The sequence below is a fragment of the Collimonas rhizosphaerae genome (assembly GCF_038896935.1).
GTDB classification, from domain to species: domain Bacteria; phylum Pseudomonadota; class Gammaproteobacteria; order Burkholderiales; family Burkholderiaceae_D; genus Collimonas; species Collimonas rhizosphaerae.
The window spans coordinates 169,494-227,164 of sequence record NZ_JBANDC010000004.1 but is presented as its reverse complement, the minus strand read 5'-3'; the positions used below and the strand labels follow the sequence as shown (position 1 = coordinate 227,164).

At 61.7% G+C, this 57,671-nt stretch carries 51 protein-coding genes (2 of these 51 cut by a window edge); 34 read left to right on the top strand and 17 right to left on the bottom strand.

The features are described 5' to 3' along the window. The 5 genes from V8G57_RS07430 to V8G57_RS07410 form a co-directional block, all read right to left on the bottom strand. Positions 1–499, bottom strand: the 5' portion of a protein-coding gene (locus V8G57_RS07430; protein ID WP_342828837.1) for a CaiB/BaiF CoA transferase family protein. The gene continues 731 nt to the left of window position 1, outside the view; the window shows 499 of its 1,230 coding nt (coding positions 1–499); the start codon lies at positions 497–499; its stop codon lies beyond the left edge, outside the window. Positions 500–725: 226 nt separating this feature from the next. Further along, positions 726–1,580 carry a helix-turn-helix transcriptional regulator gene (locus tag V8G57_RS07425; RefSeq protein WP_342828836.1) on the bottom strand — a complete coding sequence of 285 codons (855 nt, stop codon included), beginning with the start codon at positions 1,578–1,580 and terminating at the stop codon, positions 726–728. A gap of 396 nt (positions 1,581–1,976) precedes the next feature. Further along, positions 1,977–2,882, bottom strand: coding sequence for a 3-hydroxyacyl-CoA dehydrogenase (locus V8G57_RS07420; RefSeq protein ID WP_342828835.1), 906 nt, complete (start codon positions 2,880–2,882; stop codon positions 1,977–1,979). 60 nt (positions 2,883–2,942) lie between these two features. Continuing rightward, positions 2,943–3,725 carry an enoyl-CoA hydratase-related protein gene (locus V8G57_RS07415; protein ID WP_342828834.1) on the bottom strand — a complete coding sequence of 261 codons (783 nt, stop codon included), beginning with the start codon at positions 3,723–3,725 and terminating at the stop codon, positions 2,943–2,945. A gap of 62 nt (positions 3,726–3,787) precedes the next feature. Further along, the gene (locus tag V8G57_RS07410) at positions 3,788–4,720 is read right to left on the bottom strand and encodes a 3-hydroxyacyl-CoA dehydrogenase NAD-binding domain-containing protein (RefSeq protein WP_342828833.1); all 933 of its coding nucleotides are present in this window, start codon (positions 4,718–4,720) and stop codon (positions 3,788–3,790) included. A 342-nt stretch (positions 4,721–5,062) separates the two neighbouring features. Here V8G57_RS07410 and V8G57_RS07405 point away from each other — a divergent pair, with 342 nt between their 5' ends. The 5 genes from V8G57_RS07405 (at position 5,063) to V8G57_RS07385 (ending at position 10,863) form a co-directional block, all read left to right on the top strand. After that, positions 5,063–5,194, top strand: a complete 132-nt coding sequence (locus tag V8G57_RS07405; RefSeq protein ID WP_342828832.1) for a hypothetical protein — start codon at positions 5,063–5,065, stop codon at positions 5,192–5,194. Positions 5,195–5,277: 83 nt separating this feature from the next. Then, on the top strand, positions 5,278–6,921 hold the full coding sequence (locus tag V8G57_RS07400) for an MFS transporter (RefSeq protein ID WP_342828831.1): 1,644 nt from the start codon (positions 5,278–5,280) through the stop codon (positions 6,919–6,921). Beyond that, positions 6,918–8,021: an HlyD family secretion protein gene (locus V8G57_RS07395; RefSeq protein ID WP_342828830.1), complete on the top strand. Its 1,104-nt coding sequence runs from the start codon at positions 6,918–6,920 to the stop codon at positions 8,019–8,021. The genes V8G57_RS07400 and V8G57_RS07395 overlap by 4 nt, the downstream gene beginning before the upstream one ends. Next, positions 8,018–9,388, top strand: a complete 1,371-nt coding sequence (locus V8G57_RS07390) for an efflux transporter outer membrane subunit (protein ID WP_342828829.1) — start codon at positions 8,018–8,020, stop codon at positions 9,386–9,388. Before V8G57_RS07395 ends, V8G57_RS07390 begins: the two co-directional genes overlap by 4 nt. 470 nt (positions 9,389–9,858) lie before the next feature. Then, positions 9,859–10,863 (top strand): glycosyl hydrolase, encoded by a 1,005-nt coding sequence (locus V8G57_RS07385; protein ID WP_342828828.1) that lies wholly within the window; start codon positions 9,859–9,861, stop codon positions 10,861–10,863. 20 nt (positions 10,864–10,883) lie between these two features. Here the strand turns inward: V8G57_RS07385 and V8G57_RS07380 are convergent, their stop codons facing one another. The 3 genes from V8G57_RS07380 to V8G57_RS07370 form a co-directional block, all read right to left on the bottom strand. After that, entirely contained in the window at positions 10,884–11,444 is a 561-nt protein-coding gene (locus tag V8G57_RS07380; RefSeq protein ID WP_342828826.1) for a TVP38/TMEM64 family protein, read from the bottom strand. A gap of 150 nt (positions 11,445–11,594) precedes the next feature. Further along, complete coding sequence (locus tag V8G57_RS07375; protein ID WP_342828825.1) at positions 11,595–12,503, bottom strand: hypothetical protein; 909 nt, start codon at positions 12,501–12,503, stop codon at positions 11,595–11,597. 53 nt (positions 12,504–12,556) lie between these two features. Beyond that, positions 12,557–13,261, bottom strand: a complete 705-nt coding sequence (locus V8G57_RS07370; RefSeq protein WP_342828824.1) for a DUF899 family protein — start codon at positions 13,259–13,261, stop codon at positions 12,557–12,559. A 251-nt stretch (positions 13,262–13,512) separates the two neighbouring features. On the opposite strand from V8G57_RS07370, the gene V8G57_RS07365 reads away from it, so the two are divergent. Together V8G57_RS07365 and V8G57_RS07360 are read left to right on the top strand one after the other, a co-directional pair. After that, complete coding sequence (locus tag V8G57_RS07365) at positions 13,513–13,701, top strand: hypothetical protein (RefSeq protein WP_139220002.1); 189 nt, start codon at positions 13,513–13,515, stop codon at positions 13,699–13,701. Between the two features lie 184 nt (positions 13,702–13,885). After that, complete coding sequence (locus V8G57_RS07360; RefSeq protein ID WP_342828941.1) at positions 13,886–16,090, top strand: LamG-like jellyroll fold domain-containing protein; 2,205 nt, start codon at positions 13,886–13,888, stop codon at positions 16,088–16,090. A gap of 24 nt (positions 16,091–16,114) precedes the next feature. Here the strand turns inward: V8G57_RS07360 and V8G57_RS07355 are convergent, their stop codons facing one another. The 3 genes from V8G57_RS07355 to V8G57_RS07345 form a co-directional block, all read right to left on the bottom strand. After that, the gene (locus V8G57_RS07355; protein WP_342828823.1) at positions 16,115–17,161 is read right to left on the bottom strand and encodes a porin; all 1,047 of its coding nucleotides are present in this window, start codon (positions 17,159–17,161) and stop codon (positions 16,115–16,117) included. Between the two features lie 161 nt (positions 17,162–17,322). Further along, positions 17,323–18,666, bottom strand: a complete 1,344-nt coding sequence (locus tag V8G57_RS07350) for an aromatic acid/H+ symport family MFS transporter (protein ID WP_342828822.1) — start codon at positions 18,664–18,666, stop codon at positions 17,323–17,325. Positions 18,667–18,983: 317 nt separating this feature from the next. Beyond that, positions 18,984–20,153: a 4-hydroxybenzoate 3-monooxygenase gene (locus V8G57_RS07345; protein ID WP_342828821.1), complete on the bottom strand. Its 1,170-nt coding sequence runs from the start codon at positions 20,151–20,153 to the stop codon at positions 18,984–18,986. A gap of 141 nt (positions 20,154–20,294) precedes the next feature. On the opposite strand from V8G57_RS07345, the gene V8G57_RS07340 reads away from it, so the two are divergent. After that, entirely contained in the window at positions 20,295–21,224 is a 930-nt protein-coding gene (locus V8G57_RS07340; protein WP_342828820.1) for a helix-turn-helix domain-containing protein, read from the top strand. A gap of 87 nt (positions 21,225–21,311) precedes the next feature. Then, a complete protein-coding gene (locus V8G57_RS07335) occupies positions 21,312–22,502 on the top strand; it encodes an acetyl-CoA C-acyltransferase family protein (RefSeq protein ID WP_342828819.1) in 1,191 nt (396 codons plus the stop codon). 43 nt (positions 22,503–22,545) lie between these two features. On the opposite strand, the gene V8G57_RS07330 is transcribed toward V8G57_RS07335, so the two are convergent. The 4 genes from V8G57_RS07330 to V8G57_RS07315 form a co-directional block, all read right to left on the bottom strand. Beyond that, positions 22,546–23,208: a YcbK family protein gene (locus V8G57_RS07330; protein WP_342828818.1), complete on the bottom strand. Its 663-nt coding sequence runs from the start codon at positions 23,206–23,208 to the stop codon at positions 22,546–22,548. A gap of 71 nt (positions 23,209–23,279) precedes the next feature. After that, positions 23,280–23,984, bottom strand: coding sequence for a glutathione S-transferase N-terminal domain-containing protein (locus V8G57_RS07325; RefSeq protein ID WP_342828817.1), 705 nt, complete (start codon positions 23,982–23,984; stop codon positions 23,280–23,282). Between the two features lie 147 nt (positions 23,985–24,131). Then, a complete protein-coding gene (locus tag V8G57_RS07320; protein ID WP_342828816.1) occupies positions 24,132–24,755 on the bottom strand; it encodes a trimeric intracellular cation channel family protein in 624 nt (207 codons plus the stop codon). Positions 24,756–24,759: 4 nt separating this feature from the next. After that, the gene (locus tag V8G57_RS07315; protein WP_342828815.1) at positions 24,760–27,150 is read right to left on the bottom strand and encodes a penicillin-binding protein 1A; all 2,391 of its coding nucleotides are present in this window, start codon (positions 27,148–27,150) and stop codon (positions 24,760–24,762) included. A 167-nt stretch (positions 27,151–27,317) separates the two neighbouring features. Between V8G57_RS07315 and V8G57_RS07310 the strand changes: the two genes are divergently transcribed. From V8G57_RS07310 to V8G57_RS07285, 6 genes are all read left to right on the top strand, one after another. Next, positions 27,318–28,205: an HTH-type transcriptional regulator ArgP gene (locus V8G57_RS07310; protein WP_342828814.1), complete on the top strand. Its 888-nt coding sequence runs from the start codon at positions 27,318–27,320 to the stop codon at positions 28,203–28,205. A 163-nt stretch (positions 28,206–28,368) separates the two neighbouring features. After that, positions 28,369–31,092, top strand: coding sequence for a TonB-dependent receptor domain-containing protein (locus tag V8G57_RS07305; protein WP_342828812.1), 2,724 nt, complete (start codon positions 28,369–28,371; stop codon positions 31,090–31,092). 74 nt (positions 31,093–31,166) lie between these two features. Further along, positions 31,167–32,735 carry a thioredoxin family protein gene (locus V8G57_RS07300; protein ID WP_342828811.1) on the top strand — a complete coding sequence of 523 codons (1,569 nt, stop codon included), beginning with the start codon at positions 31,167–31,169 and terminating at the stop codon, positions 32,733–32,735. Positions 32,736–32,806: 71 nt separating this feature from the next. After that, positions 32,807–33,478 (top strand): glutathione S-transferase, encoded by a 672-nt coding sequence (locus tag V8G57_RS07295; protein ID WP_342828810.1) that lies wholly within the window; start codon positions 32,807–32,809, stop codon positions 33,476–33,478. A gap of 130 nt (positions 33,479–33,608) precedes the next feature. Then, positions 33,609–35,102 (top strand): AMP nucleosidase, encoded by a 1,494-nt coding sequence (locus tag V8G57_RS07290; RefSeq protein WP_342828809.1) that lies wholly within the window; start codon positions 33,609–33,611, stop codon positions 35,100–35,102. A gap of 41 nt (positions 35,103–35,143) precedes the next feature. Then, positions 35,144–35,338: a hypothetical protein gene (locus tag V8G57_RS07285; RefSeq protein WP_342828808.1), complete on the top strand. Its 195-nt coding sequence runs from the start codon at positions 35,144–35,146 to the stop codon at positions 35,336–35,338. A gap of 3 nt (positions 35,339–35,341) precedes the next feature. On the opposite strand, the gene V8G57_RS07280 is transcribed toward V8G57_RS07285, so the two are convergent. Continuing rightward, on the bottom strand, positions 35,342–36,550 hold the full coding sequence (locus V8G57_RS07280; protein WP_342828807.1) for a YbfB/YjiJ family MFS transporter: 1,209 nt from the start codon (positions 36,548–36,550) through the stop codon (positions 35,342–35,344). 17 nt (positions 36,551–36,567) lie between these two features. Next, on the bottom strand, positions 36,568–37,641 hold the full coding sequence (locus V8G57_RS07275; RefSeq protein ID WP_342828806.1) for an NAD(P)H-dependent flavin oxidoreductase: 1,074 nt from the start codon (positions 37,639–37,641) through the stop codon (positions 36,568–36,570). 125 nt (positions 37,642–37,766) lie between these two features. On the opposite strand from V8G57_RS07275, the gene V8G57_RS07270 reads away from it, so the two are divergent. The 19 genes from V8G57_RS07270 to hisH form a co-directional block, all read left to right on the top strand. Further along, entirely contained in the window at positions 37,767–38,645 is an 879-nt protein-coding gene (locus tag V8G57_RS07270; RefSeq protein WP_092394600.1) for a LysR substrate-binding domain-containing protein, read from the top strand. A gap of 92 nt (positions 38,646–38,737) precedes the next feature. After that, positions 38,738–39,460: a transposase gene (locus V8G57_RS07265; protein WP_092394603.1), complete on the top strand. Its 723-nt coding sequence runs from the start codon at positions 38,738–38,740 to the stop codon at positions 39,458–39,460. Positions 39,461–39,638: 178 nt separating this feature from the next. Continuing rightward, positions 39,639–44,327 (top strand): glutamate synthase-related protein, encoded by a 4,689-nt coding sequence (locus tag V8G57_RS07260; RefSeq protein WP_342828804.1) that lies wholly within the window; start codon positions 39,639–39,641, stop codon positions 44,325–44,327. Between the two features lie 100 nt (positions 44,328–44,427). Further along, positions 44,428–45,891: a glutamate synthase subunit beta gene (locus tag V8G57_RS07255; RefSeq protein WP_342828803.1), complete on the top strand. Its 1,464-nt coding sequence runs from the start codon at positions 44,428–44,430 to the stop codon at positions 45,889–45,891. 218 nt (positions 45,892–46,109) lie between these two features. After that, entirely contained in the window at positions 46,110–46,913 is an 804-nt protein-coding gene (locus V8G57_RS07250) for an ABC transporter ATP-binding protein (protein ID WP_342828802.1), read from the top strand. After that, positions 46,913–47,713: a lipid asymmetry maintenance ABC transporter permease subunit MlaE gene (gene mlaE / locus V8G57_RS07245; protein WP_342828801.1), complete on the top strand. Its 801-nt coding sequence runs from the start codon at positions 46,913–46,915 to the stop codon at positions 47,711–47,713. The genes V8G57_RS07250 and mlaE overlap by 1 nt, the downstream gene beginning before the upstream one ends. A gap of 129 nt (positions 47,714–47,842) precedes the next feature. Then, a complete protein-coding gene (mlaD, locus tag V8G57_RS07240) occupies positions 47,843–48,316 on the top strand; it encodes an outer membrane lipid asymmetry maintenance protein MlaD (RefSeq protein ID WP_092394617.1) in 474 nt (157 codons plus the stop codon). Continuing rightward, positions 48,313–49,050 (top strand): MlaA family lipoprotein, encoded by a 738-nt coding sequence (locus V8G57_RS07235; RefSeq protein ID WP_092394620.1) that lies wholly within the window; start codon positions 48,313–48,315, stop codon positions 49,048–49,050. Before mlaD ends, V8G57_RS07235 begins: the two co-directional genes overlap by 4 nt. A 105-nt stretch (positions 49,051–49,155) precedes the next feature. Beyond that, entirely contained in the window at positions 49,156–49,788 is a 633-nt protein-coding gene (locus tag V8G57_RS07230) for an MlaC/ttg2D family ABC transporter substrate-binding protein (protein WP_092394623.1), read from the top strand. Between the two features lie 17 nt (positions 49,789–49,805). Further along, positions 49,806–50,099 carry an STAS domain-containing protein gene (locus tag V8G57_RS07225; protein ID WP_092394626.1) on the top strand — a complete coding sequence of 98 codons (294 nt, stop codon included), beginning with the start codon at positions 49,806–49,808 and terminating at the stop codon, positions 50,097–50,099. A 170-nt stretch (positions 50,100–50,269) separates the two neighbouring features. Further along, entirely contained in the window at positions 50,270–51,223 is a 954-nt protein-coding gene (locus tag V8G57_RS07220; protein ID WP_342828800.1) for an ABC transporter ATP-binding protein, read from the top strand. Continuing rightward, positions 51,223–51,978 carry an ABC transporter permease gene (locus V8G57_RS07215; RefSeq protein ID WP_092395083.1) on the top strand — a complete coding sequence of 252 codons (756 nt, stop codon included), beginning with the start codon at positions 51,223–51,225 and terminating at the stop codon, positions 51,976–51,978. Before V8G57_RS07220 ends, V8G57_RS07215 begins: the two co-directional genes overlap by 1 nt. Positions 51,979–52,016: 38 nt before the next feature. Then, positions 52,017–52,259, top strand: a complete 243-nt coding sequence (locus V8G57_RS07210; RefSeq protein ID WP_092394631.1) for a BolA family protein — start codon at positions 52,017–52,019, stop codon at positions 52,257–52,259. 54 nt (positions 52,260–52,313) lie between these two features. Further along, on the top strand, positions 52,314–53,564 hold the full coding sequence (murA, locus tag V8G57_RS07205; RefSeq protein WP_092394634.1) for a UDP-N-acetylglucosamine 1-carboxyvinyltransferase: 1,251 nt from the start codon (positions 52,314–52,316) through the stop codon (positions 53,562–53,564). Continuing rightward, positions 53,561–54,208 (top strand): ATP phosphoribosyltransferase, encoded by a 648-nt coding sequence (gene hisG, locus V8G57_RS07200; RefSeq protein ID WP_092394637.1) that lies wholly within the window; start codon positions 53,561–53,563, stop codon positions 54,206–54,208. The genes murA and hisG overlap by 4 nt, the downstream gene beginning before the upstream one ends. Positions 54,209–54,258: 50 nt before the next feature. Continuing rightward, positions 54,259–55,584 carry a histidinol dehydrogenase gene (hisD, locus tag V8G57_RS07195; protein ID WP_092394640.1) on the top strand — a complete coding sequence of 442 codons (1,326 nt, stop codon included), beginning with the start codon at positions 54,259–54,261 and terminating at the stop codon, positions 55,582–55,584. 7 nt (positions 55,585–55,591) lie between these two features. Next, positions 55,592–56,389, top strand: coding sequence for a DNA-methyltransferase (locus tag V8G57_RS07190; protein ID WP_342828799.1), 798 nt, complete (start codon positions 55,592–55,594; stop codon positions 56,387–56,389). 238 nt (positions 56,390–56,627) lie between these two features. Next, positions 56,628–57,224, top strand: coding sequence for an imidazoleglycerol-phosphate dehydratase HisB (gene hisB, locus V8G57_RS07185; protein ID WP_014004509.1), 597 nt, complete (start codon positions 56,628–56,630; stop codon positions 57,222–57,224). Positions 57,225–57,271: 47 nt separating this feature from the next. Continuing rightward, positions 57,272–57,671, top strand: the 5' portion of a protein-coding gene (hisH, locus tag V8G57_RS07180; protein WP_092394645.1) for an imidazole glycerol phosphate synthase subunit HisH. The gene runs 239 nt beyond the window's last position; 400 of the gene's 639 nt are visible here — the first part of the coding sequence; its start codon is at positions 57,272–57,274; its stop codon lies off the right edge, out of view.

Below are 57,671 nucleotides of genomic sequence, written 5' to 3'. Positions count from 1 at the left end.
TGTCGGCGTCGTGGGTCACGTCCATCAGTCCGGTGCGCGCCCAGTATGCGGTGACGTCAAAACCCGGCTTGTCCGCTTCGGGGCCGTTCAGGCCGTAACCGGTGATGTCGGCGTAGATCAGGCGGTCGTTGTGCGGGGCCAGTTCCTCGTATGTCAGGCCGAGCGACTTGCGCACCTTGGGCGGGAAATTCGTCACCAGCACATCGGCCCACTTCACCAGCCGGCGCAGCACGCGGCGTGCGGCCGGCGACTTCAGGTCTAATGCAATACTGCGTTTGTTGCGGTTGGTGAGCTGCCACGCGTAGTTGCTCTCGCAGGCCGGATTGGGCGGGGTCATGTAGAAATAGCGGTAAGGGTCGCCCAGGCCTGGCGGCTCGACCTTGATCACATCCGCGCCGAAGTCGGACAGGATGGTGGTGGCGGCTGGTCCGGCAATAAAACTGGCCAGGTCGAGGACCTTGAGGCCGGTAAACAAACTGGCTTGCGGCGTGGCGGTCATGGATTTCCTCTTCTGGTTCGGCGATCAAGTGGGGGAGCAGAATTGCCTGGCGAGACTGCCGCGGCAGCAACCCTGATGGCATATGCTCTCCCATGCCGAACCGCCTGTCTTTTGCTCTTGTGCGCGCATGTCGCAATCATGCGGCGCCAAGCTGCGCGGGCTTGTTAAAATGGATTCGGGTCCTTGATCAGTGGCCTGGCCAGGATGCCTGCGCCGCAGCCGGCGCTTAGCGGGCGCCGCGGAAGGCGGCCGGTGTGACGCCCACCAGCAGCGCGAAGCGGGTCGTGAAATAGCTCTGGCTCTTGTAGCCGACTTCGAAGGCGATGTCGGCAATGCTCTTGTCGCTCTCGATCAACATCTTTTTGGCCGACTCGATGCGGAAGCGCATGATGCACTGGTGCGGCGATTCCTGCGTCGAGTGCTTGAACATGCGGGCGAAGTGATACGGGCTCATGTCGAGCTGGTCGGCGATGTCCTTGAAGCCGATGTCTTCTTGATGGTGGGCCCGGATGTAGTCGACGGCGCGGCGGATTTTGTAGCGCGGCAGTCCGCCCAGGATCACTGACGGCGCCGGCGTGTCGGTGTAGGTGCACAGCAGGTGCTGGCCAATGACGATGGCAACCGACTCGATGTAGGATTTCTCCAGTTCGCGCCGGCTCTGCATCTGCTGTTCGATCGAGCGCGCCAGGTGCCACATGAAGGGGTCTACCGAGGCGTACTGCGGGGTCATTTCGCAGTCGTGGTAGCCGTTGGCCTGGGCCAGCGCGGCCAGGAAGGCCGGCTTGACGGCGATGCTGGTTATCTGGGCGTCGGAAGTCCATGCGGCGGTGAGGGTATGCCCGGCCGGGACGACGCAAACGTGGCGGTCCGATACTTTGATCTGCTGCGGCTCGCCGTTGGCGCCGCGGTAGGTAAGGATGGCTGACGCGTGCATGCCCGGCGCGGTGATCTCGTGGTCGTCCTGGATCCGTTCGCGTGCGTTGGCGCGCAGGCCCTTGCCGGTGCGGATGCGCATGTCGTTGCAGCGTGCTTCGAGGATGTCTTGCTGTCCGCAAGCGCGTTCGGCCACGCACGGCATCATGGCAGACCTCCCGCGCCGTCGGTCATGATGGCCGCCACGGCCACCGTCGCGGGCCGGCTGACAGCGCCAACCGCGCGGCACGGCCGGGCGGTTGGCAATAGCGTTCGTGGACACTGACGCATGGTGTATCCCTATGAAGTGAGATGACCGGCAGGGGTGATTCAACTGCTGCTGTGCCGATTCTCGCACTGGCCGCATCGGACCGGGAGTACTGTTTCGGACAATTAGTGCGACAAAAGAGGACAGCGTGAATAAAACGGAACGCGGCCCGGGTTTCAGGCCGGGCCGGTCAAGGCGAGCGCTGCCGACCTCGCCGTCATGCGCGACGTCGGCAGCGGGGCAGGTTGATTTTTTTCGGACTTTGCATTTTCTTGCGTCGGCGAACGCCCTGTGCCTTCAGCGTACCTCCGCGTAGGCGATCCCGCTCAGGTTGCCTTGCGCGTAGAGCAGCGTCTTGCGATCCGAGCCGTCGAGCCGGGCCGAGTAGACCGAGCCGCCGAGGTCGGTCATGAACATGCGGTCGCCGTCGAGGTCGAGCGCGATGCCTATGCCTTCCATCAGGTGGGTGAACAGGATTTTCGGTGTTGGCCGCGGCCCGTGCGCCGGGGCGTCCATCGGCGCACAGTTGACCGTGTTGCCGCGCGGCGGGCTGCCGCGGTCGGTCCAGTACAGCAGGCGGCGGCGCAGGTCCAGTTCGAGGTCGATCGGCTCCGGCAGGCCGTCGTATAGCAGTTCGATGTCGCTACGGGCGGCCGGCTGCTCGCCAGGCGGCAGGTCGATGCCGGCGCGGAAGATGCGGCCGCGGTCGCCGTCGTCCGGGCCTTTCTGCGTCCAGTAGATGTGGCCGCGCCCGGCATCCACTGTGATACCGACGCACCAGCGCTCCTGGTCGGTACGGTCGGCCGCGCCCTCGCCGGCCTGGACCAGCGTATCGACGGCGCTGCCGTCGAGATTGGCGCGCATGACGCGCATTCCTTCACGGTCGCACCAGTAGAGCTTGCGGTTGCGCCGGTCCAGCTGCAGTTGTTTGGGCGTAAACGTAGCGCCGGGCGGGATGATGGTGCAGCGGTTGCCGCCGTCGAGGTCGATGCGTTCGATGGCGCCGTCGTCCATGTTGGGCACGCCCATGTCCGTCCAGTAGATGTGGCCGGCGGCAGTGTCGACGGCAATGCCGTCCGGCAGGCGGCAGTTCTGCGCCAGCGTCTTGCAGTCGCTGCCGTCGGGCCTGACTGACAGGATGCGGGCGCCGCTCAGGTCGAGCACATACAGCAGGCCGTCGCCGGCGGGAGGGAGATGACTCATGGTTATCCTCGTTTTCAGTGGGAGAGTGGATGCGCCGCCGGTTCAGGACGCGGTGCGCTGTCAGCGGCCGGTGAATTGCGGCGGACGCTTGGCGAGGAAGGCAGCCGTGCCTTCGCGCTTGTCGTCGGAGGCGGCGCAGACGGCGAATAGCGCGCTTTCGAGCGCCAGGCCGTCGGTCAGCGCCGTGTCCATGCCGCGCAGCACCGCCTCGGTGGCCAGGCGCACGGCCAGCGGAGCATTGGCGCCAATTTGCCGCAGGATGGCTTCGGCGCGCGCGACCAGGCCGTCGGCCGCGACTACCTCGTTGACCAAGCCGATGCGGCAGGCTTCCTGGGCATCGATGGTGGCGGCGGTCAGGATGATCTGCAGCGCGCGGCCGGCGCCGACCAGGCGCGGCAGGCGCTGTGTGCCGCCGAAGCCAGGCAGCACCCCCAGCCTGACTTCCGGCTGGCCGAATGCGGCCCGCTCCGATGCGATACGCAGCGTGCAAGCCATGGCCAGCTCGCAGCCGCCGCCGAAGGCGTAGCCGTTGACGGCGGCGATGACCGGCTTGCCGAGGCGTTCGATGCGATCGAACACATACTGGCCCTGGCGCGTGAAGCGCTGGGCGTCGACGGCGCCGATCGCGGCCAGTTCGCCGATGTCGGCGCCGGCCGCGAAGGCCTTGCCTTCGCCGCTCAGGATCACGCCCTGCACGGCGTCGTCGGCCGCGGCCGCATCGAAGGCGGCAAGCAGCTCGGTCAATGTAGCCTGGTTGAGTGCGTTGAGCACGGCAGGGCGGTTCAGCGAGATATGGGTGATGTTGCCGGCCGTGCGATAGAGCAGGTTGTCATAATGCGGCATGGAACAGGGCTCCTGGGAATTGACGTGCCGGGCCGGCGTACCGGCCTGGACATGGTCTGGCTTTATTCGTTGGCGCGCGCGGCCAACAGGCTCAGCAGCGCTTCGTCGCGCTGCTCGGCCAGCTCGTCGAGTGAGCGTCCGTCCGCTTCCGCCTTTACGCCATCGATCATTTTTTTTCTGATTTCCGGCGTCAGCACCGGGTTGCCCAGAACTTTCCACCAGGCTTGCATGGGGCCCGAGAACTGATCGAAGAAATGCTCAATGCCTCCTTCACCGCCGCCGAGGTGGTAGAGCAGCGACGGACCCATCACGCCCCATCGCAGGCCCGGGCCCCAGCAGACGGCGGTGTCGGCGTCTGCCACGCTGAGCACGCCTTCGGAAACGAGATAAACGATTTCGCGGAAGAGCGCCGCCGCCAGGCGGTTGGCGACGTGACCCGGCATTTCCTTGTGCAGCCGGACGGTGCGCTTGCCGAGGCCGTCGTAGAAGGCCGTCACGCGCGCGATGGTCGCTTCCGACGTCAGCTGGCCGCCGACGATCTCGACCAGAGGAATCAGGTGCGGCGGATTGAACGGGTGGCCGATCACGCAGCGCTCGGGATGCAGCTTGCAGCCGGCCTGGATCGCCGACATGGTCAGGCCGGACGAGCTGGAGGCGATCAGCGTGTCGGCCGGCAGCAGGCTGTCAAGCTGCTCGTACAGCGCGATCTTGAAGTCGAGCCGCTCGGGACCGTTTTCCTGCACCAGGTCGGCGCCGGCGACGGCGTCGGCGATGTCGGCCGTGAAGCGCAGCTTGCTCCGGTCGGCGCCGTCGGCCACGCCAATCCGTACCAGCGCCGGCCAGGCCTGGTCGATGTACTGGCGCAATCTGGCTTCGGCGCCGGGCGCGATGTCGGTGGCCGTCACATGCAGGCCGCGGGCCAGGAATAGGGCGGCCCAGCTGGCGCCGATGGTGCCGGTGCCGATGATGGCAACCCGTTGGACAGTCTTGACCATGTGTACATTCCTCAATGTGGTGGGCGGAGTGGGGACGCCTGACGAAGTTCTGGCGGCAGCTTGAGGAAGATAGTAGGAGGGACATCCGCACGCGTCTTTCGGATACGTGCGCGCGTATCGCGAAAGTGCTGAAACCGCCGGTGCGGAAACGGTGCCGATAGTGCGTCGACTGTACCCGTGTTTTTTTTGCATGCTCCCGGCGCCGCCGCATGATTGCGTTATGGCCGCACGAGATCAAAAGACAGGCATGTCCGCTCCGGCGACCATACGCAGGCTGCCGTGCGCCGCGGCAAGTTCTGGTTTCCTTGTCATCCCCTTGCCGTTGAAAGCTGTGTTCCGACCATGCCTAACCATGAATTATTGCCGGGAAACGCCGCCGACGGCGACGCACAGGATCGCGGAATCGTGATAGCCTTCTTCAACGCCAATTCGGGGCTGGGCGGCTTGCAGTGGCTGGTCGGGGGAGACGGTTAAATGCGCAAGTTTTCACACAGTGGAGAGGCATTCGTCGCTGGCAATGTGGCGGTCTTTCCCTTGTTCGTTGCGATGGTGCGGGCATGAGCGACGCGCCCGAGCCCGCGTATCGTTTCGCGCCGGAAGAGCAGCCGGCCTTCCCTGGTTCTCCTTACGCGCCGACGCATCCAGGCTGGCGCCGGCTCGGCTACGGCGCGGTAGCCTTGCTGGTGGGTATTTCCGCAACGTTCGGCAATGCCCTGGTTAACGTCAATGTCGCCAACCTGTCTGGCGCGATGGGAATGTATGTCGCGCAGGCAAGCTGGTTGCCCGCGATCTATGTGGCGATGAACGCGAGCGCCAACCTGACCTTGGTCAAGGCGCGTACCCAGTTCGGCATTCCAGCGGTAAGCAAGGGACTCCTGATCGCCTATGCGCTGGCCGGCTTGTGGCAATTCCTCTCTCCCGGGTTTGCTTCCGCAGTGCTGATCCGTGCGGTTTGCGGCATGACGGCCGCGGCGCTCACTACACTCACCATCTACAACCTGCTCCAGGCTTTTCCGGCGAAACTGCGGCCTCTTGGCCTGGTCATCGGAATCAGCATTCCGCAACTGGGCACGCCGCTTGCGCGCTTGATCCCGGTCGAAATGCTGGCGCTCGATAACTGGCGCGCCTTGCATTTGATCGAACTGGCGCTTGCCTTGGGTGTGCTGGCGGTAATTTCCGCGCTCCCTCTGCCGCCCAGCGAGCGTAGCAAGGCGTTCCAGCCGCTCGACCTGGTTACCATCGCACTGCTGGTGCCGGCGATCATGCTTGTCTGCGGTGTGCTGGGCGAGGGCCGTCTGCTGTGGTGGACGGATACGCCCTGGCTCGGCTGGGCGCTGGCGGCAGCAGTGCCGCTGTTCGCCATTGCCTTCCTGGTTGAGCGGCACCGAAAACAACCGCTGCTGCAGCTCCGCTGGCTGGGCAGTATCGACATAGTGCGCTTCGCCATCGTCGCACTGCTGGTGCGGCTTGCGCTCGCCGAGCAGACTTACGGTGCGGTCGGACTGTTGACCTCGGGCGGGCTTACCAACGATCAACTGCGCACGCTGTTTGCGATCGTCGCGGCAGCCATGGTGCTGGGGACGATTACAGCGGCGGCCACATTGTCGGAAAAGCGCTTGCCTTACCAGGTGATTGCAGCGGCGCTCGTGATTGCGCTTGGCGCCTGGATGGACAGCAACGCGACCAACCTGACGCGCCCGCCGCAGCTGTATTTGAGCCAGGCGCTGATTGCCTTCGGTACCACGCTCTTCATCGGCCCGGCGCTGCTGTACGGCTTCATCCGCATGTTCAGCCGTGGAGCGGACCATCTGGTGAGCTTCGTCGTGCTGTTCAGCATTACCCAGAATATCGGCGGCCTCGGCGGGTCTGCGCTGCTCGGGAGCTACCAGGTGATTGCGGCGCGGGCGCATGCGCAAGCTCTGTCGGAACACCTGGTGGCGGCCGATCCGCAAGTAGCGGCCCGCATTGTCAGCGGCGGCGCGGCCATCGCCAGGGTGGTCGCCGATCCGACGCTGCGCACCGCGCAGGGCGGCGCTTTCCTGGTTCAGGCGATGACGGGGGAAGCCAGCATCCTGGCCTATAACGACGTGTTCCGGCTGGTTGCGCTGCTGGCGCTGCTGACCGCGCTCTACCTCGGTTATCTGGTCATTTTTCAAGCCGTCCGCCGTCGACGGAAAACTACGCCGGAAATCACAACATGAGCACCAAAGTGAGTACTACAGCCACAGCACCCCCTCCCGCGCGCGCGCCAGGCTGGCATCCCGCTCCCAAGCGGGCGGCTGCCACGATCTTGATCATCCTGCTGGCGGTCGCGGTTGTCATGGTGATTCTTTACGCCTGGAGTTTGCCGCCGTTCGTGAGCTCAACCGAGAGCACGCAGAACGCCTATGTCCGCGGGCGCACCGCCGCGATCGCGCCGCAGGTGAGCGGATATGTGGTCGAGGTGGCGGTCAAGGATTATGAACAGGTGCGCGCAGGCCAGGTGCTGGTGCGGATCGACGACCGCATATATCGTGCAAGGGTGGAGCAGGCGCGCGCCAATCTGGCCGCCCAGCGGGCTGCTCTCGCCAATAGCGAGCAGGCTCGCGCCTCGCGCAGCGCCGGACTGCAAGCGCAGACCGCCGGCCTCGCCAATGCTCGCGCGCAGCTTTTGCGGGCGAAGGCGGATATGGCGCGCATCGACGACCTGGTGCGCGACGGTTCCGTTTCCATTCGCGAGCGCGACCAGACGCTGGCAGCACTCGCCCAGGCGGAAGCGCAGGTCCGCCAGGCCGACGCCGCCGGCGAGATCGCCCGGCAGGATATCCGCACGGTGGATGTCGGTAAAGGCGGGCTGGAGGCGCAGGCGGAAGCGGCGCAAGCACAGCTCAAACTCGCCGAGATCGACCTGGACAATGCCGTGATCCGCGCGCCTGAGCCAGGGCAGATCGGCGAGGTCGGCGTGCGCCTCGGCCAGTATGTGACTAACGGTACGCAACTGCTGTCGCTGGTGCCGGCAGAGCGCTGGGTTATCGCCAACTATAAGGAAGCCCAGACTGCACGCATGGCGCCTGGCCAGAAGGCAAGCATCAGCGTCGACGCACTCGGCGGAGCGGAGCTTGCGGGAGTGGTGCAAACGATCTCGCCGGCGGCGGGATCGGAGTTCGCGGTGCTCAAGCCGGACAACGCTACCGGCAATTTTGTCAAGGTTCCGCAACGGATAGGCGTGCGCATCGTGATCGATCCCGGCCAGCCGCTGGCGCAGAGATTGCGGCCGGGCATGTCGGTGGAGGCGCGGGTCGACACGCGCAGGCAAAAATGACGACGCGGACGATTGCCCTTTTGCTGGTCGTGGCGCTCGCCGCGTGTGCCGGTCCGAGGCCGGCGCCGCCGCTCGCGGCTGACGTCGTGCCGCCGGCGGCGTGGCGGGATGACCCTGCTCTCGGCAGCGAACTCGCGGCCGGCTGGTGGCAGGGTTTCGGCGACCCTGTGCTGACAAGGATTGTCGAAACAGCGCTTGCCAACAATCTTGATGTGGCCGTGTCTGCGGCGCGGGTGGAAGCCGCGCGCGCGCAGTTTCGCTTGAGCGAGGCGCAGCGCTTGCCCAATCTTGCGGGCAGCCTGGGCGGCGGCAGGCAGCGTGATGTCAGCCCCTTCGGCAAACCGGAGACCCAAACCGCCGGACAGGCCGAGCTCTCTGTGTCTTACGATCTTGACCTGTTCGGCCGCCTTGCCAGTGCGAGTTCGGCGGCGCGTGCTTCATTGCTGGCCAGTACCGCGGCGCACGACAGTGTCCGGCTCGCGGTAGCGGCTTCGGCCGCGAGCGGCTACATCACATTGCGTGCGCTCGATGCCCGGCTCGCCATATTGCGCGATACCTTGGCGGCGCGCTCGGCGTCGTTGAAGCTGGCGCGGCGGCGCGCCGAGGCGGGTTATTCTTCCATGCTGGATCTGCGCCAGGCAGAAGCGGAATATAGCGCGACCGAGCAACTTATCCCGGCAGCCGAGCTGGCGATCAGGCGGCAGGAAGACGGCCTCAGTTTGCTGCTGGGGGACAATCCGCAAGGGATCGACCGCGGCTCGGACCTGGCTGCGCTGACAGCGCCGTCTGCCGCATCCGGCCTGCCTTCGGCACTGTTGCGGCGGCGGCCGGACATCGCTCAAGCCGAGCAGCAACTGGTCGCAGCGGATCATTCGCTTGACGCGGCGCGTGCCGCCTTCATGCCGAACATACAGCTTACGGCGTCAGGAGGTTATGTCGCCTCTACCCTTCTTACCAGTCCGATCGCCATCTTTGCGCTCGGCGGCAGTGTCCTGGCTCCCATTTTCGACAGCGGCCGTTTACGTGCGCAAGCTGATACGGCGGCAGCCAGGCGCGATGAAGCCGCCTACCTTTATCGAAAGACTGCGCTGACCGCTTTCAAGGAGGTCGACGAATCGCTTAGCGCAATCCGGCGCAACGCGGACCAGGAACAGGCGATCGCAGCCCAGCGCCAAGCCCTGGCGCGTGCGCTGGCGTTAGCGACCAGCCGCTATCGCGCCGGTTATTCGCCCTATCTTGAGCAGCTCGATGCGCAACGGAGTTTGCTGTCGACGGAACTGAGCCTGATCCAGGTGCGTGCCGACCGCCTGATTGCCGCGGTAAACCTGTTCCAGGCGCTGGGCGGCGGATGGCGGTATCAAGGATGAATGAATCGCCTGGAATGCTTCATGCAAAAGCCATTGCCTCTCAAAGTTGAACTGGTCCTCATCTGATTGTTTTTTTGCAAGCCCGTTGCCGCACCAAGACTAATTTCATCCAAAGCTCGCATGACATTACTTGTCACTTAGCGACAAAGCTGGGCAGCTTCAGATTGGCGCGCGACGCTACGAAATGAAGCCGTATCTTCCTCCCAAAGAGGGAAAACTTCGCCATCGGACTGCTAGCTTGACCTCCCCGCATCTTGCCAATTCTCTTATGGCAGGGCCTGCAAAAAAGAATCGAGTATTGAAGCTGCTTAAGCATGTTTATCGCCCGTTTCCATATGGGCCATCAAACAATATTGCTTTATGGCATGTTATTTGCGGTGTGATACGCGAAGCCGTCATATTGCTTTACGCATCGCAGCGAGGGTGGTCCATCCGCAGCGCTCTAACAATATTCTCAAGAAAATTACTTTATGTACCTGGCATATCTTTGCGCGTTCCTTTCGCGATCGCGCCGACGCTGCGTCGCGTGGACCCTGGTCTTCGGCTGCATGGCCCTGGGCGGCTGCGGAGGCGGCGGCGACAGCGGTTCCACGGCGGCGTCAGGATCTCCGAATTCCGCCACCGTACCTGCGGCGACTTCGCCGAATCCAGCCAGTCCCGCTGCGCCGGCCGGCGCTACGCCTCCGGCCGGGACGGTGACTGCGAAGAGCGCAAAGCGCGGCGTCGCCTATGACCTGGCGAATCCGCTTGACCTTGCTGCGCTCGCGCCTGGCGTGAGCTGGTGGTACAACTGGAGTTCGCAGCCGAATGCCCAGGTCCCCGCTGACTACCGCGCGCAGTACCAGATGGATTTTTATCCCATGCTATGGAATGGCAATTACGACGCGGCCAGCATCGAAACCTCCTTGAAGCAAAATCCTCAAATCAAGTATCTGCTGGTGCTGAACGAACCCAACCAGTCCGACCAGTCCAATCTGACCCCGCAGCAGGCCGCAAGCCTGTGGCCCGGCTTCGAGGCGATTGCCGCGCACACCGGCGTCAAGATAGTCGGGCCGGCGATAAGCTGGGGCACCATGCCGGGTTATGCCGATCCGGTGGCGTGGCTGGATGCCTTCTATGCTGCCTATCGCAGCGCCAACGGCAACCGCGATCCGCAAATCGACTACCTGGCCTTTCATTGGTACGACTACGGCCTGGCAGCGCAGCTCGACCGTCTCGCCAAGTATGGCAAACCGTTCTGGGTCACCGAATTCGCCAACTGGCATGCGCAAGCCGACGGCGCGCAGATCGACACGCTTGCCAAGCAGGAGGCGCAGATGACCGACATGGTGGCGATCTGCGAGGCGCGCGCCGACGTATTCCGCTATGCGTGGTTTACCGGCCGCTGGAATAACGACAGCCATTTCACCAGCTTGCTGGGCGCTCCGGGGCAGCTTACCGGCCTGGGCCGGCTCTATCTGTCGCTTCCGCATTGATGGCAGCGGCCAGGCGCGCTTCAATGTACATGCAGCGCCTGGCCGATATAGTCAAAGAATAGGCAATACAGCATGATCGGCAACGGCAAACCGAGCATGGTGCCAACCAGGTATTTGTAGAATTTCACGCCGGACAAAGCCAGCGCGTAATTCAGCGCGGGAACGGTCTGAAACAATACCCTTAGCAACGCGATGCTTGCAACCGGATGCGCATCCAGGCCGCGGAGTATCTTCAGCGCATGGCGGTTCTTCAATTCCCGGAATGCATCGCCGCCGATGAAACGGATCGTCAGGAAAGTAAACGCGCAGGAGACGACGGCGGCGAGATAGGTTGCAAGGCCGCCCCAGGTCTTGCCCAAGGCCAGCACCGCGGCGGCGAGAAATATCCAGCCGGGTATCTGGATCAGGTTACCCAGGCAAAACAGCAAAACAAAGATCAGCAAGCCGCTGACTTCGTTGTCGGCGATCTGTTGACGAAGGAACGTTAAATTGAAATGTTCCCGCAAACCGGAAAATTGAAACAGGGCGAGCAGCAGCAACAGGAAAAGAGCAACGATCAACAGCCGTTTGTAAGGGCGCATGGCAAAGTCTCGCAAGTTAAGGTGACCCGGCCACAGGCCCTCGGTGTCGATCGTATCGGCGGTTGGATACTAACCGGTTTACCTGCGTTCCGGGAAAGCTGCGCCGGCGCGAAGCGCTACGCCCACCGGCAACCGGATGCAAGCATTGCGTCACGTGGGGTCATTATCGCTGCCGCGGTTGCGCCATTTCATGGACAGCCAGACGGCAACCGCTGTCGCTCCTGCAAACGCCAGCACTGCCAGGAAAATGGAGTGGCTCGAGATGTAGGCATAGGCCGTGACAAGCCCCACAAACAAGGGCGCCAGCCATTCCTCCAGCAGGGATGACTTGCGCCGGCCGGAGCGGCTGCGGGCATTGGGCGGCGGTGCTTGCGGTTCGCCTGAATCGGTATCCTCCGGGGCCGTGCGCTTGCGCCTTCCGGTCTCGGGAAAGGCTGCGCTTAACGCTGCATCGGGCCAGACGCCTGGCGGGCCGGAACCGCCAAGCATCCGCGCCGCGCTGCCGCTGTTTTTCCACTTCAGGAATTCTGCCGCCATGCCGGCAAAATGGTCGCCCGCTTCTGGCGGATGATTGTTGTCCAGGCGGTCCATGCTCTGCGCGCCCGTCCGCATCCATTGTTCGCCATCGGCGATATCCGGCAGGCCGGCGGTGCGCAGCAGGACGAAGCCGTCAAACTGCGTGGCGACCAGCTTCTCAAACGCTTCATAGACGGCGCGGTATGGTTCGCCAAGGGCTGCCATCACTTTTTCTTTGCGCTGCGCCAGCCGTTCCAGCGCCTGTTTCTTGCCGGTGACGAAGTAGGGATAGAGGGCAGCGGGATTTTCCGCGTCTGCCTGGAATTCGGCGCGTTCTCCCTCCGGATCGTCGATATCGAAATCGTCGATCATGCTGGCGAATTTCAGGTCGGCCTCGCCATAGATGCACCACCATAGTAGCGGCGGGCCGCCATTTGCTTCCAGTTCAATTCCTGCATCGCCCCAGAATGCGCGCCATTCATTGCGTTCGCCGCTGGGCATCGCCGGCTGCTTGCAGCCGTTCAAAAAAACCGGATGGGACATGGCGATGCCTTTCGCAAAAGAACCGGGTGGACGGCGCTGCCTGGTGCCGCCGTTTATGCCGGATAGTTCAGTTTCGGATACCAGTCGGTTCCGCGTCCTTCGGGCGTGCTGTCAAGGATGGTCCAGAGCGGCATCAGGTCGGGAGCGCCGCGCGGGTCCTGGCCGGGGTCTGCCGTCTCTGGGCCCATTTCGCCGCTCCAGAAATGGCGGATGGCGCCGTCGCGCCGGGTGAAGACATTGAAAGCCGGGATGTCGGCGTCGTCCGCGCTGACATAGTCGCGGGTGTAATCGCCGCTGACATCGGCATACAGCTTAAGGTGGCGCCATCCGCGTTCCTTCTTGAAAGCAAGCAGGCGTTCAATCGGCGAGCGCGCGACGATCACCAGCGCAATACGCTGCCCGACATCGGCCGCTTCGCCATCCCAGGCCGACAGCAGCGACGTGCACATCGGGCAAGGCCGTTCGCGCTTCGGTCCGTACATGTAGCTGTAGACCGCGAGCGTTTGCTTGTCGCCAAACAGGCTGGCGAAGCTGGCCGCGCCATCTTCGCCTTCGAAGCGGTAGTCCTTGGCTACCAGGCCGCCAGGCGGCAGTGCGCGGCGCTGTTCTGCGACCCGCTCGATGTGGCGCCTGAGTTCGATTTCTTGCGCGAGAAGCAAGTCGCGCGCACGCCGGTATTCTTCGTTCTCGTTCGGAAAGCGAACGCCATTTTTTTGGGCCAGTTCGCTTGCCGGCTTGAGTTGCTGTTGTGTGCTCATGGTTATCCTCCGATTGCCTGGCATCCATCTGTCCAGCCACGCTCAGGCGGCCGAACACGAGAGACGGCGATAAGACCGCGCCTCGCTGCTCGTTATTTACGAACGAACAACAGCGCAATGGCCGCGTTTTTCTTGGCACAGCGCGTCACAGGGATAATCGCAGGCGCGATGTTTTACAGGTTAAACCAAAACAGCAGATTTTTCCGCGTGTTGCCGTGCGAAACAATGATTCTTCCCAAGGCCATGCCGGAATGGCAATTGATGGCGTGCCCTATGTACGCACTGTGGGCGGTGCTGCCGAAGCGCCGTGCCGCATCGATCCCGATGCCTTGTTCGATTGGACAAAATTTGCCTCGCCGGGCAGGAAACTGACGAAAATTGTTAGCGCTAACATCCATTTGCGACAAGTGTCGATAGCTTTTTATTCACAGATCGTCTGAGGCCAGCAGCAGGCTGGATGTGGCACGGATCCTGCCTTTGATGCCTTCGGAAAATATATCTTTGAAGGACAAGAGCGTGAAAAATCCAGTTACCGCCGCCAGCGGCGAAGTGTCTACGGCAGCAGCGGCAAATAAAGAATCCGCCGTTGAACAGCATGTTGACGGCATGTCGCGCCGCAATTTCATGTCCAGTATCGGCATCCTGTTGCTGACTGGTTGCGGCAGCGGCGGCAGCGATACGGCGTCCGCAGCCGGCGGCAGTTCGCCTGCCGCGGCCGCCGCGCCGGCGGCCACTTCTGCAACGGCGCCTGCAAGCGCCGGCCAGATACCTGCCACGACGACAACGGAAACCGCATCCGCTCCTGCCAGCAGTACGTTTGTTCATCCGGGCCTGCTGCACACGCAGGCCGACTTTGACCGCATGAGCCAGAAAGTGAAAGCGAAAGCATCGCCGTGGATCGACGGCTGGAATGTACTGATCGCCAACAGCCATGCCCGGCTGAGCTACACGCCTCGTCCGCAAGCGGCGATTTATCGCGGCAGCGACGGCGTGCATGCGGAGAACTACACGCTTCTTTATAACGACATTGCCGCTACCTACGCTTGCGCATTGCGCTGGAAAATTTCAGGCGATACCGCTTATGCCGACAAGGCGGTGGCAATCCTGAATGCCTGGTCGTCGACGCTCACGCTATTGGGCGGCAATTCGAATGCCGCCCTGGCCGCCGGCATCTACGGCTACGAATTCGCCAACGCGGCCGAAATCATGCGCTCCTACAGCGGCTGGGCTGCTGCCGACCTTGCCCGTTTCCAGAACATGATGCGGACCGTCTTTTACCCCATCAACCATGATTTCCTGATCCGCCACAACAATACGGAAGTGACCCACTACTGGGCCAACTGGGACTTGTGCAACGTGGCTTCGATCATGGCTATCGGCGTGTTATGCGACGACCACGCCATGTTCAACGAAGCGGTCGATTATTTCAAGAACGGCGCAGGCAACGGCGCCGTTTCACAAGCCGTCTATTACATGCATCCCGGTTACCTGGGGCAGTGGCAGGAAACCGGCCGCGACCAGGGCCACAACACGCTCGGCATCGCATTGATGGGTCCGATCTGCGAGATGGCCTGGAACCAGGGAGTCGACTTGTACGGTTACGACAACAACCGCTTTCTTGCCGGCGCCGAATACGTCGCCAAAGCCAACCTGATTGAATCGGGCAGCGCGTTTTATACAGTGCCCTATGTCACTTACAACAACGTCGACCATGTCAACCAGACTGCCTTGTCGACCGCCGGGCAAGGCACAGTGCGGCCTGGATGGGCGCTGGTCTATAACCATTACGTCAACCGCAAGGGATTGGCCGCGCCTTATTCGAGGAAATTCGCGGCCCTGATCCAGCCGGAAGGCGGTGGCGGCAATTACGGTCCCAACAGCGGCGGCTACGATCAGCTGGGCTATGGCACGCTGACCTGCACGCGCGACGCAATAGCAAGCGGCGCGGCGCCGAGCGGCCTGACTGCAATTGCGAGCCAGGGACAGGTGCAACTGTCCTGGTGGGGCAGCGCGTATGCAAACAGTTATAGCGTCAAACGCAGCACGGTCGCCGGTGGACCGTATACAACCATCGCAACCGGCATCAGCGATTTGCTGACTTATACCGACAGCGGACTCGCCGCAGGCACCTATCATTATGTCGTTACCGCGCAGACGCCGTCTGGAACCAGCGCGGCATCGAACGAGGCGACCGCGGTCACGGCAGTGCAATTGCTGGCCTACCTGGCGCTGGATGATGGCAGCGGCGTCACAGCCGCCGATTCCAGCGGCAAGGGGCACGCCGGGACGCTGGTCAACGGCGCCAGCTGGGCCAGCGGCAAGAAGGGCGGGGCGGTGTCGCTGAACGGCAGCAACGGCTACCTCAGCCTGCCGGCCGATATCGTGAGCGATGTGGCGGATATCACGATTGCGGCATGGGTGTTCTGGAATGCTTCCGGGACATGGGCGCGCGTGTTCGATTTCGGTTCTGGCGCCGGCCATTACATGATGCTGGCGGCCCGCGGCAGCAGCGGGTTTCCGCGTTTTGCCATGACCGTCAATGGCGGCAGCGGCGAGCAGGGAATCGACAGCAACACGGCATTGCCGCTCGGGCAATGGGTCCACGTCGCCGTCACCCTGTCGGGCAAAACCGGAACCTTGTACCTGGACGGCAACCCGGTAGGCAGCAATCCCGCAATGGTCCTGGCGCCGTTCCGCCTGGGCAGCACCAGCCAGAACTGGATCGGGCGCTCTCAGTACGCCAGCGACCCATACTTCAACGGCCTGGTGGACGAGTTCCGTATCTATCGCGGCGCCTTGAGCGCAGCCGAGATTGCCGCGCTGATGTAGCCTGCTCAGCAGTCCCCATCCTGGTCAGAATTTGTGGCGTATGCCGAAGATGAGGGCGCTCGGATCGGCGCCCGCACTGGCTGCGGCGACTTCGCCGCCGTTGGCGGAGCCGACGCCAAAATTCGCTCCCGCGTCGTTATTGACGCGCGAGTAGCCGGTGTACAAGGTAGTCCGCTTTGACAAGTCGTAGTCGTACACCACGCCATAACTGCGTGAACCGGCATTCGCGGCGCTCTTGTTTTTCAGGCTGCCGTAGCTGAAATTCAGGCGGCCGCCGCCCAGCGGCACATCCACCGCCAGCGACCAGAAATCGTAATCGGGGACGGCCGCGCTACTGGCGTCGTTGCGCACCGTTTCGGCCACCAGGTAAGGTTTCGCAAAGATGAAATCATAAGATACGGCGGCAGCCAGGTACTTGGTGATGTTGTCCGGCGCGGAAGGCGTCTTTTTCTTCGAGGCATAGCTCGCTGCCGCGGACAAGGGGCCGTTGTCGTAATTGGCCTGGAGGTTGAACAGGTTGCCGTACGACCTGCTGGCGGTCGGCACCGTGGTGTTCTCGCCCAATGCGTAAAACAGCGTCAGCGTCACGCCGGCCAGCACCGGCGAAACATACTTGATCGAATTGTCCAGGCGTACGTCTTCGATCACCGGCACGTAAGCCGCGGAGGCGTCGCCGAAGCCAACCGCATGCGTGCTGAACTTGACGTGCATCGAATGCAGCGGTTCATATTGGCGTCCCAGCGTGACGGCGCCGGCAGGCGATCCGAGGCCGACGAAAGTCTGGCGGCCGAACAGCAGGCCGGTCTGGGCGAAGGAGCCGTTATCGACATTGAAGCCGTTTTCAAGCGTGAACAGCGCCCGCAATCCGCCGCCCAGGTCTTCCGTTCCGGTGAAGCCTATCCTGCTCTGGCTGAGGCTGCCGCTTTGCACGCGGTTCAGGCGGTCCTTGCCGTTGTCGGCGAATTCGATGCCGCTGTCGATGATGCCGTAGATGGCGACATTGGTGCTTTGCGCGTGCGCCGCGCCGGCAACGGCAGTGAGAGCGGCGCATGCAATGAGTGTTTTTTTCATGGTTTTGTCTCCGGATTTTTTATGGTCAGGTGCTGCTGCAGGAATCAAAGGCGATACGAAGCCCGAGCGAAGCGCGAGCTTCGCTGCCGGGTGTTGGTGGCAGGGGAAACCGGCCTATCTCAGCGCCGCCTTGGCGGATGGAAAAGGGCGGTCCGGTACGCTCAGCCGGTCATGCTGAGCTGCCCGTGCGATCTCAGGTGGAGATGCTTGAACAGCAGTGCTGCCGCGGCGACGAAAGCGGGCAGCGCCAGCAGGCTGAAGATGGCGCTCAGGCCCCAGCCGAACTGCAGCAGCTGGCCGCCGATCGCCGCGCCCAGGATGCCGCCGAGACGGCCGATGCCGAGCATCCAGGCGACGCCGGTAGCGCGGCCCTGGGTCGGATAGAACCCGGCAGCCAGCGCCGGCATCGACGATTGCGCGCCGTTCATGCACAGTCCGGCAATGAACATCAGCACGCCCAGCAGCACCGCGCTGCCGGTGCCGTGGCCGATGGCGTAGACGAAGATCCCGGTCAGCACATAGGTCGCCGCAATCGCCTTGTGTGCGCTCATGCGGTCCATCAGCCAGCCGACCGCCAGCGTGCCGATCACCCCGCCCAAGGGAAACAGGGCGGTGATGTTGCTGGCCTGCGCGATGGAAAATCCGGCGTTCTTGATCAGCGTCGGCATCCAGCTGGTCAGCAGGTAGAAAATCAGCAGGCCCATGAAATACGTCAGCCACAGCATCAGCGTGCCGAACCGGTAGCGCGCCGAGAAAATCACCGCCAGCGCGGTTTTTCCGGCCAGGGCGACCAGTTCCGGCACGGTAAACTGGGCCTCTGAGGTAATCGATCCAGGTGCAATGCGGTTCAGCACAGCGGCGATCTTTTTATCCGGCCAGCGCCGCACCACCATGAAACGCGGCGATTCCGGCAACTGCAGCAACAGCATCGCCAGCAGCAAAGGCAGGCAGCCGCCGACAATGAACATGCTGTGCCAGCCGTAATGCGGGATCATCCAGGCGGCGACAAAACCGCCCAGCGCCGAACCCAGGGTGAAGCCGCAGAACATGGTATTGACGATCATCGAACGTTTGCGCTGCGGCGCGTATTCCGACATCAGGGTGACCGCATTCGGCATCGCCGCGCCCAAACCGAGGCCGGTCAGGAAGCGCAGCGCGGTGAGGATCTGGATCGAGCCGGCGAACGCCGACATCAGCGTCCAGAACCCGAACAGCAGGACCGACGCCAGCAGCACTTTTTTGCGCCCGATGCGGTCGGCCAGCGGCCCGGCCAGCAGCGCGCCGACCGCCAGTCCCACCAGCGCGGCGCTCAGTACCGGCACCAGCGCCGCTTTTTCGACGTGCCATTCCTGGCTCAAGGCCGGCGCCAGGAAGCCGATGATTGCGGTGTCGAAACCGTCAATCGCAATGATCAGGAAACACAGCCCGAGGATCAGCCACTGGTAGAGGGAAAACGGTTTGTCGTCGATGAACTGCTGTACGTCGATGGTCTGCCGGGCCGTCATGTCACGCTCCCGGCACCCGGCTGGAAAACCGCGGCGTGGCGAACGGCATGGACGGCAAACGATTGCCGCGGGCTGGTGTGCATAGCTTTGTCTCCTGGATTTTATGTTTTTATCTTTTGTCGCCAAAGCGCAAGCGGCCGCCTTGCCGTGTTGCCTATCGCCGGTGTTGTGCAAGTCTTTGCTTGCTTCCGGTTTGCTGAATACTAGGGTCTGTCCCAATCCGTATCAAGACGGCGATGTTGCGCAGTAAGCGCTTATCGCCCGTATTGTGCGATATTCGCCCAAATCAAGCTTTGTCTCGAATGCATCCAGGTGCGTTAAAAATGCATGCCGACATAGTTTTCGGCCAGCGCCGTGGCCGCGGCGCGGGAAGCCACCACGTAATCCAGTTCGGCCCGCTGCAGCTGTTGCTGGAAAGGCGAGGCGTCGGCGAAAGTGTGCAGCATGCCAGTCATCCACCAGGAGAAATGCTCGGCGCGCCAGACGCGCTTGAGCGCAGCTTCGGTATATCCGGCCAGCAGGTCTTGCCGGCCTTCGCGGTAGAACTGCGTGAATCCGCGCGCCAGCAAGCGTACGTCAGAGACCGCCAGGTTGAGGCCCTTGGCGCCGGTAGGCGGCACGATATGGGCCGCGTCGCCGGCCAGGAACAATCGTCCGTACTGCATCGGGGTAGCGACAAAGCTGCGCATGCCGATGATGTTTTTCTGGAATATCTTTCCTTCCTTCAGCGTCCAGCCATCCTCGCACGCCAGCCGTGCATTCAGTTCCGCCCAGATGCGGTCGTCGGACCAGTTGCCCACATCGTCCTTGGGATCGCATTGGAAGTACAGGCGCTGTACGGTCGGCGAGCGCGTGCTTACCAGCGCGAAACCGCGCTCATGCTGGGCATAGATCAGTTCGTCCGAAGACGGCGGCGCTTCCACCAGGATGCCGAACCAGCCGAACGGATAGCTGCGCTGGAAGTCCCGGCGCGGATTTTCTGGAATGGCGGGGCGTGAAATGCCGTGGAAGCCGTCGCAGCCGATCACGAAATCGGCTTGCAGCAAACCAGGTTCTCCCAGGTGCGTATAACGCACCGACGGGGTGGCACCCTGGAGGTCGTGCAGGCTGGCGTCGCTGACTTCGAATAGGATTTTTCCGCCAGCAGCCAGGCGCGCCGCCACCAGGTCCTTGATCACTTCATGCTGCGCATACACGGTGATCGAACGGCCGGTGAGCTCGGTCAGGTCGATGCGATGGCGGCGGCCGCCGAAGGCCAGCTCGATGCCGTGGTGCACCACTCCCTCGCGCTGCATCCTGGCGCCGACCCCGCTTTGCACGAGGATATCCATGGTGCCCTGTTCCAGCACGCCGGCGCGGATGGTGGCCTCGATCTCGGCGCGGCTGCGGCTTTCCAGCACCACCGATTCGATGCCGGCCAGGTGCAGCAGGTGCGACAGCAACAGGCCTGCCGGACCGGCGCCGATAATCGCTATTTGCGTCTTCATTCGTCTTCTCCATTGTTTGATGATTTTTTTTGTGCATCCCTTATGGATATGAATCCTAGTCCAGCCGGTGCCCGTAAAAAATGGATGAAACGAGGAATAACTTGTACTATTTTGACAGTCGCTTCTTCCTGGAGACAGTACATGGCCGCCCCGCATGCAATCAAAAAAACCACAAAAGGAGACGTCCCGCAATTCGCCCTGTATGGCGAAAACGCGCCGGCCGAGAATGCCGAATTCGTCCATATCGAGCTGATAGAAACGCGCAGCCGGCTGCATGACTGGCATATCCAGAGCCATACGCATCGCGGCTTGTTCCAGATCCTGTTCCTGTTCGGCGGCCATGTGCGCGCCGAGATCGACGCCGGACTGTGGGAATGCGAGGGGCCGGTGGCGATCACCATCCACCCTTCGGTGGTGCATGGTTTTGATTTCTCCAGGGAAGCGCAGGGTTTTGTCCTGACGGTCGACCAGAACCTGCTGTTTGCCGACAAGCTGGGCCCGCATGCGACATTGTTCTCGGCAATTTTCGTGGAGCCGCTGGCGATCACCCTGACCGCGGCCGACGACAGCCGGCAGCGCATCGAAACCTTGCTGAAGCAGCTGATGACTGAATCCTCCTGGCCGCGCGCCGGCCACACCCTGATGCTGGAATGGCTGGCGCGCAGCGTGCTGCTGCTGCTGGTGCGCCTGCATTCCGACCATCGGTCGGCGGACCGCAGCGGCCGCCAGGATTTCGAACTGTTCAGCCGCTTTCGTGGACTGGTGGAAGAGCACTACAAAGAGCAGTGGCAGGTGAGCCGCTTTGCCGAACGGCTGCGCGTCACGGAAACCCGCTTGAACCGCCTGTGCCTCAGGCTGGCCGGCAAGTCGGCGTTCGACCTGATGCAGCAGCGCCTGATGCTGGAAGCCCGGCGCAAGCTGACTTACCTGCCGTCCGGCGTGGCCAGCATTGCCTATGAGCTCGGGTTCCAGGATCCGGCTTATTTCAGCCGCGCCTTCAAGCGGCATGCCGGCATGACACCCAAGCAATTCCGGCAGCAGGCCACGGCTGAAGCAGCGGATGCCTGCTAGAGTAGCGTTGTAGGCTTGATCTGCCGCTTTACGTTAACAAGGCAGCAAGCATTGCAGTAGCATCGTCAAACCAACAAGGAGATAAACATGGCCAATACAAGAGAAGTCGTCATCGTCGGCGCCGCCCGTACCGCTATCGGGGCATATGGCGGAGCATTGAAAGACCTGGCGCCGGGCGAACTGGGCGCGGTTACCGTCAAGGAAGCATTTGCGCGCGCCGGCGTCGATCCGCTGCAGGCCGGCCAGATCGTCTTCGGCAATGTCATCCACACCGAGGCGCGCGACATGTACGTGTCGCGCGTGGTGGGCCTGAATGCCGGCATGGGCAAGGAATCCACGGCGCTGACGCTGAACCGGCTGTGCGGCTCGGGCTTGCAAGCCATCATCACGGCCGCCAACGCCATCCAGCTGGACGAGACCGATGTCGCCGTCGGCGGCGGCGTTGAAAGCATGAGCCGCTCGCTGCATGCGACGCAAGCCGCGCGCTGGGGCGCGCGCATGGGCGACGTCAAGATGATCGACATGATGATCGGTGCGCTGTCCGACCCTTTCGGCGGCGGCCATATGGGCATCACCGCGGAAAACGTGGCGGAGAAATACGGCATCACGCGTGAAGAACAGGATGCGTTCGCGCTGGAAAGCCAGAAGCGGGCGACGGCAGCCATCGCCGCCGGCTACTTCAAGTCGCAGATCGTGCCGGTCGAAATCAAGACGCGCAAGGGCGTCACGCAATTCGACACCGACGAATATCCGAAGGCCGACGCCACCATGGAATCGCTGGCCAAGCTCAAGCCGGCATTCAAGAAAGAGGGCGGCACGGTCACCGCCGGCAATGCTTCCGGCATCAACGACGGCGCCGCCGCCTGCGTCCTGATGGAGGCGGGCGCTGCCGTCCGCGCCGGCCTGAAGCCGCTGGCGCGCCTGGTTTCCTACGGCGTGGCGGGGGTGGATCCGTCGATCATGGGCACCGGCCCGATTCCGGCGGTCCAGCTTGCCTTGAAACGCGCCGGCCTTGGCCTGCAGGACATGGCGGTGATCGAGTCGAACGAAGCGTTCGCTGCGCAGTCGCTGGGTGTGTGCAAAGGGCTGGGTTTGGATCCGAAGCTGACCAATGTCAATGGCGGCGCTATCGCGCTCGGCCATCCGTTGGGCGCGAGCGGAACGATCATCGCGGTCAAGTGCCTGTATGAGCTGATACGCACCGAGAAACGCTACGGCTTGATCACCATGTGCATCGGCGGCGGCCAAGGCATTGCGCTGGTCATCGAACGTATCTGAACCGGTTTTCCCGGCTGGATAATCGCGGCGGGACTGCCGGCGCTCAGCCTTTCCAGGTGCGCTGCAGTCCTGTGTCGGCGTGGATCCAGCCGCCGTTTTTTCCCGGCCGGTAATAGAAGCCGACGCCGCCCTGGCGGAAGCTGCGTATCAAGCCGCCCAGCACGTCGGCATCCAGCTGCGTGAGGCGGATGTCGGCCGCGCGGCCTTCCAGGTGCAACGATTTGCGCGCTGCCGGCACGCCGGTTTCGATCAGGTGTTTGTTGGTGGCCGCCGTGCGGAATCCCGACAGGATTTCCAGCGGCTGGCTGATGCCATAGCGCGCGATGAAAGCCTGGGTGCCCCACAAGGTCTCAAGCAGCTTGGGATCTATCGGCGCTACCTGCTTGCCCTGGACGTCGCGCAGCAGGTGGCACAGCTGCTGGTAGGCCGATTCCTGGATTTCGCCGTCTTTCCAGTAGAGCAGCTTGGCGCGTTCGCCGCTGGCCGGGCGGGTTACTTCCAGCACCCGCGGCTTGAGCCAGAATTCCATATCGACCAGCTGCGCGTCGAAGATGTCTGGCGGTGGGTCCATCGGCGGCGCGTCGGCCGGAGCGCCAGGGATATCTTTTGCGAAAGCTGCCGGAGCGGCAAAGGGCAGCTGGCTGGAAAAGAGCCCGGAGGCGGTCAGGAACAAGCTCTTTTGCAGGAATTTTCGGCGCGATGGCATGGCGGTCCAAATGTGATGGGATGGGCATTTTAGCGCACCATCCCCGCTTTGAGTAGCCGCCTGGGCTGCGCTCAGCCGCGCTGCGGAATCGTCAGGCCCTTGGCCACCGCCGGCCGCGCCACGAACGCCGCGAGCGCCCGCGTGACATGCGGAAAATCGGCGATGCCCACCAGGTCGCCCGCTTCGTAGAAGCCGATCAGGTTGCGCACCCAGGGGAAGGTAGCGATGTCGGCGATGGTGTACTCATCGCCCATGATCCAGCTGCGCTCGGCCAGGCGCTGGTTGAGTACCGCCAGCAAGCGCTTCGATTCCGCCACGTAGCGGTCGCGCGGGCGCTTGTCTTCGTAATCCTTGCCGGCGAATTTGTTGAAGAATCCGAGCTGGCCGAACATCGGTCCGATGCCGCCCATCTGGAACATCAGCCACTGGATCGTCTCATAGCGGCCAGCGGCGTCTTGCGGCATGAACCGGCCGCTCTTGTCCGCCAGGTAGATCAGGATCGCGCCGGATTCGAACAGCGGCAGCGGCTTGCCGCCCGGGCCGTCGGGATCGAGGATCGCCGGAATCTTGTTGTTCGGATTGAGCGACAGGAATTCCGGCGAGGTCTGGTCGTTGCTCTCGAAGCTGACCAGGTGCGGCTCGTAAGGCAGGCCGGTTTCCTCCAGCATGATCGAAATCTTGACGCCATTGGGAGTCGGCAGGGAATACAGCTGGATCCGCTCAGGATGCCGGGCTGGCCATTTTTTTGTGATATGGAAGGAAGAAAGGTCAGTCATGGAAGTTCCTTGTTTTTTGGTCTGCTTGAAAAATTCGCCGGCGTCGGGCACGGAAAACAGCCAGTCTAAAGCAAGCCGGGCAAAGATGCTTTGAGCGCGGCCGCGGTACGGCTGTTGCATTCAAGTTTGCGGAAAGCGTGACGCCGGCTATTCAAAACCGCGGATGCCGTTGCCGTTAAAGCTCGGCAGTTTCCAATGGAAACACATGGCCAGCAGGCGGAACACGAAACCCGCGCCGATTGCAGCCAGCGGGGCAATCGTCGGGTCGACCTCGAACCAGAGCAGGCCGACATACAGCGCGCCGGTGAACAGCGCCACGGTAGCGTAGATTTCGCGCTGCAATACCAGCGGAATCTGGTTGCACAGCACATCCCGCAGCAGGCCGCCGAAGACGCCGGTGATCATGCCCGCCAGGATCACGATGCCGGGCGACATGCCGTTGGCGCGGGCGATATCGCAACCGATCACGCTGAACGCCACCAGGCCGAGGCCGTCGACCACCAGGAACACATTGCGCAAGTGATGCAGGAAACGCGCCACCAGGGCAGTGACGGCGGCGGCGCCGATGGTAAACAGCAGGTATTCGGGATGGGCGATCCAGCCCAGCGGATAATTGCCCAGCAAGATGTCGCGCATGGTGCCGCCGCCCAGTGCGGTGATGGTGCCGACCACGCAGATGCCGAACAGGTCCATGTCGCGCCGCATGCCCATGATGGCGCCGGACATGGCTTCGGCGACGATCGCCACCAGGTAGATGGTATGTAGCAGCATGGACTCAGTCTCCGGAAGAAAACATTTTCAGGATCTGTGCGCGCTCTTGCGCCGCGCTCAAGGTTCCCGCTTCGGCCGCAAGGTTTTCAGCAGGGCCGGGTTCGCACTTCAGCTTGCTGTGGATGAACGGGTTGTTGTCGGCCAGGCAGCTGCGGTCCAGGTATTCGGAATAGATATAGTCGCCATCGGCCAGGGTTAGTCCAGCCGGCTCCAGCGCTATCCGTTCCTGCCGGTCCTTGACCGCCACCTGCATGTAGCGGCTCCAGACCGGCAGCGCCAATGCGCCGCCGGTCGTGTTGCCGAGCGTTTTCGGCTGATCATATCCCAGCCACACCACCGACACCACGCCCGAGGAATAACCGGCGAACCAGGCGTCGTAGGCATTGTTCGAGGTGCCGGTTTTTCCTGCGGTGTCGCCGCGCGCCAGCACCTTGGCGCCATGGCCGGTGCCGGACTTGACCACGTCTTGCAGCATGCTGTCCATGAGATAGGCGTTGCGCGCGGAAATCACTCTTTTGCCTGCCTGGCGGACGGCATTCCCGTCTTTGCGCGAGGTGTCGGCATAGAACACGTGGCCGGAGCGGTTGCGGATTTCCTTGATCAGCCTGGGAGCCAGGTGATAACCGCCGTTGGCGAACACCGCATAAGACTGGGCCAGCTGCAGCGGCGTCACGGCGCCGGCCCCCAGCGCCAGCGGCAGGGAGGCAGGATTGCGTTCCGGCAGGAAACCGAACTGTGTCGCGAAGCCCTGTACATAGTCGGCGCCGGCAGCTTGCATCAGGCTGACTGCGACCAGGTTCTTGGAGCGCATCAGGCCGCGCCTGACGGTAATGAAGCCCTCATAGTTGTTGCCGTAATTGCGCGGCCGCCAGGCGCGGGCGCCGGTTTCCTGGGGCAGCAGGAGGCGCTGGGTATCGTCCACCATGGTGCCGGGGAAATATCCTTTTTCCAATGCCGCGGAATAGACAAAGGGTTTGAAACTCGACCCCGGCTGGCGGAACGCCTGCAGCGCGTGGTCGAAGGGATTGCGGAAAAAATCGAAACCGCCGGCAAGCGCCAGGATATCGCCGGTCTGCGCGTCGAGCGAGACCAGCGCGCCTTCCATTTCCGGCAGCTGGCTGAGCAGCCAGCGCTGCGAGCCGTCCTGGTAAACCCTGATCACCGCACCCGCGGCGATGCTGCGTTTGCCGTCAGCCGGCAGCTTGGCCCAGCCGCCGGCGATGCGCGGATCAAGCAAGCTTGTTTGCAGCGGCCGGCCGTCGCGCAGCACCGCCGTAATCTGCTTCGGCGCCACGGCGGTAACGATTGCCGCACGCAACTCGCCGCTGTCGGGATACGGCGCCAGCAATGCGCGGGCGCTGTCTTGCCAGCCATGGTTTTCCGCTGCGGGCAGCCGCGCTTCAGGGCCGCGATATCCTCTGCGCGCCTGGGCGTCCAGCAATCCCGTGCGCAGATGCTTGTCGGCGGCCAGTTGCGGCGCCATCTGGATCGTGGTGACGACATCCAGCCCCATGGTGTAAGCACGCTCCTGATAAGCTTGCACCACCATCTGCCTGGCTTCTTCCACGACGTAGGCCGCTTCCCGGATGGAGCTGTTGCGGCTGGCGTTGAGCACCAGTTTCTCTGCCATGGCCTGCTGGAATTCTTCTTGCGTGATATCGCCGAGCGCCAGCATGCGCTGCAGAATATATTGCTGGCGCATCTGCGCTCGCTGCGGATTGGCTACCGGATTGTAGGCGGAGGGCGCCTTGGGCAAGCCGGCCAGCATTGCCGCCTCGGCTGTGCTCAACTGTTCCAGCGGTTTGTCGAAATAGATATTGGATGCGGCGGCAAAACCGTAAGACCGTTCACCCAGGTAGATCTGGTTCATGTACAGCTCCAGCAGCTTGTCCTTGCTGTACTGCTGTTCCAGTTTGTATGCCAGCAGTATTTCCATCAGCTTGCGCTGCACGGTTTTTTCGCGCGTCAAAAAGAAACCGCGCGCCACTTGCATGGTGATCGTGCTGGCGCCCTGTCCATGCTGGCCGCTGACGGCATTGGCCAGCGTGGCGCGCAGCAGGCCGGTGAAATCGACTGCGCCGTGCTGGTAGAAGCGTGCGTCTTCGATGGCCAGCAGCGCCTGGCGCATGCGCAAGGGAATCTGGGCGATAGGCAGGAATTCGCGACGCTCCTCGCCGTATTCCGCCAGCAGCACGCCTTCGCTGGAGTAGATCCGCAATGGCAATGCCGGACTGTATTGCGCCAGGTGATCGACTGCCGGAAGCTGCTGCCACGCCTGGCGCAGCCAATAGCCAAGCGCGAGGCTGGCGGCCAGCGTTAACCCGAGAACCAGGCCCAGCATGAATTTGAGACGGCGGACCAGGCCCGATTTCGGTTGTTCGGCAAGCTGCCTCATGGATGCTCCTGTGACTTGGCGCCGGCGCCGCCGATCACGGATCGTCGGCAGCTGCGGATTGGATGGGAGCGGGGATTGTGCATTCAATATGACATTGGTTTAATAAAATTAAGTATTATTAATGAATGATAAATATTTTTTATTAAGGGAAATAAAGGAAATATCGAATGAACTTGAATCCGAAACACACCGAAGCCTTCCGCGCGGTGATCGAAACCGGCAGCTTCGAGCAGGCGGCGCTGCGGCTGCACCTGACGTCGCCGGCGATATCGCAGCGCGTGCACGCGCTGGAAAGCATACTGGGCAATGCCTTGATCGTGCGTAGCCGTCCCGCGCGCGCCACTCGCACGGGACAGCGGCTGATGCAATACCTGAAGCGCGCGCAATTGCTGGAAGCTGACCTGGCGGCAGAGCTGGCGGTGGAGCAGGATGCGCCGCTGACACTGGTGCTGGCGTTGAATGCCGATTCGATCGGCACATGGTTTTTCCCGGCCTTGTCGGATGTGCTGATACGCGAAAAAGTGCTGCTCGACCTGACCGTGGAAGACCAGGACCACACTTACACCTTGCTGGAGACCGGCCTGGCCATAGGCTGCATCAGCACCGAACCGAAACCGATGCGCGGCTGTACGGCGGAATTATTGGGAGTGATGCGTTACTGGCTGGTGGCGGCCGAGGCGTTTCGCGAGCGATGGTTCGCCGACGGCCTGACGCGCAAGGCGGCGCGCAGCGCGCCGGTGGTGGCCTATACCCATAAAGACACTTTGCAGTCTTCCTTCCTGCTGGACCGGCTGGGCTTGCCGGAGGGAGCTTACCCTTGCCATTACGTGCCCGGCGCCGCATCGCATTTCAATGCGATCCGCTACGGCCTTGGTTACGGCATGGTGCCGGAACTGCTGCTCAAGGCTAGCGCCGGCAAAAATGAAATGGCTCATCTGGCGCCGTCCAGGCCGCTTGAACTGGCTTTGTACTGGCATACCTGGAAGGTGCAGTCGCCGCGCATGGAAAACCTGTCGCGGCAGATCATCGCCGCTGCCAGAAAAGTCCTGAAGTGATCCGTCCGCGCGACTCTTCCGGCGCACCGTGCTATCGACGCACAGCGCATATGGATATGTAAAACCATCAGTTTGTATTGCCGTCCGTCTACTATATTCTCGTCTCCCATTAAAGAACGCAACAGTTCTTTACAAAAGAATACATGGGAAGGAATAGCAATACATGCACAGATTCAAAACCCTGCCGGCGCAAACCGCGCTGGCGCTGCTGATCGCGTATGCAATACCGAATTCTTATCTGACAGCCTTTGCCCAGGCCGCGGATGGCGATGCGGCAGCCGGCGGCACGAAACCGGTGCTGGTCACCGGCTCCCGCATTCCGCGCGCCAGCAAGGAGGGTCCGACCAGCGTCACGGTGATCACCGGCGAGGACATCGAGAAGCAAGGCTACCGCAACGTGTTCGACGCCCTCAGTTCGCAGGCCCAGAATACCGGCATGACGCAGGGCGCCGACTTCGGCAACACCTTCACTCCGGCTGCGAATACCATCAGCCTGCGCGGGCTGGGGCCGAACCATACGCTGATCCTGTTCAACGGCAGGCGCATCGCCGACTATCCGGTGGCCTATGACGGCTCGGTCAACTTCGTCAACCTGGCGAATATCCCGTCGGCGCTGGTGGACCGTATCGAGATATTGAACAGCGGCGCTTCGGCCATCTACGGATCGGATGCGATTGCCGGCGTGGTCAACATCATCACCAAAAAGCAGGTCAGCGGTTTCGATTTCAACATCAAGGCCGGCGGCACCAAGGACGGCGGCGGCGCCAACCAGCGCATCCAGCTGACCGGCGGCGGCGGCAGCGGCAACCTGAGCGGGGTGTTCGGCGTGGAGCTGAGCCGCACCGATCCGATCTGGAGCCGCCAGCGCGATTTCATGTCGTCCACCACGGCCGGGGGCACCGCCCCGACCCGCATCCTGTCGCGGCAGAACGTCGACACGGGAAAATATGTCGATCCGGGCGCGACCTGCAGCCAGCTCGGCAATCTGTTCTACGACAGCGTAGTCAGGGTGCAGTCGAAATCCGGCGCGTATTGCGGCAGCGGCAAGGCTCAGCCCGCCTACTGGACTACCATGACCCAGAACGAGAGCGAAAACCTGTACGGCAGCCTGAGTTACCAGCTGACTCCCAAGACAGAAATATTCAGCGACCTGATGCTGGGCTTTAACTCGACGCAAAATAATACGCGAGGCCCGAGCTGGACTTCGGAAGCGGTCGGCAACAGTTATTTCTTCAATCAGAACAGCGGCGCCAACGAAAGCTGGTCGCGCCGGATTTCGCCGGAAGAAATCGGCGGAGCGACCCGCTTCAACCGTCGCTGGAACGACGTCGCGGGCAACCTGACGGTGGGCATACGCGGCGATATTCCATCGACCAGCAGCTGGAACTATGAAGCGGCCTACAACATCTCCGCCTATACCAGCCGCAAGACCACGCCTTTGCTGCTGAATAATGTCGACAGCTTTTTCCTCGGCCCGCGGCTCGGCTACGACGCTGACGGCGTCGCCATTTATGCGCCGGATCCTGGCAGGCTGTCGCAGCCCTTGACCCCGGAGCAGTTCAATTCGATCACCGGCAAGGCAACCAGCCGCGATAAATCCTGGACCCAGACCTTGAGCCTGAGCGCCAACGGCGAACTGTTCAATTTGCCGGCGGGGCCGGTGCGCCTGGCGGCGGTGACCGAGTTCGGCAGCCAGGGGTTCAGCAACACGCCCGATCCGCAGATCAACCAAGGCGTGTTCTACAACCAGGCAGCTGCGAACGGCGCCAGCGGCTCGCGCAAGCGCTATGCGCTGGGCACGGAGCTGAACATACCGATTATCAAGGAATTGGTCGCCACCGTCGCCGGCCGTTACGACGAATACAATTTTGCCGGCCGCAACGATGGCAAGTTCACCTATAACACCGGGCTTGAATTCCGTCCGGTGAAGACACTGCTGTTCCGCGGGAACTACGCCACCAGCTTCCGCGCGCCGGACATGAATTACATCTATTCGTCCACCACCCGCGGCTACTATTCGTCGACTACCGATTATTACCGCTGCCAGCAGGCCGGACAGCCGTTGGCCGGCTGCGAATTCAATAATTATTCGCCGGGCGCGAACTATGTCCAGACCGGCAGCAAGGACCTGAAATCCGAGAACGGCAAATCGTGGAGTTATGGCGTGGTGTGGTCGCCAAGCTCGAGCTTCGACATATCGGCCGATTTCTGGCGCATCCAGATCGACAACCTGGTCACCAACCTTGACCCCGACATCATCTTGCGCAATGAAGCGAATTGCCGTGCAGGACAGCTGGACATCAACTCGCCGACCTGCGTCGATGCGCTGAGGCGGGTGCAGCGCAACCCGGCCAACGCGATTTTCAATCCTAACGCTATCCAGAATATCCTGGTCAATCCGATCAATGCGGCGCAGGAGCGCACCAGCGGCCTGGATGTGAGCGGCAAATGGCGCATCAAGGCGGGCGGCGCCGGCGATTTCCTGCTGAAGGCGAATTACACCAAGGTGCTCAGCCACCACTACCGGCAGTTTGCCAGCGATCCTGACCAGGACTTGCTGAATTCGCTGACCAATCCGGACTGGGGCTCCAAGGTCAACGCCAGCGTCACCTGGCTGCGCGACAAATGGACCGGCACCGTGCAAGTCACGCGCTACGGCAGCTTGCCCAGCGCCGACCAGACCCGCCGCATCTCGCCGTTCGCGCTGGTCAACCTGAGCGCCAGCTACCAGATCACCCCGCGGGCGTCGGTGGCGCTGATCGTCAACAATGTGCTCAATTCGGTGAAGCAAGACAATACCGCCGGTTGGCCGTATTATCCTACCGGTAACTACAATCCCTATGGCCGCCAGGGATGGCTGGAATTCAATTACCACTTTGGTTCGTGATATAGCGTTCATGGCCGCATAGGAGCGGGTTTGGCCTGCCCCTATGCGGCTTCAACTATCCACATGAGTACAAGATGAAGACCTTATCCGCCTCCGCCGTTGCCGCAATATTCGCCACGCTGACGTGCGCCGCCCCGGCCTTGGCGCTGGCGGCCGCTGAATCCAAGCCCGCCGCTGCGGCAGCTGCCGACGGCATCGGCTGGTACGACGGCGACGTCGATGCCGCTTTTGCTTTCGCCAAAGCGCATAACAAGCCCTTGTTCCTGTATTGGGGCGCAAGCTGGTGCCCGCCATGCAACCAGGTCAAGGCCACGATTTTCAACCGGCAGGGATTCATCGAGCGCTCGCGGTTTTTTGTACCGGTGCATATCGACGGCGATAGCGCCGGCGCCCAGAAACTCGGCGAGCGCTTCAAGGTGCGCGGCTATCCGACCATGATCCTGTTCAAGCCGGACGGCACCGAAATTACCCGTTTGCCGGGCGAAGTCGACGCCGACCGCTACCTGCAGACGCTGACGCTCGGCATCAGCGCCAACCGCCCGGTCAAGCAAACCTTGCAGGCCGCGCTCAGCGGCGGCAAGCTGACGGCGGACGAGTGGCGCCTGCTGGCTTACTACTCTTGGGATACCGACGAACAACAGCTGGTCAGCGGCAAGGAGCTGGTGCCTGCCTTGAACAAGCTGGCGGCGGCATGTCCTCCCGGCGACAGCGCCAACCGGCTGGCCTTGAGCGCGCTGGTGGCGGCTGCGACCAAGCCCGGCGATGCCGCAGCCGGCGTCGACAAGACGGCGGCTGCCGCACGCCTGACCAAAGCGGTGAGCGATGTCCATACCGCGCGCGAGAACATGGATATCCTGACCAACTATCCGGCTGACCTGGTGCGGCTGGCGACCGTGCCGAAATCGCCGTCCCGGGCCAAGCTGATCGCCGCCTGGAACAGCGCTGCGCAGCGCTTGTCCGGCGACGGCACACTGTCCAAGACCGATCGCCTGGGGGCGCTGGCGGCGCAAGTGTCGCTGGCGCGTATCGACACTCCGGAAGGCGCGTTGGCGCCGGCTTTGCTGAAAGACGTGCGGCAACGGGTAGCGCAAGCAGATAGCGCCACTACCGATGCCTATGAACGGCAATCGGTGATCAACGCCGGCGCCCATGCCTTGAGCGATGCCGGTCTGCTGGACGATTCGGACAGCTTGCTCAAGGCCGAGCTGAAGCGTTCGCATGCGCCGTATTACTTCATGCTCAGCCTGGCGTCGAACGCCAAGAAGCGCGGCGACAAGAGCGGCGCCGTCAACTGGTATGAACAGGCTTACCAGGCGGCGCAGGGACCGGCGACGCGCCTGCAATGGGGTGTCGCGTACCTGTCGGGTTTGCTGGAACTGGCGCCGCAAGAAGAAGGGCGCATAGAAAAGGTCGCGCATGGCGTGCTGCAAGAACTGGGCGGCACCCAGAATGCGTTTTACGAGCGTAACCGTTCGGTGCTGGAGCGCCTCGGGCAAAAACTCAATGCCTGGAATGGCGACGGCAAGCACCAGGCGGTGCTGGGACGACTACGCCAGCAGCTCGATACGGTGTGCGCCAAGCTGCCGGCGGCCGATGCGCAGCGCGCGACATGCCAGGGTTTGCTGAATCCGACGCGGGTTTAGATCATCGGCGGCAAATCGGTTACGCTAGCGGGATTGCAGTTTTCCCATCCACCTGACCGGGCTTGCCGACCATGATCATCGTTCACCATCTCAACAATTCCCGTTCGCAGCGCGTGCTGTGGCTGCTCGAAGAGCTGGGGCTGGATTATGAAATCAAGCCTTACCAGCGCGATCCGAAAACCATGCTGGCGCCGCCTTCGCTCAAAGCGGTCCATCCCTTGGGAAAATCGCCGGTGATCACCGACGGCGACAACACGATTGCCGAATCCGGCGCGATCATCGAATACCTGGTGCAGCAGTACGGCGGCGGCCGCCTGGTGCCGGCCGCCGGCGGCAAGGACCGCCTGCGTTACACGTATTGGCTGCATTACGCCGAAGGTTCGGCCATGCCGCCTTTGCTGATGAAGCTGATCTTCGGCCGCCTGGACCGGCCGCCCATGCCAGCCTTGCTGCGGCCGCTGGCGCGTTCCATTGCTAACGGCGTGCAGCGCAACTACATCGATCCGCAACTCAAGACGCACCTGGATTTCCTGGAAGCCGAACTGGGCAAATCGACCTGGTTTGCCGGCGAAGAATTCAGCGCTGCCGACATACAGATGAGCTTCCCGCTGGAAGCGTCGCAGTCGCGCGGCGGCCTGGACGCCAGCCGGCCCAGGTTGTCCGCTTTCCTGCAGCGCATCCATGCGCGGCCGGCTTATCAGCGTGCGATAGAAAAGGGCGGCAAGTACGATTTGCTCAAGTAGTGGCATCGGCTTGGCTTTAGTTTCGCAATCTCGCTCCAATCCCAGTAGAATTGAACTGTAAGGTCCGGATAAATATGTCCGGACCATGACGCCAGCGATCCTGGCGTACAGATATCGCTACGGAGATTCAATGTTCCCGACTGAGCAATTCACCGACCCCCATGCCGCCGTCGCCCGCGTGCATGAAATCTATGAGCATCACACCGCCTTGCTGCGCGAGGCTTTCAAGCGCTTTGCCAGCGGCGAAGTGATGACCGAACGGGTGCGCGCCTGCTATCCGTTTGTACGGGTGACGACCGAATTCAACACCCGCGCCGATACCCGCCATTCCTTCGGTTTCGTGTACGGCCCCGGCGTCTACCAGACTACGCTGACGCGGCCGTCGCTGTACACCAATTACCTGGTCAGCCAGTTCAAGCTGCTGCGCGACAACCACGATGTGCCGCTCGAAATCGGCGTCAGCGACATGCCGATCCCGGTGCATTTCGCCTTCCCGGAAGGCATCCATGTCGAGGGCAATCTCGATCCTGACCACTTGCGGACGTTGCCGGATGTGTTCGACCTGCCGAACCTGGCGACCATGGACGACCGCATCGTCAACGGCACGCTGGAAGAACTGCCGGGCGATCCGCATCCGCTGGCTTTGTTTACCGCGCCGCGCATCGATTATTCCCTGCACCGCCTGAAGCACTATACGGCGACCTCGCCCGACCGTTTCCAGCGCTATGTGCTGTTTACCAACTACGCGTTCTACGTCGACGAATTCATCCGCATGGGACGCGAGCTGATGCAGGCCAGCAGCGATCCCGAGCTGCGCGCCTACCGCCAGCAATACACGGCCTTCGTCGAACCGGGCGACCTGACCACCTGGAACGCCAACCTCGACGACCTGCCTGCCGACCGTGCGCTTACCGGCGTTGCGCCGGCGCGCCAGCCGCAGATGCCGGCCTATCATTTGCAGCGGGCCGACGGCTCCGGCATCACGCTGATCAACATCGGCGTCGGTCCCTCGAACGCCAAGACCATCACCGACCATGTGGCGGTGCTGCGTCCGCACGGCTGGATCATGCTGGGCCATTGCGCCGGCCTGTCGACGTCGCAGCGCATGGGCGACTACGTCCTGGCGCACGCTTATGTGCGTGACGATCACGTGCTGGACGACGACTTGCCCCTGTGGGTGCCGGTGCCGGCGCTGGCCGAGGTGCAGCTGGCCTTGCAGGATGCAGTGGCTACCATCACCCAGCTGGAAGGATATGAACTCAAGCGCATCATGCGTACCGGCACGGTAGCGTCTATCGATGACCGCAACTGGGAGCTGCGCGACCATCGCAAGCCTCTGCTGCGCTTCAATCAAAGCCGGGCGATTGCGCTGGACATGGAAAGCGCGACAGTGGCCGCCAACGGTTTCCGCTTCCGGGTTCCTTACGGCACCTTGCTATGCGTCTCGGACAAGCCCTTGCATGGCGAAATCAAACTGCCCGGCATGGCCAACCGCTTCTATGAACAGCGCGTCAACCAGCATCTGAAGATCGGCATCAAGGCGCTCGAACTGCTGCGCAATCAAGGCGTCGAGCAGCTGCACAGCCGCAAGCTGCGCAGCTTCAGCGAACCTGCGTTCCGCTGATCGCGGTGCCTACCGTCATCAAGCACAGGAGGACCAGGATAGTGACGCTGGCTGCAGGCGAGTCAATCGCCGACCATTGCAGCCCCGGCGATATTGCCCTGGTGCAGGACGCCGCCGACTGGTGGACGCATTTCGTCGGCGAGGACGGCGCAGTCGACAGTTACGATCAGCCGTTCCCTAGCTATAACAAGGCGCTCTGGACAGCCAAGGCCGCCGCCGAATTTTCCGGGGAGTAGGCGTCAGGCGGCCGGTTTGCCGCGGTACCTGTACATCGCGCCCAGCAAGGCGGCGCCGGCCAGCAGCGCCAGCGCCGCCGTGGCCAGCGACGAGCTGAAGTTGCCGCTGCCTTGCACCAGGCGCGTCGCCAGCGGCGGCCCGATGATTTGTCCCACGCCATAGGTTGCGGTCAGCAATCCCATCAGGCTGCGTGCGTGATCGCCGCGCAGGCGGCGGGCGTCGCGCATCGCAAATAAGGTGATCGCGGTGAACGGCAAGCCGAGCAAGATGCTGCCCAGCGCAAAACCGGCCACGCTCGGAGAGACCAGGCCGATCAGGATGCCGCATGCTTGCAGCAGGTAACAAGCGGCGAGCAGCAAACGATTGTCCCAGTGCGTCGGCAGCCGGGTCGCCAGCAAGGCGCCGATGGAGACGCAGATGCCGAACAGCGGCCAGAACAGATCCGGCCAGTTCGAGCCCGGCAGCGCCTGGCGTGCGATCACCGGCAGGAAGGTGGCGGTGATGATGTAGCCGAAGCCGGCCAGGGCATAAGCGAGGATCAGGCCGCGCGTCTGGCGCACCACCTGGGCCGGCTCCAGCCCATGCGCTGCCGGCGACGGCGCGCCCGCTGTAGCCGTCGATCCCGAGAAGGTGGACCATACCAGCGCGGTCAATATCAAGGCCAGCAATCCATACAGCAGCCAGCCGTGTTCAGCGCGCCAGTGCAGGTTCACCATGGCGCTGGTCGCCAGCCCGGTGATCAGGATGCCGAGGCCGGGACCGCAATAAATGACGCCGCCCAAAGCCGGCGCCCGCAATTGCGCCAGGCGTTGCAAACACCAGCCGGATGCGAACACGAACACACAGGCGCTGGCAATGCCCGCCAGCGTGCGCAGCAGCAGCCATAGCATGGGCGACTGCAGCAATCCCATTGCCAATGTCAGCAGCACCGTGCTGGCGAGCCCGATCTTGATGCCGCGGGTAGCGTCGACCCGCAGTACCATGCACAGCAGGGCGCCGATCAGGTAGCCGATATAGTTGGCGGTGGCCAGCCAGCCGCCGGCGGCCAGGTCGATCACACCGTCGTGCAGCATCATCGGCAGCAGCGGCGTGAAGGCGAAGCGGCCGATGCCCATCGCTGCCGCCAGGGCCAGCAATCCGGCCAGCGCTATGCGCCAGGCCGCTCGTCCCTGGTCTGTCTGGGTTGCTGTGGCTTGCAGGTCTTTACTCAAGTGATTTCTTTCCGCGGTTAGCGATCGCCTGCCGCTTGCAGTTCAGCGGCCAGTGTAGCCACCAATTGCGCTGCCGGCATGGGGCGCGTCATCGCTACTCCCTGGCCAGCCCATAGCGACATGAATTCCGGACGGCCTTGTTTGGCTGCAGCCTGGCGGATTTCGCCGCTCAGTGCATTCTGGACCGGGTAAACCGGCAACGTACTTTCATGCGGCCGCATCTGTTCCATGAACGTATTGACGATGCCGCGCGCGTACCTGCCGGAGAAACTGCGGGTCATGCGCGTGCTGTCGTCTTTGGCGTTCGCCAGCTGTTCGCGCCAGGCCGGCGCGATGCCGGATTCCGGACTCGCCAGGAAGGCCGTGCCAAGCTGCGCCGCTTGCGCGCCCAGCAGCAGGGCCGCAGCGATGCCTTTGCCGTCCATGATGCCGCCGGCTGCGATCACGGGTGTTTTGATTGCAGCAGCGACTTGCGGAATCAAGGTCATCAGGCCGATGCAGGATTGCTCGACATCGCCCAGGAAAGTCGCGCGGTGGCCGCCGGCTTCGCCGCCCTGGACACAGACGAAATCGGCGCCAGCCTGTTCCCACGCTTGTGCTTCGGCGACGCTGGTGGCGGTGCCGATGACTTTGCAGCCCTTGCGCTGGAACTGCGCCACTGTTGATGCATCGAGTATGCCGAAGGTAAAGCTGACCACCGGCGGCGCCGCTTCCAGCAGCGCCGCCAGCTGGTCTTGGAAGTTTTCGCTGAATTTTTGCGGCGTTGCCGCCGGACCAAGGCCGAGCGCGGTGCGGAACGGCAGCAGCAGGGCTTGCGCCGCTTCGATTTCGGCATGGCTTGGCTGGACCGGTTCGAGGATGAACAAATTGACGTTGAACGGCTGTTGAGTCAGCGTACGGATTTTTTTCATGGCTTCAATGATCGCCGCCGGCGACAGCAGGGCGGCCGCGAACGAACCCAGGCCGCCGGCATTGCTGACGGCCGTCGCCAGTTCAATCGGCGAACCGCCGTTCATCGGCCCTTGCACGATCGGGTAACGGATGCCGAGCGCAGCCGCGAATGCTTCCGGATTTCTCTTGGTGGCAGTCATGTCGATATTCCTGGTAACTGATAAAGGTGGCATTGCTTACAGCCGGTATGGCGCATGCTACCTTGACAGGATCATTCTGAAAAATGAATAATAAAAATATTACCCATCTTAAAATGAGATGAATTATGGATTTGCTATCTCTTGAAATTTTTCGCACCGTAGTGCGGGAAGGCGGCATCACGCGCGCGGCCGAGCAATTGCACCGGGTGCAGTCGAATGTGACGACACGCATACGCCAGCTGGAAACTTCATTGGGCGTGCCTCTGTTTTCACGCAATAACAAACGCCTGGTGCTGACGCCGGCCGGCGAGACCTTGCTCGGTTATGCCGAGCGCTTGCTGAACCTGGCCGGCGAAGCGCGCGAGGCGGTCCAGCCCGCGGTGCCGCAAGGACGCTTGCGCATCGGCTCGATGGAAAGCACCGCCGCCAGCCGTTTGCCGCTGCCGCTGGCGCGTTTCCACCAGGAATGGCCGGCAGTGCAACTGGAGCTCAGCACCGGCGCCACCCAGCAGCTGATAGACCGGGTCCGTGCATTTACCCTGGACGCCGCCCTGGTCGCAGGCCCGCTGGATGACCCCTTGTTCGAGATGCTGCCCCTGTACGCAGAAGAACTGGTCGTGCTGGCCGCCCGCAACCATCCGCCGATCGCCAGCCCCGACGATGTGCAAAGCCGCACCCTGGTCGCCTTCGAACACGGCTGCGCCTACCGCCGCCACGCCGAAAACTGGCTAGCCTCCGGCAGCATCCCCGGCCGCCGCCCGGACCGCATCCTGGAACTAGGCTCCTACCACGCCATGCTAGCCTGCGTCGCCGCCGGCGCCGGCATCGCCCTGGCCCCCCGGTCCGTCCTGGAATTGCACAACAACACCCAAAGCCTGGCCACCTACCCAATCGGCCCCGCAGGCCAAGTCACCACCTACCTGATCCGCCGCCACGACTACACCTCCCCAGCCTTCGACGCCCTAAGCCAGATCCTGCAAACCGAAGCCATCGCCAACAATTAGGGTCAGAGTCAAATTGTTTAAGGCAAATCAAATAGGGTCAGAGTCGAATTATTCGATAAAATGCGGACATCATCAGATAACCCTTTTCTGCCATGGCTCGCCTGCCCCGACTCGTCATTCCCAACCAGCCGCATCACCTGATCCAGCGTGGCGTTGATCGCCAGGCAATCTTCCGCGAGACGGAAGATTATGTGAATTTCCTTGCCCGCCTGCGCGAAGCGGCCAAGCAATACAAGGTGGCTATCCACGCTTACGTGCTGATGACCAATCATGTGCATTTGCTGGCAACGCCTTCCGATGCGGAGGGTTTGGCCAGGATGATGCAGTGGGTAGGGCGCTTCTATGTGCCTTATTTCAATCAAAAATACGGACGTGTCGGGACTTTGTGGCAAGGACGCTACAGGGCTACGGTGATCGATTCGGAGCCTTATTTCATGTTGTGCAGCTGCTACATCGACCAGAATCCGGTGCGCGCAGGCATCGTCGCAACGGCTGGCGAGTATCCGTGGTCGAGCTATCTACACCATGTCGGCGTCAAGGCGGATCCCCTGGTGGTGGACCATGCCCTGTACTGGGCACTAGGCAACACACCCTTCGATCGCGAAGCTGCTTATAAGCAAATGGCAGAGCAAGCACTCACATCCGACCAGGCGCGCCAACTGGCTGATGCTACCAACAAGGGTTGGCCGCTGGGTACGGAAAAATTCAAATCAAGCCTGGAAAAACAGGGCACTCTCAGGGTGCGCCCGGCCAAGCGCGGGCGTCCCTTCAAGACTCTGGCCGACGTCGCTGATCCGCAGGCCGGGCGCAAATAAAAAATGACCTGCAGGGCAACAAAACCATCAAATGCACCATATTGACTCTGTCCCTATTTAATTTTGGTGCAAAATTTAACCTGAATAATTTGACTCTGACCCTAATTGTTTTGATTGAAGTCTGGATCTGTCTGCACTATTCTTAATATCCTTACTCTCAAAGTGGTGGAGCAACGTTATGCATGCGCAAGGTTTATACGATCCGGCTAATGAACATGATGCCTGTGGCGTCGGGTTTATTGCTCACATCAAGGGCAACAAGAGTCACTCGATCATTGAGCAGGGTCTGCTGATCCTGAAGAATCTTGATCATCGGGGCGCGGTCGGGGCGGATAAGCTGATGGGTGATGGCGCCGGGATCCTGATCCAGGTGCCGGACCAGTTCTACCGTGAAGAGATGGCGAAGCTGGGCGTGATCTTGCCGCCGCCGGGCGAATTCGGTGTCGGCATGGTGTTTTTGCCAAAAGAGAATGCTTCGCGCATCGCCTGCGAGCAGGAAATCGAACGCGCGGTGCTGGCTGAAGGCCAGGTCGTGCTGGGCTGGCGCGATGTGCCGGTGGATATCGAGATGCCGATGTCGCCTACGGTGCGCGACAAGGAACCGGTGATCCGCCAGATTTTCATCGGCCGCGGCCCGGACATCATGGTGACCGATGCACTCGAGCGCAAGTTGTATGTGATCCGTAAATCTTCCGGCCACGCGATCCAGGCGCTGAACCTGTTGCACGGCAAGGAATTCTTCGTGCCGTCGATGTCGGCGCGTACCGTGGTCTACAAAGGCTTGCTGCTGGCGGACCAGGTCGGCGTCTATTACAAGGACCTGCAGGATCCGCGCTGCCTGTCGGCGCTGGCGCTGGTCCACCAGCGTTTCTCCACCAATACTTTCCCAGAATGGCCGCTGGCCCACCCGTATCGCCTGCTGGCGCACAACGGCGAAATCAACACCGTCAAGGGCAACTTCAACTGGATGCGCGCCCGCGAAGGCGTGATGAAGTCCCATGTGCTGGGCGACGACCTGAAGAAACTGTTCCCGCTGATCTATGAAGGCCAGTCCGACACAGCCTGTTTCGACAATGCGCTGGAACTGCTGCTGATGTCCGGTTATCCGATCGCGCAAGCGATGATGATGATGATCCCGGAAGCGTGGGAAAACCACGCCACCATGGACGACAACCGCCGCGCTTTCTACGAATACCATGCAGCGATGATGGAGCCATGGGACGGTCCGGCGGCGATGGCGTTTACCGACGGCCGCCATATCGGCGGCACCCTGGACCGTAACGGCCTGCGTCCGGCGCGCTATATCGTCACCGACGACGACTTCGTGGTGATGGCGTCCGAATCCGGCGTATTGCCGATCCCGGAATCCAAGATCATCCAGAAGTGGCGCCTGCAGCCAGGCAAGATGTTCCTGATCGACCTCGACGCCGGCCGCATCATCGACGACAAGGAATTGAAAGACACCTTCGCCAACGCCAAGCCGTACAAGCAATGGATTGAATCGGTGCGGGTCAAGCTGGACGAGCTGAAATCGGAGCCGTCCGAATCCGGTTCGACCATCCCGCTGCTGGACCGCCAGCAGCTGTTCGGCTACACCCAGGAAGACATCAAGTTCCTGATGTCGCCGATGGCGGCCGCCGCTGAAGAAGCGATCGGCTCCATGGGCAACGACTCGCCGCTGGCGGTCATGTCCAACAAGAACAAGACGTTGTACCACTACTTCAAGCAGTTGTTCGCGCAAGTCACCAACCCGCCTATCGATCCGATCCGCGAAGCCATGGTGATGTCGCTGGTGTCCTTCATCGGGCCGAAGCCGAACATGCTGGACACCAACAACATCAACCCGCCGATGCGGCTCGAAGTCACGCAGCCGATCCTGAACTACGACGACATCGCCAAGCTGCGCAATATCGGCGCCCACACCGGCGGCAAGTTCAAGTCGCATGAGCTCAACATCTGCTATCCGGTAGCCTGGGGCAAGGAAGGCATCGAAGCGCGCCTGGCGTCGCTGTGCGCCAAGGCGGTAGATGCAGTCAAGTCCGGCCACAACATCCTGATCGTGTCGGACCGCAAGGTCGATGCCGAGCAGGTAGCGATTCCAGCCTTGCTCGCCACCTCGGCAATCCACCAGCATCTGGTGAGCAAGGGCCTGCGCACGTCGACCGGTCTGGTAGTCGAGACCGGTTCCGCGCGCGAGACGCATCACTTCGCATTGCTGGCAGGTTATGGCGCCGAAGCCATCCATCCCTACCTGGCGATGGATACGTTGACGGAACTTGCGCACGGCTTGCCGGGCGCGCTGTCGCCGGAAAAGGCGATCTACAACTTCCAGAAAGCAATCGGCAAGGGCTTGCTGAAGGTCATGTCGAAGATGGGCATTTCGACCTACATGTCGTATTGCGGCGCGCAGATTTTCGAAGCGATCGGCCTCAACAAGAGCATGACCCAGAAGTACTTCAAAGGTACGTCGTCGAATGTCGAAGGCATAGGTGTATTTGAAGTGGCGGAAGAAGCCTTGCGCCTGCATCGCGCCGCGTTCAGCGACGATCCGGTGCTGGCCAACGCGCTCGACGCCGGCGGCGAATATGCATTCCGTATCCGCGGCGAAGAGCACATGTGGACGCCGGACGCGATCGCCAAGCTGCAGCACTCGACCCGCGCCAACAACTTCAACAGCTATAAAGAATACGCACAGCTGATCAACGACCAGTCCAAGCGCCACATGACCTTGCGCGGCCTGTTTGAATTCAAGATCGATCCAAGCAAGGCGATCCCATTGGATGAAGTCGAGCCGGCCAAGGAAATCGTCAAGCGTTTCGCTACCGGCGCGATGTCGCTCGGTTCGATCTCGACGGAAGCGCACGCCACGCTGGCAGTGGCGATGAACCGCATCGGCGGCAAGTCCAACACTGGTGAAGGCGGCGAGGACGAGAACCGCTATCGCCAGGAATTGAAGGGCATCCCGATCAAGCAGGGCGAAACGCTGGCGTCGGTGATCGGCAAGGACCGTATCGAAGTCGATATTCCGTTGCAGGCCGGCGATTCGCTGCGTTCGCGCATCAAGCAGGTGGCGTCCGGGCGTTTCGGCGTCACCGCGGAATACCTGATTTCGGCTGACCAGATCCAGATCAAGATGGCGCAAGGCGCCAAGCCGGGCGAGGGTGGCCAGCTGCCAGGCCACAAGGTATCCGAATACATCGCCAAGCTGCGTTTCTCGGTGCCGGGCGTCGGGCTGATTTCACCGCCGCCGCACCATGACATCTATTCGATCGAAGACCTGGCGCAGCTGATCCACGATCTGAAGAACGTCAATCCGCGCGCTTCGATTTCAGTCAAGCTGGTGTCGGAAGTCGGCGTCGGCACCGTGGCGGCGGGTGTCGCCAAGGCCAAGTCGGACCACGTGGTGATCGCCGGCCACGATGGCGGCACTGGCGCCTCGCCTTTGTCGTCGATCAAGCATGCCGGCTCGCCTTGGGAATTGGGCCTGGCGGAAACCCAGCAAACGCTGGTGCTGAACGGCTTGCGCAACCGTATCCGGGTCCAGGCCGACGGCCAGATGAAGACCGGCCGCGACGTCGTGATCGGCGCCTTGCTGGGCGCCGATGAATTCGGTTTCGCCACTGCGCCGCTGGTGGTCGAAGGCTGCATCATGATGCGCAAATGCCACCTGAACACCTGCCCGGTCGGCGTTGCCACGCAAGATCCGGTGCTACGCGCCAAGTTCTCCGGCAAGCCTGAGCATGTGGTCAACTTCTTTTTCTTCATCGCCGAAGAAGTGCGCCAGATCATGGCGTCGCTGGGCATCCGCAGTTTCAACGAACTGATCGGCCGCGCCGACCTGCTCGACAAGTCGCGGGCGATCACGCACTGGAAAGCACAAGGCCTGGATTTCAGCCGCATTTTCTACCAGCCGGCATTGCCTGAAGGCGGCGTGTATTACCACACCGAAGAACAGGACCACGGCCTCGACCGGGCGCTGGACCACAAGCTGATTGGACAAGCCAAGGCGGCGCTGGACAAGGGCGAGCGCGTCTCGTTCATCTCGCCGATCAAGAACCTGAACCGCACCGTCGGCGCCATGCTGTCTGGCGAAGTGGCAAAAAAATACGGTCACGAGGGCCTGCCCGACGACACCATCCACATCCAGCTGCAGGGCACCGCAGGCCAGTCGGCAGGCGCGTTCCTGGCGCATGGCGTGACGCTGGACCTGGTTGGCGAGGGCAATGACTATGTCGGCAAGGGCTTGTCGGGCGGCCGCATCATCGTGCGTCCGAACACCGAGTTCCGCGGCCGCGCGGTCGACAACATCATCGCCGGCAACACCGTGCTGTACGGCGCCATCGCTGGTGAAGCTTTCCTCAACGGCGTCGCCGGCGAACGTTTCGCGGTGCGTAACTCCGGCGCGATTGCCGTGGTTGAAGGCACCGGCGACCATGGCTGCGAATACATGACCGGCGGTACGGTTGTGGTGCTGGGCGATACTGGCCGCAACTTCGGCGCCGGCATGTCTGGCGGCCTGGCTTATGTCTACGATCCGGACGGCACGTTTGCCGCGCAATGCAATATGGCGATGGTGACGCTGGAGCCGGTGCTGAGCCAGGGCGAGCAGGAAGCCACGATCGATAAGGCGATCTGGCACAGCATGGCGCGCGGCGGCGAAGTGCAGGCTGACGAGGCGATCCTGAAAGGCTTGATCGAACGCCACTTCAAGTACACCGGCAGCACCCGCGCTCGCAACCTGCTGGACAACTGGGTTGCGTCGCGCAGCAAATTCGTCAAGGTGTTCCCGACCGAGTACAAGCGGGCGCTGGGCGAATTGAATGCGGTGCGCAGCACCGCGCCTGCTAAAGAAAAAGTCGCTGCGTAATCGACAGATTGCGTAACCGTCAGCCAAGTAACGATAAGGATCGCCGCCGGTCTGGAGCACAAGACCGCGGTGGATCCTGCAGCTAAAATGTGAGTGAAAAATGGGAAAAGTAACAGGATTCATGGAGTTCCAGCGGGTCGGCGAAACGTATGAAGCTCCAGTGGCGCGCAAGAAGCATTACAAGGAATTCATCCTCAGCCTGAGCAACGACGAAGCCAAGACCCAAGGCGCGCGCTGCATGGATTGCGGCATTCCGTTCTGTAACAACGGCTGCCCGGTCAACAACATCATTCCCGACTGGAACGACCTGGTGTATCGCGGCGCTTATCACGAAGCGCTGGAGACCCTGCATTCGACCAACAACTTCCCGGAATTTACCGGCCGCATCTGCCCGGCGCCCTGCGAAAGCGCATGTACGCTCGGCATCAACAGCGATCCGGTCGGCATCAAGTCGATCGAGCACTTCATTGTCGACAAGGGCTGGGAAAACGGCTGGATCGTGCCGCAGCCGCCTCTGGTCAAGACCGGCAAGAAGGTCGCCGTGGTGGGCTCCGGCCCTGCCGGCCTGGCGGCGGCGCAGCAGCTGGCGCGCATCGGCCATGACGTCACCGTGTTTGAAAAGAGCGACCGGGTCGGCGGCCTGCTGCGTTACGGCATCCCCGATTTCAAGATGGAAAAATCCCATATCGACCGCCGCGTCGAACAGATGGAAGCCGAAGGCGTGACCTTCCGCACCGGCGTCCTGGTCGGCAAGGATTTCCCGGCCAATGTAAATAACTGGGCCAAGAAGACCATTGCGCCGGACGAATTGAAGGCCGAGTTCGACGCCGTGGTGATTGCCGGCGGCGCCGAGCAGCCGCGCGACCTGCCGGTGCCGGGGCGCGAGCTGAAGGGCGTCCATTTCGCCATGGATTTCCTGCCGCAGCAAAACAAGGTCAACGCCGGCGACAAGGTCAAGGACCAGATCCTGGCTGGCGGCAAGCACGTAGTGGTGATTGGCGGCGGCGATACCGGTTCCGATTGCGTCGGCACCTCCAACCGCCAGGGGGCGGTGTCGATCCAGCAGTTTGAACTGATGCCGCAGCCGCCGGAGCTGGAAAACAAGCCGCTGGTTTGGCCGTACTGGCCGACCAAGCTGCGCACTTCGTCGTCGCACGAAGAGGGCTGCGACCGCGACTGGGCGGTGGCCACCAAGCGCCTGGAAGGCAAGAACGGCAAGGTCGAGAAACTGATCGCCGCCCGCGTCGAATGGAAAGACGGCAAGATGCAGGAAGTGCCGGATTCGGAATTCGAGATGAAGGCCGACCTGGTGTTCCTGGCCATGGGTTTCGTTTCGCCGGTGGCGCAGGTGCTGGAAGCGTTTGGCGTCGACAAGGATGCGCGCGGCAACGTCAAGGCCACTACCGACGGCGACGCCTGCTACAAGACATCGGTCGACAAGGTGTTTGCCGCCGGCGACATGCGCCGCGGCCAGTCGCTGGTGGTTTGGGCTATCCGCGAAGGCCGCCAGTGCGCACGCGCAGTCGATGAGTTCCTGATGGGGGCATCGGTTTTGCCACGGTAATACTGCGCAGCTTTTTGCTGTCGCTAAATAAAGAAGGAGCATGTCAGTGGCAACACCGGCATGCTCTTTTTTCTGCAGCACATGTTTTTGTTCATGCATCCGGGCAATAGTCAAACTGTTGTAATACAGGCACATGCCAGTCTGCCTACTATTGCCCGGCCCTGAACGATTGTCGCATTTGCACTACAATAGCCCCTTTGATTTATTCGGTGGATGGTGTGGCAAATATCGTCGAAATTCGTGATCTGCAGTTTGGCTATGGTGAGAGGTCGATTTTATCGGGTCTCAACATGGACTTCGCACGCGGCAAGGTGATCGCCGTCATGGGCGGCTCCGGCTCCGGCAAGACCACCATATTGCGGCTGATCGGCGGCCAGCTGAGGCCGCAGGCCGGCAGCGTCAAGGTCGACGGCGAAACGGTGCACGCACTGTCGACCCCGGGCCTGTATGCCTTGCGGCGCAAGATGGGCATGCTGTTCCAGAGCGGCGCCTTGTTTACCGACCTGACCGCATTTGAAAACGTGGCTTTCCCGCTGCGCGAACACACCAACCTGTCGCCGGAACTGCTGAACAACCTGGTGCTGCTGAAATTGAATGCGGTCGGCTTGCGCAATGCAGCGCAGCTGAAGCCGTCCGAGATTTCCGGTGGCATGGCCCGGCGCGTGGCGCTGGCGCGCGCAATTGCCCTGGATCCGTCGCTGATCATGTATGACGAACCGTTCGCCGGCCTGGATCCGATTTCCATGGGTGTGACGGCCAACCTGATCCGCAAGCTCAACGATGCGCTGGGCTCTACCAGCATCCTGGTGTCGCATGACGTCCATGAGTCGTTCAGCATTGCCGACTACGTGTATTTCCTCTCGCAGGGACAAATCGTGGCGCAGGGCACGCCGGCAGAGATGCAGGCGTCGACCCATCCGTACGTGAAGCAATTCATCAACGCCGAACCTGACGGTCCGGTGCCGTTCCATTATCCTGGCAAGTCGCTGGCCGAGGACCTGGGCTTGAAGGGGCGCGGCTGATGCTGAACGCTGTAACTAAGTTTGTAAGCAATTCTCTTGCGGCGGTGGGACGCACGGTACGCGAATCGATTACCGGCCTGGGCCTCGCCACGCGCATGTTCTTTGCGATCCTGCGGGCATCGCTCGGACTCTGGCGGCGGCCGCGGCTGATTACCGACCAGATCCATTTCATCGGCAATTATTCGCTGATCATCATTGGCGTATCGGGCCTGTTTGTCGGTTTCGTGCTGGGTTTGCAGGGTTATTACACGCTCAACAAGTATGGTTCGGAGCAGGCGCTGGGCTTGCTGGTGGCGCTGTCGCTGGTGCGCGAACTGGGGCCGGTAGTGACGGCGCTGCTGTTCGCCGGCCGCGCCGGCACTTCCCTGACTGCCGAAATCGGCCTGATGAAAGCCGGCGAGCAGCTGTCGGCGATGGAAATGATGGCGGTCGATCCCATGCAACGGGTCGTGGCGCCGCGTTTCTGGGCTGGCGTGGTAGCGATGCCGATGCTGGCAGCCCTGTTCAGCGCCCTGGGTATCTTTGGCGGCTACCTGGTCGGCGTCAAGCTGATCGGCGTCGATGAAGGCGCGTTCTGGTCGCAGATGCAGGGCGGCGTGGATATCTGGCAAGATATCGCCAACGGCGTCTTGAAAAGCATTGTGTTTGGCGTCGCCGCAACGTTTGTGGCGGTATGGCAGGGCTATGAGGCAAAACCGACGCCGGAAGGCGTCTCCAGGGCAACCACGCGCACCGTGGTGATCTCGTCGCTGGCGGTACTTGGGCTGGACTTCCTGCTGACCGCCTTGATGTTTAACTAATTATTTGCGCGACTCCCGCTGCCTGTCGTGTCGAGCAGCGGGAATCAAACCGTAGCAGCGCGTTTTACTTCTCGTTACCATTTTCTCTTCGAGATATTGTTCGCGATGGTATTTTTAAGGTGATGAATCATGCAACAGAAAACTGTAGACGTATGGGTAGGCATGTTTGTGCTGATCGGGGTGCTGGCCTTGGGGTTCCTGGCGCTGAGGGCAGGCAACCTGAGCAGCTCGACTTTCAACAAGACCTACCCGGTAATTACCAAGTTCGACAATATCGGCGGCCTGAAAGTACGTGCTTCGGTGCGCAGCGCCGGGGTGGTGGTGGGGCGTGTGGCGTCGATCAATTTCGACGACAAGAACTTCCAGGCGATAGTGACCTTGAACATGGACCAGCGTTACCAGTTCCCGGAAGACAGTTCGGCTAAGATACTCACGGCAGGTTTGTTGGGCGAGCAATATATCGGTATCGAAGCGGGCGGCGCGACCAAGAACCTGGTTGCCGGCGACCGTATTAAATTAACGCAATCCGCGATTGTGCTGGAAAACCTGATCAGTCAGTTCCTGTACAGCAAGGCCGCGGATGTAAAGGACACTGAACAATGAAAACCATGACTCGCCTGGGCTCGCTGGCCCTGGTTGCCGCACTGGCCGGCTGCGCCACTACCAGCAATCCGCAAGACCCGCTGGAGGGTTTCAACCGCGCCATGTTCAGCTTCAACGACACGCTCGACAAGGTCGCCCTGAAACCGGTCGCCACCGCTTACCGGAACTGGCTGCCGAGTTTTGTCCAGACCGGCGTCAACAACTTCTTCGGCAACCTGGGCGACGTATGGAGCTCGGTCAACGGCTTCTTGCAAGGCAATGTCGCCGACGGTACATCGGATGTGATGCGGGTTGCGGTCAACACCACGCTCGGCCTCGGCGGCTTGCTGGATATCGGCTCGGAAGCCGGTTTGCAGAAACATAACAAGGATTTCGGCCAGACCCTGGGCAAGTGGGGCGTCGGCTCCGGCCCTTACCTGGTGCTGCCGCTGTTCGGGCCGTCGAATATCCGCGATACGGCGGCATTGCCGGTCGATATGTATGGCGACATCTGGTCGTACAAATATCCGGTGCGCTGGCGCAATACCGGTTCGGTGGTGCGCCTGATCGACAAGCGCGCCAACCTGCTGGACGCAGGCGGCCTGCTGGAGGATGCCGCCCTCGACAAGTATGAATTCGTGCGCGATGCCTATACCCAGCGCCGCCAGAGCCAGATCAACGGCAATAATGACGACAGCGACGACAAGGCAGATAAGGCGGACAAGCCTGCCAACAGCAAGCCCGCCGAGCAGTGATTATCGGCGCCGGCTGGAACCGGCGCTTGAAATTGCCGTCTTAGGACGCATATACCTCGCGTCTGAGACGTCTTCTAACAACCATTAAGATTGTTAAAAATACATATGAAAATTCTGAAAAAATTCCTGACGCTGTCGCTGACTGTCGGCAGCCTGTTGTTCACCGCGGCAGCCCAGGCGCAAGAAGCGCCTGATGCGCTGATCAAGCGCATCAGCCAGGACGTGCTGGATACCGCCAAATCGGACAAGAACATCCAGGGCGGCAACCAGCAGCGGATCCTTGCGCTGGTTGAGGAAAAGATCATTCCTTATGTCGACTTCGAGCGCATGACCAGCATGGCCATGGGCCCCAAGTGGCGCGATGCAACTGATGATCAAAAGAAACAGCTGATCACCCAGTTCCGCAGCCTGCTGGTCTTCACCTATTCCGGCGCGCTGTCGCAGGTGCGTGACCAGCAGATCGATTTCAAGCCGCTGCGCGCCGATCCGGCCGATACCGATGTCATCGTCCGTTCGCAAGTGATCCAGCCGCGCGGCGAGCCTATCCAGCTGAATTATCGCGTGGAAAAAGCAGGCACCAGCTGGAAGATCTATGATGTCAACGTACTGGGCGCCTGGCTCGTTGATTCATACAAGGGTACCTTCACCTCCGAAATCGGCCGCTCCGGCATCGACGGCCTGATCAAGGTATTGTCGGACAAGAACAAGGAACGCGCTGCCCGCGGCCTTAAAAAATAAACAGTTGATTGACTAACATGTTCAGACCATCTCACTCGCTTACTGTCGGTAATGCCAAAGTCACTCTGGAAGAGGGCTTGCGCGCGATCGCCGGGGGCGAGACCGAGATTGACCTGGGCGATGTGGTGGCGGTCGATTCGGCCGCTGTCGCAACCTTGCTGGCATGGCAATGCGCCGCCCTGAACCAGGGCCTGAACCTCCATTTCTCCAGTTTGCCCGCCAACCTGGAAAGCCTGATCGATTTGTACGGCGTGACAGAACTGCTCGCGCCCACCGGCGTGACTGTTGCCGCCAGTACACTGCATCATTGAGCTCCACCTTCTCCTTCCCCCCCGTAGCATCCCGGGTTTGTCGTTGCCGCCCGGCCTTCGCAGCAAAAATCCAATATAATCAAGGGTTCCGCCACCGGCCAGCATGGTTTGACCGGCAAATCAGCAGCACTGCCGAGGCGTTCCAATTACAGAATATTTAGCAAGGCACTATGGCGGCCATCCAAATTACCAACGTCAAGAAGCGTTACCAGTCCTTGCAGGCGCTGGGCGGCGTTTCCCTGACCATCGAAGAAGGTGAATTCTTCGGTTTGCTGGGTCCTAACGGCGCTGGCAAGACCACCTTGATTTCAATCATCGCCGGCCTTAACCACCCGGATTCAGGCAACGTCACGGTCCATGGCCACGACGTGGTCAGCGACTATCGCGCCGCGCGCCGCAATCTCGGCGTGGTGCCGCAAGAGCTGGTGTTCGATCCTTTTTTCACGGTGCGTGAAACGCTGCGCATACAGTCCGGCTATTACGGCCTGAAGAACAATGACAAATGGATCGACGAGGTAATGGAAAACCTTGACCTGACCGGCAAGGCCGACACCAACATGCGCGCCCTGTCGGGCGGCATGAAACGGCGCGTGCTGGTGGCGCAGGCCCTGGTCCACAAGCCGCCGGTGATCGTGCTGGACGAGCCGACCGCCGGCGTCGACGTCGAATTGCGGCAGACCTTGTGGCGCTTCATTTCACGCCTCAACCGCGAAGGCCACACGGTGGTCCTGACCACGCACTACCTGGAAGAAGCGCAAGAGCAGTGCAACCGCATCGCCATGCTCAAGCTGGGCCAGGTCGTGGCGCTCGACTCCACCTCGGCGCTGATCAAGCGCATCGCCGGTTCGCAATTGCTGGTCAACCTGTCCAGCGGCAGCTTGCCGGCAGCGCTGCAGCCCTTGGTGCTGCATGCCGACGGCAGCAAGTTCTCGCTGCGGGTCAACGAATACGCTGATGTCGAACCGATCCTCGGCGCCTTGCGCCATGCCGGCGCGGTGATCGAGGACATGCAGCTGCAGCAGGCCGACCTGGAAGACGTGTTCCTGCAGATCATGGACAGCAAGGTCAGCGCCAGCGGCTTTAATGTTTTTGCCGATGAATACAGCGCGGGCGGTGTCAAATGATGGTTGGTTTCCAAACCCTGTTCTACAAGGAAGTGCTGCGCTTCTGGAAAGTCGCGACGCAAACCATAGGCGCGCCGATCCTGACGGCGATGCTGTACCTGCTGATTTTCGGCCATACCCTCAAGGACCATATCGAGGTCTATCCCGGCGTGCAGTACACCGCATTCCTGATTCCCGGCCTGGTGATGATGAGCGTGTTGCAAAATGCCTTCGCCAATACCTCGTCATCGTTGACACAGTCGAAAATGACCGGCAATCTGGTGTTTGTCCTGCTGACGCCGCTGTCGCACTGGGAGCTGTACGGCGCTTATGTGCTGGCCTCGGTAGTGCGCGGCGTGGCGGTCGGCCTGGGTGTGTTTGTGATCACCGCCTGGTTCGGCAACCTGTCTTTCGTGGCGCCGTGGTGGATCGTGATTTTTGCATTCCTGGGCGCCGCGCTGCTGGGCACCATGGGTTTGATTGCCGGCATCTGGGCAGACAAGTTCGACCAGCTGGCAGTCTTCCAGAATTTCCTGATCATGCCGGCGACCTTCCTTGCCGGCGTGTTTTATTCGATCAAATCGTTGCCGCCGTTTTGGCAGGCCGTATCGCATTTGAATCCGTTCTTTTATATGATAGACGGATTCCGCTACGGCTTTTTCGGGCAGTCAGACATTAACCCGCTGATCAGCCTGCTGATCATCTGCATATTCCTGGCGTTGTTGTCGGCGGTAGCGGTGCAGATGCTGAAGCGCGGCTATAAATTGCGGCACTGAGCACATCACCACGTTGGAAAAACAGCTAAGAAAATATTATGTTCCCTACACCTGATCTCGTTAAAAGCTACATCGCCGCCGGCCTCGAATGCTCGCACCTGGATGTCGAGGGCGACGGCCAGCATTTCAAGGCAGTGATCGTGTCCGCAGCCTTCGCCGGCAAGCGTCCGATACAGCGCCACCAGATCGTCTACGCGGCGCTGGGCGACCGCATGCGCGAAGAAATCCACGCCTTGTCGATGAAGACACTGACGCCGGAAGAATTTCAAGAGAACAAATGACCGGCCGGGCGGCTGCCCTGCCAGATACAACGAACACCACTGCGAGAAGTCACCATGGATAAATTATTGATACAGGGCGGTAACCGCCTTTCCGGCGAAATCACCATTTCCGGCGCAAAAAATGCGGCGCTGCCTATCCTGTGCGCGGGCTTGCTTAGCTCGGACCAGCTGCACCTCAGCAACGTGCCGAACCTGCACGACGTATCGACCATCCTGAAGCTGCTGCGCCAGATGGGATTGAAGGCGACCCAGGACGGCCACTTCGTGACCCTGCAAGGCGACGCCATCACCAACCTTGAAGCGCCCTACGAAATGGTGAAAACCATGCGCGCATCGATCCTGGTGCTGGGGCCGCTGCTGGCGCGCTTCGGCGAAGCACGGGTGTCGCTGCCGGGCGGCTGCGGCATCGGTTCGCGCCCGGTCGACCAGCACATCAAAGGCTTGCAGGCGATGGGCGCCGAGATTGCGATCGAGGCCGGCTACATCCATGCCAAGGCCAAGAAGCTCAAGGGTACACGCGTCGTCACCGACATGATCACCGTCACCGGTACTGAAAACCTGCTGATGGCCGCAACCCTGGCCGATGGCGAGACGGTCCTGGAAAACGCTGCGCGCGAGCCTGAAGTGACCGACCTGGCCAACCTGCTGGTTGCGATGGGCGCCAAGATCGACGGCATCGGTACCGATCGCCTGACGATCCAGGGCGTCGACAAGCTGCACGGCGCCGAGCACGCGGTGATCGCCGACCGTATCGAGACCGGCACTTTCCTGTGCGCAGTGGCGGCCACCGGCGGCGACGTCATGCTGAAAAATACCCGCAGCCACATCCTGGATGCGGTGCTGGACAAGCTGCGCGAAGCCGGCGTGATCCTCACCTCCGGCGACGACTGGATCCGCGTGCAGATGGCGGCGCGGCCCAAGGCGGTCAGTTTCCGCACCACTGAATATCCGGGCTTCCCGACCGACATGCAAGCGCAGTTCATGGCGATGAACAGCATTGCCGAAGGCACCAGCCACGTCACCGAAACGATCTTTGAAAACCGCTTCATGCACGTGCAGGAAATGAACCGCCTCGGCGCTGCCATCGATGTCCAGGGCAATACCGCCATCATCAAGGGCGTCGACAAGCTGGTCGGTGCGCCGGTGATGGCGACCGACCTGCGCGCCTCCGCTTCGCTGGTGATTTCCGGCCTGGTGGCGCAAGGCCAGACCCTGATCGAGCGCGTCTACCACCTGGACCGCGGCTACGACGAGATGGAGCGCAAACTGTCCGCGGTCGGCGCAAATATCGAAAGAATCAAATGAGCCAGAAGCTGACCCTGGCCTTGTCGAAAGGCCGCATCTTTGAAGAGACCTTGCCGCTGCTGAAGGCGGCCGGCATCGAGGTCACCGAAGATCCGGAAACCTCGCGCAAGCTGATCCTGGCGACCAACGATCCGCAGGTCAACGTGATCATCGTGCGCGCTTCCGACGTGCCGACCTATGTGCAATACGGCGCCGCCGATTTTGGCGTGGCGGGCAAGGATGTGCTGCTGGAGCATGGCGGCGAAGGCCTGTATCAGCCGATTGACCTGGAGATTGCAAAATGCCGCATGTCGGTGGCGGTATCGGCCGGCTTCGACTACGCCAGCGCGATCCGCCAGGGCGCGCGGCTGCGGGTCGCCACCAAATACCTGCTGACGGCGCGCGAACACTTCGCGGCGAAGGGCATGCACGTCGACCTGATCAAGCTGTACGGCTCGATGGAGCTGGCGCCGCTGGTCGGGCTGGCGGATGCGATTGTCGACCTGGTCAGCACCGGCGGCACCTTGCGCGCCAATAACCTGGTTGAAGTCGAACACATCATGGATATCTCGTCGCGGCTGGTGGTGAACCAGGCCGCATTGAAGCTCAAGCGCGAGCGCTTGCAGCCGATCCTGGAAGCCTTCGAAAAAGCTTCGATTCAATAAGCCGCGGCGACGCAGCTGCGGCGGAAACCGCACCGCAAACTGGAAGTGACATGAGCATAGCAATCAGAAAACTCGATGCAGGGCTGCCGAATTTCCAGGCGCAACTGACAGCGCTGCTGGCGTTCGAGGCAGGCGAAGACGAAGCCATCGACCAGGCCGCGGCACGCATCCTGGCCGACGTCAAAGCGCGCGGCGACGCCGCCGTGCTGGAATACACCAACCGTTTCGATCGCCTCAGCGTAAACGACGTCAGCCTGCTGGAAATCGGCCAGCAGGAATTGCAGGCGGCGCTGGCCGAGCTTTCTCCTGAACGCCGCGGCGCCTTGCAGATCGCGGCCGACCGCGTGCGCAGCTACCACCAGCGCCAGAAAGTCGAATGCGGTTCGGACGGCTTCAGCTACACCGAAGCCGACGGCACCGTGCTTGGGCAAAAGGTCACGCCGCTGGACCGCGTCGGCATCTATGTCCCCGGCGGCAAGGCGGCTTATCCTTCCTCGGTGCTGATGAATGCGATTCCGGCCAAGGTCGCCGGCGTGCAGGAAATCATCATGGTGGTGCCGACTCCGGACGGCATCAAGAATCCGCTGGTGCTGGCGGCGGCAGCCATTGCCGGCGTCGATCGCGTATTCACCATCGGCGGCGCGCAAGCAGTGGCGGCGCTGGCCTACGGCACCGCCACCATTCCCCAGGTCGACAAGATTGTCGGCCCCGGCAACGCTTATGTCGCGGCGGCCAAGCGGCGCGTATTCGGCACGGTCGGCATCGACATGATCGCCGGGCCTTCCGAAATCCTGGTGCTGTGCGACGGCACCACCGATCCCGACTGGATCGCGATGGACCTGTTTTCGCAAGCCGAGCACGATGAACTGGCGCAGTCGATCCTGCTGTGTCCTGACCCGGCTTACATCGCCGCCGTCGAAGCCAGCATCAACCGGCAGCTGCCGCTGATGCCGCGCCATGAAGTGATCCGCACTTCGCTCACCAACCGCGGCGCGCTGGTGAAAGTGCGCGACATGGAGCATGCCTGCGAGATCGCCAATCATATCGCGGCGGAGCACCTGGAAATTTCGGCCGACAATCCGCAGCGCTGGGCCGACCGGATCCGCCACGCCGGCGCCATGTTCCTGGGCCGGTTCTCGTCGGAAGCGCTGGGCGACTACTGCGCCGGACCAAATCACGTACTGCCGACTTCGCGCACCGCGCGTTTCTCGTCGCCGCTCGGCGTCTACGATTTCCAGAAGCGTTCCAGCATCATCAACATCAGCGAGGCCGGCGCCCAGACGCTGGGCAAGGTCGCGGCGGAACTGGCTTACGGCGAAGGATTGCAGGCGCATGCCCGGTCCGCCGAATACCGCTTGAAAGACAAGCCGCAATGACAGCGGCATGGCTGCGATGAGCGACGACTGGATCGATCGCATCTATGGCGAGGACGCGCTGCAGGGCCTGCAGCGCATACCGGACGGTTCGGTCGACCTGCTGCTGGCCGATCCACCCTACGGCCTGGGCAAGGACTACGGCAACGATTCCGACAAGCTCGACACCGCGGCTTACCTGCGCTGGACCGAAGAATGGATAGACGCCGCCTTGCCGAAACTGAAGCCGAACGGCAGCCTCTACATTTTCCTGACCTGGCGCTTTTCGCCCGAGATTTTTGTCATGCTCAAGCAGCGCATGATCATGAACAATGAAATCATCTGGGACCGGCGGGTGCCTTCGATGGGCGGCGGCACCCGGCGTTTTTCGTCGGTGCACGACACGATCGGCTTCTTCGCCCGCGCCAAGGACTATTACTTCGACCTCGACGCCATCCGGATTCCCTACGACGCTGAAACCAAGAAAGCCCGTTCGCGCTCGATTTTTGTCGGCGCCAAGTGGCTGGAGCTGGGTTATAACCCGAAAGACGTCTGGAGCGTCTCGCGCCTGCACCGCGAACATCGCGAGCGGGCCGACCATCCGACCCAGAAGCCGCTGGAAATCGTGGAGCGCATGATCAAGGCTTCCTGTCCGCCCGGCGGGATCGTGCTCGATCCCTTCATGGGCAGCGGCACCACGGCGGTGGCGGCGCGCCGTTGCGGACGGAGGTTTGTCGGCTTTGAGCTCAATCCCGAGTACTGCGCGCTGATCGAACGGCGGCTGGCGCAGCTCGACAGCCAGGAGCCCGGCGAACGGGCGCTGGCATAGGCATTTGGCTTGAATAGCAACGCTTATAGCGATTATCAAGGCTGCCATTAGCGGGAAAACATGAAAATGTCGGTAAAATGGCGATGCAGCCCAAAAAGCTGCCTTGGCCAGGCTTCACTAGTGACTAACGGGGAAGCTGCAACAATCTCGATCTTAAATCCGGTCGTCGAATAATTTAGTACACTTACCTCCACGACGCCTGTGCGTCACCACATAGTAAATTGGTCTCAAGCTCAACATGTCTACGCCTCGAACTGCATCGATCACGCGCAATACCAACGAGACGCAAATCCGCGTCTCCATCAATCTGGACGGCAGCGGCCAGCAAAAGCTGAATACCGGCGTGCCGTTCCTCGACCATATGCTGGACCAGATTGCGCGGCATGGCTTGATCGACCTCGATATCGAAGCCAACGGCGACCTGCATATCGACGCCCACCACACGGTGGAAGACGTCGGCATTACCTTGGGGCAAGCGTTCGCCAAGGCCATCGGCGACAAGAAGGGCATCCGCCGCTACGGCCATGCCTACGTGCCGCTGGACGAAGCGCTGTCGCGCGTGGTGATCGATTTCTCCGGCCGCCCGGGCCTGGAATTCCACGTGCCGTTCAAGCGCGCCATGATCGGCGGCTTCGACGTCGACCTGACCCACGAATTTTTCCAGGGCTTTGTCAATCATGCACTGGTATCTTTGCATATCGACAACCTGCGCGGCGAAAACGCCCATCATCAATGCGAAACCGTCTTCAAGGCGTTTGGCCGTGCGTTGCGCATGGCTGCAGAGCTGGATCCGCGTTCCGCCGGCACCATTCCTTCGACCAAGGGCAGCCTCTAAGGTTGAGCTTATTTACCCGGACTTTCCTCGGGACTTGAATCTTTATCATGAACAAAATTGTTGTAGTTGACTATGGCATGGGCAACTTGCGCTCGGTGGCGCAGGCCCTGCGCCAGGTGGCGCCGGAAGCCGAGGTCCTGATCTCGGGTACGATTGCCGATATCCGGTCAGCCGACCGCCTGGTCCTGCCAGGCCAGGGAGCAATGCCGGATTGCATGCGCAGCCTGCGCGAATCGGGTTTGCAGGAAGTGTTGCTGGAAGCTGCGCGCAGCAAGCCGCTGCTAGGCGTCTGCGTCGGCGAGCAGATGCTGTTCGACCTGAGCGAAGAAGGTGATACCGCCGGCCTGGGATTGTTGCCCGGCAAGGTAGTGCGCTTCCGCCTGGACGGCCGGCTGCAGGACGACGGTTCGCGTTTCAAGGTGCCGCAGATGGGCTGGAACCGAGTGC

Bases quoted from the DNA above. Each gene is read 5' to 3' on its own strand.
- V8G57_RS07425 (WP_342828836.1), bottom strand. From the start codon at position 1,580: ATGATGCCGTGCGTGGCCGAACGCGCTTGCGGACAGCAAGACATCCTC.
- V8G57_RS07420 (WP_342828835.1), bottom strand. From the start codon at position 2,882: ATGAGTCATCTCCCTCCCGCCGGCGACGGCCTGCTGTATGTGCTCGAC.
- V8G57_RS07415 (WP_342828834.1), bottom strand. From the start codon at position 3,725: ATGCCGCATTATGACAACCTGCTCTATCGCACGGCCGGCAACATCACC.
- V8G57_RS07410 (WP_342828833.1), bottom strand. From the start codon at position 4,720: ATGGTCAAGACTGTCCAACGGGTTGCCATCATCGGCACCGGCACCATC.
- V8G57_RS07405 (WP_342828832.1), top strand. From the start codon at position 5,063: ATGCCTAACCATGAATTATTGCCGGGAAACGCCGCCGACGGCGACGCA.
- V8G57_RS07400 (WP_342828831.1), top strand. From the start codon at position 5,278: ATGAGCGACGCGCCCGAGCCCGCGTATCGTTTCGCGCCGGAAGAGCAG.
- V8G57_RS07395 (WP_342828830.1), top strand. From the start codon at position 6,918: ATGAGCACCAAAGTGAGTACTACAGCCACAGCACCCCCTCCCGCGCGC.
- V8G57_RS07390 (WP_342828829.1), top strand. From the start codon at position 8,018: ATGACGACGCGGACGATTGCCCTTTTGCTGGTCGTGGCGCTCGCCGCG.
- V8G57_RS07385 (WP_342828828.1), top strand. From the start codon at position 9,859: ATGTACCTGGCATATCTTTGCGCGTTCCTTTCGCGATCGCGCCGACGC.
- V8G57_RS07380 (WP_342828826.1), bottom strand. From the start codon at position 11,444: ATGCGCCCTTACAAACGGCTGTTGATCGTTGCTCTTTTCCTGTTGCTG.
- V8G57_RS07375 (WP_342828825.1), bottom strand. From the start codon at position 12,503: ATGTCCCATCCGGTTTTTTTGAACGGCTGCAAGCAGCCGGCGATGCCC.
- V8G57_RS07370 (WP_342828824.1), bottom strand. From the start codon at position 13,261: ATGAGCACACAACAGCAACTCAAGCCGGCAAGCGAACTGGCCCAAAAA.
- V8G57_RS07365 (WP_139220002.1), top strand. From the start codon at position 13,513: ATGGCAATTGATGGCGTGCCCTATGTACGCACTGTGGGCGGTGCTGCC.
- V8G57_RS07360 (WP_342828941.1), top strand. From the start codon at position 13,886: ATGTCCAGTATCGGCATCCTGTTGCTGACTGGTTGCGGCAGCGGCGGC.
- V8G57_RS07355 (WP_342828823.1), bottom strand. From the start codon at position 17,161: ATGAAAAAAACACTCATTGCATGCGCCGCTCTCACTGCCGTTGCCGGC.
- V8G57_RS07350 (WP_342828822.1), bottom strand. From the start codon at position 18,666: ATGACGGCCCGGCAGACCATCGACGTACAGCAGTTCATCGACGACAAA.
- V8G57_RS07345 (WP_342828821.1), bottom strand. From the start codon at position 20,153: ATGAAGACGCAAATAGCGATTATCGGCGCCGGTCCGGCAGGCCTGTTG.
- V8G57_RS07340 (WP_342828820.1), top strand. From the start codon at position 20,295: ATGGCCGCCCCGCATGCAATCAAAAAAACCACAAAAGGAGACGTCCCG.
- V8G57_RS07335 (WP_342828819.1), top strand. From the start codon at position 21,312: ATGGCCAATACAAGAGAAGTCGTCATCGTCGGCGCCGCCCGTACCGCT.
- V8G57_RS07330 (WP_342828818.1), bottom strand. From the start codon at position 23,208: ATGCCATCGCGCCGAAAATTCCTGCAAAAGAGCTTGTTCCTGACCGCC.
- V8G57_RS07325 (WP_342828817.1), bottom strand. From the start codon at position 23,984: ATGACTGACCTTTCTTCCTTCCATATCACAAAAAAATGGCCAGCCCGG.
- V8G57_RS07320 (WP_342828816.1), bottom strand. From the start codon at position 24,755: ATGCTGCTACATACCATCTACCTGGTGGCGATCGTCGCCGAAGCCATG.
- V8G57_RS07315 (WP_342828815.1), bottom strand. From the start codon at position 27,150: ATGAGGCAGCTTGCCGAACAACCGAAATCGGGCCTGGTCCGCCGTCTC.
- V8G57_RS07310 (WP_342828814.1), top strand. From the start codon at position 27,318: ATGAACTTGAATCCGAAACACACCGAAGCCTTCCGCGCGGTGATCGAA.
- V8G57_RS07305 (WP_342828812.1), top strand. From the start codon at position 28,369: ATGCACAGATTCAAAACCCTGCCGGCGCAAACCGCGCTGGCGCTGCTG.
- V8G57_RS07300 (WP_342828811.1), top strand. From the start codon at position 31,167: ATGAAGACCTTATCCGCCTCCGCCGTTGCCGCAATATTCGCCACGCTG.
- V8G57_RS07295 (WP_342828810.1), top strand. From the start codon at position 32,807: ATGATCATCGTTCACCATCTCAACAATTCCCGTTCGCAGCGCGTGCTG.
- V8G57_RS07290 (WP_342828809.1), top strand. From the start codon at position 33,609: ATGTTCCCGACTGAGCAATTCACCGACCCCCATGCCGCCGTCGCCCGC.
- V8G57_RS07275 (WP_342828806.1), bottom strand. From the start codon at position 37,641: ATGACTGCCACCAAGAGAAATCCGGAAGCATTCGCGGCTGCGCTCGGC.
- V8G57_RS07270 (WP_092394600.1), top strand. From the start codon at position 37,767: ATGGATTTGCTATCTCTTGAAATTTTTCGCACCGTAGTGCGGGAAGGC.
- V8G57_RS07265 (WP_092394603.1), top strand. From the start codon at position 38,738: ATGGCTCGCCTGCCCCGACTCGTCATTCCCAACCAGCCGCATCACCTG.
- V8G57_RS07260 (WP_342828804.1), top strand. From the start codon at position 39,639: ATGCATGCGCAAGGTTTATACGATCCGGCTAATGAACATGATGCCTGT.
- V8G57_RS07255 (WP_342828803.1), top strand. From the start codon at position 44,428: ATGGGAAAAGTAACAGGATTCATGGAGTTCCAGCGGGTCGGCGAAACG.
- mlaE (WP_342828801.1), top strand. From the start codon at position 46,913: ATGCTGAACGCTGTAACTAAGTTTGTAAGCAATTCTCTTGCGGCGGTG.
- mlaD (WP_092394617.1), top strand. From the start codon at position 47,843: ATGCAACAGAAAACTGTAGACGTATGGGTAGGCATGTTTGTGCTGATC.
- V8G57_RS07235 (WP_092394620.1), top strand. From the start codon at position 48,313: ATGAAAACCATGACTCGCCTGGGCTCGCTGGCCCTGGTTGCCGCACTG.
- V8G57_RS07230 (WP_092394623.1), top strand. From the start codon at position 49,156: ATGAAAATTCTGAAAAAATTCCTGACGCTGTCGCTGACTGTCGGCAGC.
- V8G57_RS07225 (WP_092394626.1), top strand. From the start codon at position 49,806: ATGTTCAGACCATCTCACTCGCTTACTGTCGGTAATGCCAAAGTCACT.
- V8G57_RS07220 (WP_342828800.1), top strand. From the start codon at position 50,270: ATGGCGGCCATCCAAATTACCAACGTCAAGAAGCGTTACCAGTCCTTG.
- V8G57_RS07215 (WP_092395083.1), top strand. From the start codon at position 51,223: ATGGTTGGTTTCCAAACCCTGTTCTACAAGGAAGTGCTGCGCTTCTGG.
- V8G57_RS07210 (WP_092394631.1), top strand. From the start codon at position 52,017: ATGTTCCCTACACCTGATCTCGTTAAAAGCTACATCGCCGCCGGCCTC.
- murA (WP_092394634.1), top strand. From the start codon at position 52,314: ATGGATAAATTATTGATACAGGGCGGTAACCGCCTTTCCGGCGAAATC.
- hisG (WP_092394637.1), top strand. From the start codon at position 53,561: ATGAGCCAGAAGCTGACCCTGGCCTTGTCGAAAGGCCGCATCTTTGAA.
- hisD (WP_092394640.1), top strand. From the start codon at position 54,259: ATGAGCATAGCAATCAGAAAACTCGATGCAGGGCTGCCGAATTTCCAG.
- V8G57_RS07190 (WP_342828799.1), top strand. From the start codon at position 55,592: ATGGCTGCGATGAGCGACGACTGGATCGATCGCATCTATGGCGAGGAC.
- hisB (WP_014004509.1), top strand. From the start codon at position 56,628: ATGTCTACGCCTCGAACTGCATCGATCACGCGCAATACCAACGAGACG.